The organism is Aeromonas bivalvium, assembly GCF_000819765.1.
Taxonomy (GTDB): Bacteria; Pseudomonadota; Gammaproteobacteria; order Enterobacterales; family Aeromonadaceae; genus Aeromonas; species Aeromonas bivalvium.
On sequence record NZ_CDBT01000055.1, the window covers coordinates 55,792 to 113,462 of the forward strand.

The 57,671-nt window shown below is 62.5% G+C and carries 48 protein-coding genes and 2 pseudogenes (2 of these 50 only partly in view); 27 read left to right on the forward strand and 23 right to left on the reverse strand.

Going from position 1 to position 57,671, the window contains the following annotated elements; genetic code table 11:
- A protein-coding gene (locus BN1119_RS16025) for a VolA/Pla-1 family phospholipase (RefSeq protein WP_042000273.1) crosses the window boundary here: on the reverse strand, nucleotides 1–322 show its start. 2,111 nt of this gene lie to the left of the window's left edge; only the first 322 of its 2,433 coding nucleotides appear in the window; the start codon lies at nucleotides 320–322; its stop codon lies off the left edge, out of view.
- 297 nt (nucleotides 323–619) lie between these two features.
- Here BN1119_RS16025 and ubiK point away from each other — a divergent pair, with 297 nt between their 5' ends.
- Entirely contained in the window at nucleotides 620–877 is a 258-nt protein-coding gene (gene ubiK / locus BN1119_RS16030) for a ubiquinone biosynthesis accessory factor UbiK (RefSeq protein WP_042000276.1), read from the forward strand.
- A gap of 96 nt (nucleotides 878–973) precedes the next feature.
- Here ubiK and fre read toward each other — a convergent pair whose 3' ends face one another.
- The 5 genes from fre to trxA all read right to left on the reverse strand — a co-directional run bounded on the left by fre (nucleotide 974) and on the right by trxA (nucleotide 6,274).
- On the reverse strand, nucleotides 974–1,672 hold the full coding sequence (gene fre / locus BN1119_RS16035) for an NAD(P)H-flavin reductase (protein WP_042000279.1): 699 nt from the start codon (nucleotides 1,670–1,672) through the stop codon (nucleotides 974–976).
- A gap of 44 nt (nucleotides 1,673–1,716) precedes the next feature.
- The gene (gene ubiD, locus BN1119_RS16040) at nucleotides 1,717–3,210 is read right to left on the reverse strand and encodes a 4-hydroxy-3-polyprenylbenzoate decarboxylase (RefSeq protein WP_042000467.1); all 1,494 of its coding nucleotides are present in this window, start codon (nucleotides 3,208–3,210) and stop codon (nucleotides 1,717–1,719) included.
- A 32-nt stretch (nucleotides 3,211–3,242) separates the two neighbouring features.
- Nucleotides 3,243–4,259 (reverse strand): hypothetical protein, encoded by a 1,017-nt coding sequence (locus BN1119_RS16045; RefSeq protein WP_042000281.1) that lies wholly within the window; start codon nucleotides 4,257–4,259, stop codon nucleotides 3,243–3,245.
- 212 nt (nucleotides 4,260–4,471) lie between these two features.
- Nucleotides 4,472–5,737 (reverse strand): transcription termination factor Rho, encoded by a 1,266-nt coding sequence (gene rho / locus BN1119_RS16050; protein WP_042000284.1) that lies wholly within the window; start codon nucleotides 5,735–5,737, stop codon nucleotides 4,472–4,474.
- A gap of 210 nt (nucleotides 5,738–5,947) precedes the next feature.
- A complete protein-coding gene (gene trxA / locus BN1119_RS16055) occupies nucleotides 5,948–6,274 on the reverse strand; it encodes a thioredoxin TrxA (RefSeq protein WP_042000287.1) in 327 nt (108 codons plus the stop codon).
- Between the two features lie 114 nt (nucleotides 6,275–6,388).
- Between trxA and rhlB the strand changes: the two genes are divergently transcribed.
- The 3 genes from rhlB to BN1119_RS16070 are packed head-to-tail and all read left to right on the forward strand — an operon-like array spanning nucleotide 6,389 to nucleotide 9,450.
- Nucleotides 6,389–7,678 carry an ATP-dependent RNA helicase RhlB gene (rhlB, locus tag BN1119_RS16060; protein WP_042000290.1) on the forward strand — a complete coding sequence of 430 codons (1,290 nt, stop codon included), beginning with the start codon at nucleotides 6,389–6,391 and terminating at the stop codon, nucleotides 7,676–7,678.
- Nucleotides 7,679–9,169, forward strand: a complete 1,491-nt coding sequence (gene gppA / locus BN1119_RS16065) for a guanosine-5'-triphosphate,3'-diphosphate diphosphatase (protein WP_042000293.1) — start codon at nucleotides 7,679–7,681, stop codon at nucleotides 9,167–9,169.
- Nucleotides 9,170–9,195: 26 nt separating this feature from the next.
- A complete protein-coding gene (locus BN1119_RS16070) occupies nucleotides 9,196–9,450 on the forward strand; it encodes a Rho-binding antiterminator (RefSeq protein ID WP_042000294.1) in 255 nt (84 codons plus the stop codon).
- 70 nt (nucleotides 9,451–9,520) lie between these two features.
- On the opposite strand, the gene BN1119_RS16075 is transcribed toward BN1119_RS16070, so the two are convergent.
- From BN1119_RS16075 to prlC, 3 genes are all read right to left on the reverse strand, one after another.
- Nucleotides 9,521–10,282: a class I SAM-dependent methyltransferase gene (locus BN1119_RS16075; RefSeq protein WP_392443759.1), complete on the reverse strand. Its 762-nt coding sequence runs from the start codon at nucleotides 10,280–10,282 to the stop codon at nucleotides 9,521–9,523.
- 51 nt (nucleotides 10,283–10,333) lie between these two features.
- Nucleotides 10,334–12,880, reverse strand: a complete 2,547-nt coding sequence (locus BN1119_RS16080) for an EAL domain-containing protein (RefSeq protein WP_042000473.1) — start codon at nucleotides 12,878–12,880, stop codon at nucleotides 10,334–10,336.
- A 203-nt stretch (nucleotides 12,881–13,083) separates the two neighbouring features.
- A complete protein-coding gene (gene prlC / locus BN1119_RS16085; RefSeq protein WP_042000297.1) occupies nucleotides 13,084–15,126 on the reverse strand; it encodes an oligopeptidase A in 2,043 nt (680 codons plus the stop codon).
- Nucleotides 15,127–15,330: 204 nt separating this feature from the next.
- Here prlC and BN1119_RS16090 point away from each other — a divergent pair, with 204 nt between their 5' ends.
- From BN1119_RS16090 to BN1119_RS16120, 7 genes and pseudogenes are all read left to right on the forward strand, one after another.
- Entirely contained in the window at nucleotides 15,331–17,298 is a 1,968-nt protein-coding gene (locus tag BN1119_RS16090; RefSeq protein WP_042000300.1) for an ATP-binding protein, read from the forward strand.
- Nucleotides 17,299–17,424: 126 nt separating this feature from the next.
- Complete coding sequence (gene gorA, locus BN1119_RS16095) at nucleotides 17,425–18,774, forward strand: glutathione-disulfide reductase (protein WP_042000303.1); 1,350 nt, start codon at nucleotides 17,425–17,427, stop codon at nucleotides 18,772–18,774.
- Between the two features lie 619 nt (nucleotides 18,775–19,393).
- A complete protein-coding gene (gene kdpA, locus BN1119_RS16100; protein ID WP_042000306.1) occupies nucleotides 19,394–21,076 on the forward strand; it encodes a potassium-transporting ATPase subunit KdpA in 1,683 nt (560 codons plus the stop codon).
- Nucleotides 21,077–21,140: 64 nt separating this feature from the next.
- A complete protein-coding gene (gene kdpB / locus BN1119_RS16105) occupies nucleotides 21,141–23,198 on the forward strand; it encodes a potassium-transporting ATPase subunit KdpB (RefSeq protein ID WP_052448079.1) in 2,058 nt (685 codons plus the stop codon).
- Nucleotides 23,199–23,287: 89 nt separating this feature from the next.
- Nucleotides 23,288–23,812, forward strand: a complete 525-nt coding sequence (locus BN1119_RS16110) for a potassium-transporting ATPase subunit C (RefSeq protein WP_042000309.1) — start codon at nucleotides 23,288–23,290, stop codon at nucleotides 23,810–23,812.
- Nucleotides 23,805–26,384, forward strand: a pseudogene (locus tag BN1119_RS16115) (DUF4118 domain-containing protein); the annotation flags it as partial. The gene BN1119_RS16110 and the pseudogene BN1119_RS16115, both read left to right, overlap by 8 nt.
- A 55-nt stretch (nucleotides 26,385–26,439) precedes the next feature.
- On the forward strand, nucleotides 26,440–27,123 hold the full coding sequence (locus tag BN1119_RS16120; RefSeq protein ID WP_042000316.1) for a response regulator: 684 nt from the start codon (nucleotides 26,440–26,442) through the stop codon (nucleotides 27,121–27,123).
- A gap of 4 nt (nucleotides 27,124–27,127) precedes the next feature.
- On the opposite strand, the gene BN1119_RS16125 is transcribed toward BN1119_RS16120, so the two are convergent.
- Complete coding sequence (locus BN1119_RS16125; protein WP_042000319.1) at nucleotides 27,128–28,255, reverse strand: multidrug effflux MFS transporter; 1,128 nt, start codon at nucleotides 28,253–28,255, stop codon at nucleotides 27,128–27,130.
- Nucleotides 28,256–28,347: 92 nt separating this feature from the next.
- On the opposite strand from BN1119_RS16125, the gene BN1119_RS16130 reads away from it, so the two are divergent.
- Nucleotides 28,348–29,172, forward strand: a complete 825-nt coding sequence (locus tag BN1119_RS16130; RefSeq protein ID WP_042000322.1) for an AraC family transcriptional regulator — start codon at nucleotides 28,348–28,350, stop codon at nucleotides 29,170–29,172.
- On the opposite strand, the gene BN1119_RS16135 is transcribed toward BN1119_RS16130, so the two are convergent.
- Nucleotides 29,102–29,335: a hypothetical protein gene (locus tag BN1119_RS16135; protein WP_042000323.1), complete on the reverse strand. Its 234-nt coding sequence runs from the start codon at nucleotides 29,333–29,335 to the stop codon at nucleotides 29,102–29,104. The two genes, BN1119_RS16130 and BN1119_RS16135, sit on opposite strands and share 71 nt — an antisense overlap.
- A 282-nt stretch (nucleotides 29,336–29,617) precedes the next feature.
- Here BN1119_RS16135 and BN1119_RS16140 point away from each other — a divergent pair, with 282 nt between their 5' ends.
- A complete protein-coding gene (locus BN1119_RS16140) occupies nucleotides 29,618–30,868 on the forward strand; it encodes a valine--pyruvate transaminase (RefSeq protein ID WP_042000325.1) in 1,251 nt (416 codons plus the stop codon).
- Nucleotides 30,869–30,953: 85 nt separating this feature from the next.
- Here the strand turns inward: BN1119_RS16140 and BN1119_RS16145 are convergent, their stop codons facing one another.
- A complete protein-coding gene (locus BN1119_RS16145) occupies nucleotides 30,954–31,394 on the reverse strand; it encodes an Hsp20 family protein (RefSeq protein WP_042000329.1) in 441 nt (146 codons plus the stop codon).
- A 92-nt stretch (nucleotides 31,395–31,486) separates the two neighbouring features.
- Nucleotides 31,487–31,900 (reverse strand): Hsp20 family protein, encoded by a 414-nt coding sequence (locus tag BN1119_RS16150; RefSeq protein ID WP_042000332.1) that lies wholly within the window; start codon nucleotides 31,898–31,900, stop codon nucleotides 31,487–31,489.
- Nucleotides 31,901–32,165: 265 nt separating this feature from the next.
- Here BN1119_RS16150 and BN1119_RS16155 point away from each other — a divergent pair, with 265 nt between their 5' ends.
- The 4 genes and pseudogenes from BN1119_RS16155 to BN1119_RS16170 all read left to right on the forward strand — a co-directional run bounded on the left by BN1119_RS16155 (nucleotide 32,166) and on the right by BN1119_RS16170 (nucleotide 35,206).
- A complete protein-coding gene (locus tag BN1119_RS16155) occupies nucleotides 32,166–32,936 on the forward strand; it encodes an MBL fold metallo-hydrolase (RefSeq protein WP_042000335.1) in 771 nt (256 codons plus the stop codon).
- Nucleotides 32,937–33,023: 87 nt separating this feature from the next.
- A complete protein-coding gene (locus BN1119_RS16160) occupies nucleotides 33,024–33,989 on the forward strand; it encodes a GlxA family transcriptional regulator (protein ID WP_042000338.1) in 966 nt (321 codons plus the stop codon).
- Nucleotides 33,990–34,054: 65 nt separating this feature from the next.
- Nucleotides 34,055–34,759 (forward strand): annotated as a pseudogene (locus BN1119_RS16165) (helix-turn-helix transcriptional regulator).
- Nucleotides 34,760–34,828: 69 nt separating this feature from the next.
- Complete coding sequence (locus BN1119_RS16170; RefSeq protein WP_084205522.1) at nucleotides 34,829–35,206, forward strand: VOC family protein; 378 nt, start codon at nucleotides 34,829–34,831, stop codon at nucleotides 35,204–35,206.
- A gap of 118 nt (nucleotides 35,207–35,324) precedes the next feature.
- On the opposite strand, the gene gyrB is transcribed toward BN1119_RS16170, so the two are convergent.
- The 4 genes from gyrB to dnaA form a co-directional block, all read right to left on the reverse strand.
- A complete protein-coding gene (gene gyrB, locus BN1119_RS16175; RefSeq protein ID WP_042000344.1) occupies nucleotides 35,325–37,739 on the reverse strand; it encodes a DNA topoisomerase (ATP-hydrolyzing) subunit B in 2,415 nt (804 codons plus the stop codon).
- On the reverse strand, nucleotides 37,736–38,839 hold the full coding sequence (recF, locus tag BN1119_RS16180; RefSeq protein ID WP_042000347.1) for a DNA replication/repair protein RecF: 1,104 nt from the start codon (nucleotides 38,837–38,839) through the stop codon (nucleotides 37,736–37,738). Before recF ends, gyrB begins: the two co-directional genes overlap by 4 nt.
- 2 nt (nucleotides 38,840–38,841) lie before the next feature.
- Nucleotides 38,842–39,945, reverse strand: coding sequence for a DNA polymerase III subunit beta (gene dnaN, locus BN1119_RS16185; RefSeq protein ID WP_042000350.1), 1,104 nt, complete (start codon nucleotides 39,943–39,945; stop codon nucleotides 38,842–38,844).
- Nucleotides 39,946–40,017: 72 nt separating this feature from the next.
- Nucleotides 40,018–41,388, reverse strand: a complete 1,371-nt coding sequence (dnaA, locus tag BN1119_RS16190; RefSeq protein WP_042000353.1) for a chromosomal replication initiator protein DnaA — start codon at nucleotides 41,386–41,388, stop codon at nucleotides 40,018–40,020.
- A gap of 299 nt (nucleotides 41,389–41,687) precedes the next feature.
- Here dnaA and BN1119_RS16195 point away from each other — a divergent pair, with 299 nt between their 5' ends.
- The 8 genes from BN1119_RS16195 to mnmE all read left to right on the forward strand — a co-directional run bounded on the left by BN1119_RS16195 (nucleotide 41,688) and on the right by mnmE (nucleotide 47,934).
- A complete protein-coding gene (locus BN1119_RS16195; protein ID WP_042000357.1) occupies nucleotides 41,688–42,446 on the forward strand; it encodes an amino acid ABC transporter substrate-binding protein in 759 nt (252 codons plus the stop codon).
- Nucleotides 42,447–43,115, forward strand: coding sequence for an amino acid ABC transporter permease (locus BN1119_RS16200; RefSeq protein ID WP_084205516.1), 669 nt, complete (start codon nucleotides 42,447–42,449; stop codon nucleotides 43,113–43,115).
- Between the two features lie 10 nt (nucleotides 43,116–43,125).
- Nucleotides 43,126–43,863: an amino acid ABC transporter ATP-binding protein gene (locus BN1119_RS16205; RefSeq protein ID WP_042000360.1), complete on the forward strand. Its 738-nt coding sequence runs from the start codon at nucleotides 43,126–43,128 to the stop codon at nucleotides 43,861–43,863.
- 264 nt (nucleotides 43,864–44,127) lie between these two features.
- On the forward strand, nucleotides 44,128–44,262 hold the full coding sequence (gene rpmH, locus BN1119_RS20230) for a 50S ribosomal protein L34 (protein WP_005307156.1): 135 nt from the start codon (nucleotides 44,128–44,130) through the stop codon (nucleotides 44,260–44,262).
- On the forward strand, nucleotides 44,262–44,621 hold the full coding sequence (rnpA, locus tag BN1119_RS20235) for a ribonuclease P protein component (protein ID WP_011707927.1): 360 nt from the start codon (nucleotides 44,262–44,264) through the stop codon (nucleotides 44,619–44,621). The genes rpmH and rnpA overlap by 1 nt, the downstream gene beginning before the upstream one ends.
- Nucleotides 44,588–44,836, forward strand: a complete 249-nt coding sequence (gene yidD, locus BN1119_RS20240; RefSeq protein ID WP_010672280.1) for a membrane protein insertion efficiency factor YidD — start codon at nucleotides 44,588–44,590, stop codon at nucleotides 44,834–44,836. Before rnpA ends, yidD begins: the two co-directional genes overlap by 34 nt.
- A gap of 5 nt (nucleotides 44,837–44,841) precedes the next feature.
- A complete protein-coding gene (yidC, locus tag BN1119_RS16215) occupies nucleotides 44,842–46,485 on the forward strand; it encodes a membrane protein insertase YidC (protein WP_042000366.1) in 1,644 nt (547 codons plus the stop codon).
- 87 nt (nucleotides 46,486–46,572) lie between these two features.
- Entirely contained in the window at nucleotides 46,573–47,934 is a 1,362-nt protein-coding gene (gene mnmE, locus BN1119_RS16220) for a tRNA uridine-5-carboxymethylaminomethyl(34) synthesis GTPase MnmE (RefSeq protein WP_042000368.1), read from the forward strand.
- 69 nt (nucleotides 47,935–48,003) lie between these two features.
- On the opposite strand, the gene fhuB is transcribed toward mnmE, so the two are convergent.
- The 6 genes from fhuB to BN1119_RS16245 form a co-directional block, all read right to left on the reverse strand.
- Complete coding sequence (gene fhuB, locus BN1119_RS16225) at nucleotides 48,004–49,986, reverse strand: Fe(3+)-hydroxamate ABC transporter permease FhuB (RefSeq protein WP_042000371.1); 1,983 nt, start codon at nucleotides 49,984–49,986, stop codon at nucleotides 48,004–48,006.
- Complete coding sequence (locus BN1119_RS16230; RefSeq protein ID WP_042000482.1) at nucleotides 49,983–50,882, reverse strand: ABC transporter substrate-binding protein; 900 nt, start codon at nucleotides 50,880–50,882, stop codon at nucleotides 49,983–49,985. The genes fhuB and BN1119_RS16230 overlap by 4 nt, the downstream gene beginning before the upstream one ends.
- Before the next feature lie 162 nt (nucleotides 50,883–51,044).
- Nucleotides 51,045–51,176 carry a hypothetical protein gene (locus tag BN1119_RS21075; protein WP_280136498.1) on the reverse strand — a complete coding sequence of 44 codons (132 nt, stop codon included), beginning with the start codon at nucleotides 51,174–51,176 and terminating at the stop codon, nucleotides 51,045–51,047.
- A gap of 18 nt (nucleotides 51,177–51,194) precedes the next feature.
- Nucleotides 51,195–51,959 carry an ATP-binding cassette domain-containing protein gene (locus tag BN1119_RS16235; protein ID WP_042000374.1) on the reverse strand — a complete coding sequence of 255 codons (765 nt, stop codon included), beginning with the start codon at nucleotides 51,957–51,959 and terminating at the stop codon, nucleotides 51,195–51,197.
- A gap of 154 nt (nucleotides 51,960–52,113) precedes the next feature.
- Nucleotides 52,114–53,760 carry a multidrug ABC transporter permease/ATP-binding protein gene (locus BN1119_RS16240; RefSeq protein ID WP_042000377.1) on the reverse strand — a complete coding sequence of 549 codons (1,647 nt, stop codon included), beginning with the start codon at nucleotides 53,758–53,760 and terminating at the stop codon, nucleotides 52,114–52,116.
- Between the two features lie 61 nt (nucleotides 53,761–53,821).
- Entirely contained in the window at nucleotides 53,822–55,921 is a 2,100-nt protein-coding gene (locus BN1119_RS16245; RefSeq protein WP_042000379.1) for a TonB-dependent siderophore receptor, read from the reverse strand.
- Nucleotides 55,922–56,302: 381 nt separating this feature from the next.
- Between BN1119_RS16245 and mioC the strand changes: the two genes are divergently transcribed.
- Nucleotides 56,303–56,752 (forward strand): FMN-binding protein MioC, encoded by a 450-nt coding sequence (gene mioC, locus BN1119_RS16250; RefSeq protein ID WP_042000382.1) that lies wholly within the window; start codon nucleotides 56,303–56,305, stop codon nucleotides 56,750–56,752.
- Between the two features lie 518 nt (nucleotides 56,753–57,270).
- Nucleotides 57,271–57,671, forward strand: partial view of a tRNA uridine-5-carboxymethylaminomethyl(34) synthesis enzyme MnmG gene (gene mnmG / locus BN1119_RS16255; RefSeq protein WP_042000385.1) — the 5' portion only. 1,489 nt of this gene lie beyond the right edge of the window; the window shows 401 of its 1,890 coding nt (coding positions 1–401); the start codon lies at nucleotides 57,271–57,273; its stop codon lies beyond the right edge, outside the window.

Sequence of the window (57,671 nt, forward strand, 5' to 3'; positions counted from 1 at the left end):
CGGAGGCACCGAACTCGGCGGCGGCGGGAGCCGGAACCTGGGTGCCCGAGCCGGTGACCGGCACTATCTGGATGGCCTGGGTGGTGGACCAGCCATCCAGGGTGGACAGGGCGGAGACGGGGTTGGAGAGATCGCTGGTCTCGGTGGAGAACTTGAGGGTGCCATCGCTGGCCCGCGCCGCCAGGGCACTGGGACGAACGGCATTGGAACCCGAGATCAGATAGTCCAGATAGCTGGAGGTGTCGTCATCCTTGCTGTCACTGCCACCGCAACCCGACAGCAGAGCGCTGAGCACGGCTGCGTAAACTAGCTTCTTTTTCATATCCATGTCTCTTTATTAGTTGTTATCCATATGAGTCGACGCTTCATCGTCGCCACCAGCATATTAACAGGCAGGCAACAATTATCACTCATCTGGTCGGTCATCTGATCTGCTTTTTTTGTGTACAAGGTCAAGGAATTGCATTCTGGTAAGACTCGATAGATTACCATTTGCCGGCGGTGAACCAGACCCGACCAGACCTCAGCCACGGGAGAGGTCGCAAAAATCGCCCCCCGGCATCGGCAACGAGGGCAAATAGTCGGTAGAATGGCGGCCATCAGATGAGGAGAAGCCGTGATGATCGACCCGAAGAAACTGGAAGATATTGCCAAACAGGTGCACAACGCCCTGCCCCCCGGCATTCGCACCATGGGTGAAGAGGTGGAGAAGAAGATCCGCCAGGTGCTGCAGGCCCAGCTCGGCAAGCTGGATCTGGTCAGTCGCGAGGAGTTCGACGTGCAGACCAAGGTGCTGCTGCGCACCCGGGAGAAGCTGACCGCACTGGAAGCCAAGCTGGAGCAACTCGAGCAGCAGCTCGGCCCCAAGGGGGAGTAAATCCGGGACAGCGCCCAGCGCTGCAGATGACAAACCCCAGCCAGGCTGGGGTTTGTCGTTTCTGCGACCTAGGGGAGGGCTGATGCCCCCGGGCGATCAGATGAACTCGTAGGCGTCGCCGAAGATGCGCTCGGGCTCGGCGCCCAGCAGCTTGAACTCTTCCCGCGCCGCCCCCGCCATCTCGAAGCGGCCCGCCACATAGATGTCGTAGTCATGCAGGCTGACGAAGTCGTCCATGATGGCCTTGTGCACCAGCCCCGTCTTTCCGGTCCAGTCCGCTTCCGGCTCCTGCACCACGGGAATGAAGGTGAGCGGCTCATAACTGGCGGCCCAGCGCTCCATCTCGGCCTGCTCGTAGAGCCAGTGCGCCTGACGCACCCCCCAATAGAGGAAGACGGGACGCTTGCTGCCGGTCGCCACCAGATATTCCAGGATGGAGCGGGCATAGGAAAAACCTGTGCCACCCGCCATCAGGATCAGGGGCCGGGGGGAGCTGTCACGCAGGAAGGCCTTGCCCGCCGCCAGCTCCACCTCGATTTCGCCCTGCTCGCGCATCCGCGCCAGCACCTGGCCGGCGTAGGCATTCTCCGGCGTGGCGCCGATCTGCAGCTCCAGTACCCCGGATCGGGTCGGTGAGTTGGCGATGGAGAAGGGTCGCTTGTCCGAATCGCTCATCACCACCAGCAGATACTGGCCTGGCTTGAAATTCACCTCTTGCAGCGGCGTCAGGGCCACGTGCCAGATGGTATCGACATATTCACGCAGTTCCTCTACGCGGCACTTGATACGTTGCATTCTTGTCCTTGCGACGGGCCAACCGGCCCGCTCCGTTCAGTGATTCAGACCCGGGACCCTGGGGTCGCGGCGTCGAGAATATTCAATTCAGCCCAGATGGCGTCAATCTTCTGCTTGACCGCCTCGTCCTGGACTATGGGTTGGCCCCACTCACGGTTGCTCTCCCCCGGCCACTTGTTGGTGGCATCCATCCCCATCTTGGAGCCCAGCCCCGACACAGGCGAGGCGAAGTCGAGATAGTCGATGGGGGTGTGTTCGATCAGGGTGGTATCCCGCGCGGGATCCATGCGGGTGGTGATGGCCCAGATCACATCCTGCCAGTTACGGGCATCGATGTCATCGTCGCAGACGATCACGAACTTGGTGTACATGAACTGGCGCAGGAAGGACCAGACCCCCAGCATCACCCGCTTGGCGTGCCCAGGATAGCGCTTCTTGATGGTCACCACCGCCATCCGGTAGGAGCAACCCTCCGGCGGCAGATAGAAGTCCACTATCTCCGGGAACTGCTTTTGCAGTATGGGGACGAATACCTCGTTGAGCGCCACGCCCAGCACGGCCGGCTCATCGGGCGGACGGCCCGTGTAGGTGCTGTGGTAGATGGCATCGCGACGCATGCTGATATGGGTAATGGTGAACACCGGGAACTCGTCCACCTCGTTGTAGTAGCCGGTGTGGTCGCCATAGGGCCCTTCCGGCGCCATCTCACCCGGCTCAAGGTACCCTTCCAGCACGATCTCGGCGCTGGCGGGCACCTCGAGATCGCAGCTCAGGGCCTTGGCTACTTCGGTGCGGCTGCCCCGCAGCAGGCCGGCGAAGGCATACTCGGAGAGCGAGTCAGGCACCGGGGTCACGGCGCCGAGTATGGTCGCCGGATCAGCGCCGAGCGCCACCACCACGGGGAAACGCTCACCCGGGTGGGCCTCCTGCCACTCGCGAAAATCGATGGCCCCACCCCTGTGATCCAGCCAGCGCATGATCAGCTTGTTCCTGCCGATCTTCTGCTGGCGGTAGATACCGAGGTTCTGGCGCTTCTTGTAGGGACCTCGGGTGATGGTCAGACCCCAGGTAACCAGGGGGGCCACGTCGCCGGGCCAGCAGTGCTGGATCGGCAGCTGGTCGAGATCCACCTCCTCCCCGCTCATCACCACCTGCTGGCAAGGGGGCGACGAGACCCGCTTGGTCGGCATGTTGAGCACCTGTTTGAAGATGGGCAGCTTCTCCATCAGCTCCTTGAGGCCCCGAGGGGGCTCGGGCTCCTTGAGGTAGGAGAGCCAGGTGCCGACCTGGCGCAGGGCGCCTACATCCTGCTGACCCATGCCCATGGCGACCCGATCCGGGGTGCCGAACAGGTTGGTCAGCACGGGCATGGCGTAACCCTTGGGATTCTCGAACAGCAGAGCCGGACCACCGGCACGCAGGGTGCGATCGCTGATCTCCGTCATCTCCAGATAGGGGTCTATCTCCTGGCTGATGCGCTTGAGTTGTCCTTGCCGTTCGAGCTGCGCGATAAAATCACGCAAGTCCTTGTATTTCATGCGGGTACCGACTGTGTTCAGGAGGTGGGGCATTATAACCCCGGTACGGCACCGGTTGTACCCGAATCGGGTGCCAGCAACAGGGAGATGTTAGGTCGCCGCTCCATCCGCGTCATCTCGTCGGCCAGACGCACCAGCAGCCTGGGCTCATCCACCTCGAGCAGCAGGCTGGCGACCAAGCTGCCGTACTGGCTGTTGCCCAGCTCGGCCAGCAGGAAGTCCTGGGCCTTGACGGGCAGGGGAGAGAGCTGGCTCAAGGCCTTGAGGGCCGGCCGTTTCAGCTTGGGGTTCTTGGTCGCACCGATAAGCAGGTCGCTTGCCGCCTCCCCCTTCAGCAGGGAAGGCAGCGCCTTGAGCGCCCTCAGGCTGTCATCGTCCACCGGTTGACGCCACAGCATGCGATACAGCGCCGGCTCCCCGGTGCGCAGCAGCAGCTGGGTCAGCAGGCGGTTGTCCGGCAGGAAGATGTTCAGCTGGCCCAGCACTCGCGCCTGCTGGTGCAGCAGGCTGGTGGGCAGCTGGGTCAATGCCTGCAGCAAGGCCTGCTGCTGCTGGGGCAAGTCCGGGTTGCGACTGTTATAGACCTGCTTCCAGTCGAAATGGCCCTGGCTCAGCTCCCGGCGATACTGGGCCTGCCAGTTCTGCTGTTGCCAGTGGGTCAGCAGCATTCGCGCCTCGGCCGGAAAGTCATAGGCGGGCAGCTGCATCAGGAAGCCATCCACCTCCCCTTCGACCAGCCACTGGGGTGCCTTGCCGGACTGGGCCTGCACCCAGGATTGCAGTGCCGCCGTGGCCGGAATGTGGCGCAGATCCCCCATCAGCTGATAGATCAGATACTCCCGCTGCCCCACGCTCAGGGAAGCGAGCAGGGTATCCACGGCATCGAACCGACCCGCCTTGAGCTGCTCGAGCAGATAATGCCTGCTCTCCCCCACCCCCTCGTCGGCCACCAGGGCGCTCTTGATGGGCGGCGCCTTGGCAGGGGGAACGGCCAGGGCGGCCTCCCCTGCCAGCAGGCCGGCCAGCAGTAACCACATCACTCCTCTCATGACGTCTCCATCCATGTGACATCGAAGCCTCATACTAAGGCAAATTCTCAAGCAAAAACCGCGATCCCGTACAGATTGCGGCATCTTCTGGCCAAGATCGCCACCAGGCAGGCCAGTCGGCGGACATGTCCGGCTCCCATTCTGGGCACAGTGGCGCCGATAAACAAAAACCGCGACCAGGGGCCGCGGTTTATACATGACTCGAACAGCGCTTATTTCTGCTGACGACGCATGGAGTCGAAGAACTCGTCGTTGGTCTTGGTGGCTGCCAGCTTGTCGATGAGGAACTCGATGCTGTCGATCTCGCCCATGGGGTGAATGATCTTGCGCAGGATCCACATCTTCTGCAGCTCGTCCGGTGCGGTCAGCAGCTCTTCCTTGCGGGTGCCGGAGCGGGTGATGTCGATGGCCGGATAGACGCGTTTCTCGGCAATCTTGCGCGAGAGGTGCAGTTCCATGTTGCCGGTACCCTTGAACTCTTCGTAGATGACTTCATCCATCTTGGAGCCGGTGTCAACCAGCGCGGTCGCAATGATGGTCAGGCTGCCGCCTTCCTCGACGTTACGGGCCGCGCCGAAGAAGCGCTTGGGCCTGTGCAGGGCGTTGGCATCCACACCACCGGTCAGCACCTTGCCGGATGAGGGGATGACGGTGTTGTAGGCGCGCGCCAGACGGGTGATGGAGTCCAGCAGGATCACCACGTCCTTCTTGTGCTCGACCAGGCGCTTGGCCTTCTCGATCACCATCTCGGCGACCTGGACGTGACGGGAGGCGGGCTCGTCGAAGGTGGAGGCGATCACCTCTCCCCTCACCATGCGCTGCATCTCGGTCACTTCTTCCGGGCGCTCGTCGATCAGCAGGACGATCAGTTCACAATCCGGATGGTTGTAGGCGATGCTCTGGGCGATGTTCTGCAGCAGCATGGTCTTACCGGCCTTGGGCGGCGCCACGATCAGGCCACGCTGACCCTTGCCGATGGGGGACGCCAGATCCAGCACACGTGCCGTGATGTCTTCGGTCGAACCGTTGCCACGCTCCATGCGCAGACGCTCGTTGGCGTGCAGAGGGGTCAGGTTTTCGAACAGGATCTTGTTGCGGGAGTTTTCCGGACGGTCGTAGTTGACGTCGTTGACCTTGAGCAGGGCAAAGTAGCGCTCGCCCTCTTTCGGCGGCCGGATCTTGCCGGAGATGGTATCGCCGGTACGCAGGTTGAAACGGCGGATCTGGCTGGGGGAGACATAGATGTCATCCGGGCCGGCCAGGTAGGAACCGTCTGCACTGCGCAGGAAGCCGAAGCCATCGGTCAGGATTTCCAGCACACCGTCGCCAAAGATATCCTCGCCACCCTTGGCGTGCGCCTTGAGGATCGCGAAAATAATGTCTTTCTTGTGGGCCCGAGCCAGATTTTCCAACCCCATGGTTTCGCCGAGCTTGACCAGCTCAGACACAGGAGTGTTCTTTAATTCAGTCAGATTCATAGTGGTGAAAGTCTGTAAGCAAGGATTGAATGGGGACGAGACAGTCTGCTGGATTGATGCCGAGTAGGATTGAATTTGCCAGGCTGTTGTGAAGCAAGGAGTCAGGCAAAAAGGTTAGCAAACGAGCGATAAACTAGCACCAATCGGGATGAGCGTCTAGGTGATAAAACACAAGGAGCGCATTATTGCAATGCGCTCCTTACTTGATAATTACAGGTTGCCGTCCAGAAACTCTTTGAGCTGAGTCTTGGACAGGGCGCCGACCTTGGTGGCTGCCACTTCGCCGTTCTTGAACAGCAGCAGGGTCGGAATACCACGGATGCCGTACTTGGGGGCGGTCTCGGCATTGTGGTCGATGTTCAGTTTGGCCACGGTTACGCGACCTTCATATTCTTGAGAGATTTCATCCAGGATCGGGGCAATCATCTTGCAGGGACCGCACCATTCTGCCCAAAAATCGACCAGAACGGGGCCACTTGCTTTAATCACATCGGTCTCGAAGCTGACATCGCTCAGCTGAACAATCTTGTCACTCATATCCAACTCCAGTCAGTCAATAAGCCCTTAATTGAGACGTCAACAAAGGCAATAGTTGCCCTATTTGAAATGATCCTGTTTATTATTGCAAGCCTAACCTGATAACCTACCGCCATGAGCAAAACACACTTAACGACCGATAAATTCGCCCAAATGGGCCTCGAACCCGAAGTTCTGGCTGGTCTGGAAGCAAAGGGATTTCACTATTGCACGCCCATCCAGGCACTGTCTCTGCCCCTGCTGGTTGAAGGTCACGACCTCGCCGGACAGGCCCAGACGGGTACCGGCAAGACCATTGCCTTTCTGGCCGCGACATTCAACTATCTGCTGACCCACCCCCTGACCAAGCCGCGCCTGGTCAACCAGCCCCGCGCCATCATAATGGCACCGACCCGGGAGCTGGCGGTCCAGATCTACAACGACGCCGACACCATGTCAGCCTCCACCGGGCTCAAGCTCGGCCTCGCCTATGGTGGCGAAGGGTATGACAAGCAGCTGGCCGTGCTGGAACAGGGTGTCGACATCCTGATCGGCACCACGGGCCGCATCATCGATTATTTCAAGTCCAACGTCATCGATCTGGGCAACATCCAGGTAGTGGTGCTGGACGAAGCGGATCGCATGTTCGATCTCGGCTTCATCAAGGACATACGTTTCCTGTTCCGCCGCATGCCGGAAGCCACCGAGCGGCTGAACATGCTGTTCTCCGCCACCCTCTCCCTGCGGGTGCAGGAGCTGGCCTACGAGCACATGAACCACCCGGAACACGTACAGGTGGAGCCGGAGCAGATGACGGGCGTGCGCATCAAGGAGGAGCTGTTCTATCCCTCCAACGAAGACAAGATGCTGCTGCTGCTCTCCCTGATGGAAGAGGAGTGGCCGGAGAAAGCCATCGTCTTCGCCAACACCAAGCATGTGTGCGAAGACGTGCAGGCCTGGCTGGAAAATGACGGCCACCGCGCCGGTCTGCTGACCGGTGACGTGCCCCAGAAGAAGCGGATGAAGATCTTGGACGACTTCACCAAGGGCAAGCTAGACATCCTGGTCGCCACCGACGTGGCCGCCCGTGGTCTGCATATCCCGGACGTGACCCACGTCTTCAACTATGACCTGCCCGACGATGCCGAAGACTATGTGCACCGCATCGGTCGTACCGGCCGCGCCGGCAAGAGCGGTCACTCCATCAGCCTGGCCTGTGAAGACTACGCCTTCAACCTGCCGGCCATCGAGGAGTACATCCACCACGCCATCCCGGTCAGCAAGTATGACAGAGATGCCCTGCTCGATGACGTGACGGCGCCCAAGCGCATCCATCGCAACCGTCAGCCGGTGAACCGCAACATGCGGGATCGCCAGGGTGGTGGCAACAGCAACAGCCGTCGTCGTCCGCCCCGCAAGAACTAAATGCACAACTCGCCGCTCTACGCCGCCATCGACCTCGGCTCCAACAGCTTTCACATGCTGGTGGTGCGCGAGGTCGCCGGTGCTCTGCGTACCGTCACCAAGGTCAAGCGCAAGGTCCGCCTCGCCGCCGGTCTGGATCCGGAATTTCGCCTGAGCCAGACCGCCATGGCCCGGGGCTGGGACTGCCTGCGGCTGTTCGCCGAACAGTTGCAGGACATCCCCGCCGACAATATCCGGGTGGTGGGCACCGCCACCCTGCGTCTGGCCACCAACGTCGACGAATTCATCAGCGAAGCGGAACGGGTGCTCAATCACAGCATCGAGATCATCTCGGGCGAGGAAGAGGCCAAGACCATCTACGAGGGGGTCTCCTGGACCTCGGCCGGGGAAGGCAACCGGCTGGTGATCGACATCGGCGGCGCCAGCACCGAGCTGGTGATAGGCGAGCACAGCGAAGCGAAACTGCTCAACAGCCTGCACATGGGCTGCGTCACCTGGCTCAACAACCACTTCGGTGACGGCGAGCTCTCCGAGACCCGTTTCCAGCAGGCCATTGCCGCCGCCAAGGCGGTGCTGGAGAAGGTGGCGGAGGATTATCGCGCCCTCGGCTGGCGTACCTGTGTCGGCGCCTCCGGCACAGTCCAGGCGCTGCAGGAGATCATGCTGGCGCAAGGGAAGAGCGAGCGGGTCACCCTGCCAAAATTGCAGGAGCTGATGGGTCAGGCCATCGCCTGCGGCAGGCTGGATCGACTGCAACTGGAGGGACTGGCGGCCGAGCGGCTCACCGTGTTCCCCTCCGGCCTCGCCATCCTGATCGCCATCTTCGAGACCCTGGGGGTCGAGAGCATGACCCTGGCGGGTGGCGCCCTGCGGGAAGGGCTGATCTACGGCCTGCTCGGCAACAATCACGACTGCGATGCCCGGGACAGAACCGCCGACAGCCTGATCAACCGCTACCAGCTGGATAAAGAGCATGCCGAGCGGGTGCGCGACACCGCCATCCAGGCCTTCAACCAGCTGCAACCGGCCTGGCGTCTCTCCAAGCGCTACGGTCGCCCCATACTGCGCTATGCGGCCCTGCTGCACGAGATAGGGCTGTGCATCGAGTACAAGAAGGCGCCGCAACACGCCGCCTACATCATCGACAACATCGACATGCCGGGTTTCACCCCGGCGCAGAAGAAGCTGTTGTCCGCCCTGCTGTTCAACCAGCGGGATGAATTCAAGCTGGAGCCGCTGGAGCGACAAGGCGCCGTCACCGGTCGCCAGGCGATCCGGCTGGCCCGCATCCTGCGCATCTCCCTGATCCTCTGCATGCGCCGCACCCAGGGCACTGTGCCCGGCTTCACCCTGCAGGCGGACGAGGATGCCCTCACCCTCACCCTGCCCAGGGGGTGGATGGAAGAACACTACCTGCGGGCCAGCGAGCTGCGCCTCGAGGTGGAGCGCCAGCAGAAGATGGGCTGGCCCACCCGGCTGCTGGAAGCCTGAACCCGACTCCCTCGAGCAAGCAGACCATGACGGATTACCAACCCATCAACTGTGACCTCTACGACTGGCTCGAGATCGCCGCCCGCTGGCAGCTGGCGGTCACCCTCACCAACCGGGATGGGCGGGCGTGGGCGGACAGGATCCGCACCATAGAGGCCAGAGACGGTGTCGAGTATCTGCTGCTGGAGAGCGGCGAGCGCCTCAGCCTCGCCGATCTGGCGACCCTGGATCTCGTCTGGCAGGGGGAAGCGAGGCAGATACGCTTCCCCGCCGTCCCCTGACCCCCACGAATAAGGAGGGCCAACATGATGTTGGCCCTCCTTTTTTGCATGCCGTCGGTATCCGCCGTGCTCAGCTCCCCGCCAGGGCCGCCATCACATAGACGTCGAAGCGGTTGTTCTTGGTCTCGATGGCCATGCTGGGTTTGTGCTCGTTGAGCCAGCCCGCGTAGGCAGGCCGCTTCACCACCACCCGCCGTTGCGCCATCTCGAGCGCCGCAGGCAACAGGGTATCCGCGTCGAGATCCGGCCCCACCAGGGACTGGAACACCCGCATCTCTTTTTTCACCAGCGCCGACTTCTGCTTGTGGGGGAACATGGGATCCAGGTACACCACCTCGGGCCGCTCGGCCAGGGCCAGCAGCTGCTCGGTGGCTGGCCCCTGGATCAGCTGCATCCGCTCCCTCACCCAGGGACCTATGTCGGGATCCTGGGCCGCGCGCGCCAGGCCATCCGCCAGCAGGGCCGCCACCACGGGGCTGCGCTCGATCAGGGTCACCTTGCAGCCCAGCGACGCCAGCACGAAGGCGTCTCGCCCCAGCCCGGCGGTGGCATCCACCACGGTCGGATTGGCCCCGGCCTTGAGGCCGACCGCCTTGGCGATGGATTGGCCACGACCGCCACCGAACTTGCGTCTGTGGGCCACGGCTCCTTCCACGAAATCGACATAGACGGCCCCCAGCTTGGCCTCATCCAGCTTGCGCAGCTCCAGCCGCGACTCGGTCAGCACCAGGGCAAAGGGGGCGGGAAACGCCACGTCGGCGAGGCGCTGGCGCAGGGCATCGAGCTCGCCATCGCGGGCGGGGGCTTCACAGGACACCTGAATAGGAAACATGGATGGACTCACGGCAACGAACAGGGCGGCCATGATAACAGAAGCCGGAGATCAGCTCACGATGGGCAGGCTCATGCCTGCCCGGTTGACCTCCAGATAGGCCACCAGATCCTCGAAGGCCAGCGGCCGGCTGAGCAGGTAACCCTGGGTGAAGGCGCACCCCTTCTGGCAGAGGAAGCTGAGCTGCTCCCGGGTCTCCACCCCCTCGATCACCACCTGCATGCCGAGGTTGTGCACTATGTTGATGATGCCGTCCAGCAGCAGCCTGTCCTGCTCGTTGAAGGGGATATGGCGCACGAAGCTGCGATCTATCTTCACCAGATCCACCGGGAAGGTGCGCAGGTAGGTGAGCGCCGAATAGCCGGTGCCGAAGTCGTCGATGGCCAGCTTGCAGCCCGCCTGACGCAGGGATTCGATACGGATCCTGTGCTGGTCGCTGCTCTCCATCAGCAGGGATTCGGTGATCTCTATGATGATGTCGCTCGGCTCCAGACCGAAGTGCTCTATCACCCTCAACCACTCCGAGGCCTGGGGATCTATGGTCTGGAACTCCAGGGTGGAGCGGTTGATGGACATCTGCAGCTCGGGGAAGCCGTTTTGTTGCAAGCGGGCGAGATCCCGGCACGACTGCCACAGCACCAGGGCCCCCAGGCTCTGGATCAGGCCCGCCTCCTCCGCCAGGGGAATGAAATCGGCCGGGGAGACCTGACCCCAGTGGGGGTGATACCAGCGCACCAGGGCCTCCAGCTTGGCGACCCGGCCGCTGCGGTTGTCCCAGATGGGCTGATAGGCCATGGTCAGCTGCTCCTGCTTGATCGCCTCCGCCAGATCCTGCTGCATCTGATGGCGCTGGCGCACTTCTTCGCGCATGGAGGCGCAGTAGCTCTCGAGGGGACGGCCGAGCCGCTTGGCGGCAAACAGCGCCTGCTCGGCATTGCGCAGCAGTTCATCGCTCTCGCTGCCATCGGCGGGACAGAGGGTGACGCCGACCGTGGCCGTGATGTAGAGCTGCTGATTGGCCAGCATGAAGGGACGGGCGAAGCTGCCCTGCACCTGCTTGGCAAATACCTCCGCCTGACGACGGCTGACGATGCCGGGCACCAGGAAGGCGAATTCGTCGCCGCCGATGCGGGCCACCAGATCCTCGGTACGCACCCGGCTCACCAATCGATCCGACACCTCCCGCAGCAGGGCATCGCCGACATGGTGATCCATGCTGTTGTTGACCGCCTTGAAGTTGTTGAGGTCGAGCACCATGAGGGCGAAACGCTCGCCCCGCTCGCAGAAGCGGGTCAGGCTGCGGCCAAACAGCCAGCGGTTCGGCAGGCCGGTGAGGTTGTCATAGTTCGCCTGGGTCGCAATCTTCTGCTCGGCGAGCTTGGTCTGGGAGATATCGCTGGAGATGGCGATGTACTGGGTGATTTTTCCCCCTTCGCGCAGGGCGCTGATCATCAGCTGCTGGGGGTAGAGCTTGCCGTTCTTGCGCTTGTTCCACACCTCGCCACGCCAGATGCCGACCCGGGAGAGGGTATGGTACATGTCGGCATAGAAGGCCTTGTCGTGCAGACCGGACTTGAGGATGCTGGGGGTCAGGCCGCACGCCTCCTCGCTGCTGTAGCCGGTGATGCGCTCGAAGGCCGGGTTGACCGAGATGATGCGGCTGTCGGCGTCGCACACCAGGATGGCTTCGGACAGGTTGTCATAGACCCGGTGGGAGAGCTTGAGCTGCTCGGCGTGGCGCCGGGCATCGTCTATGTTCTCCAGCAGCAGCATCAGGTGATCGGGCTCGTGACGTTCGTTGCGCACCAGGGTCACCGTCACCCTGCCCCACAACTCATGGCCCAGCTTGTGGCGATAGCGCTTCTCCAGGGTCACCACGCTGCGTTCGCCGCGTACCAGCTCGCCATAGCAGGCCAGGCTGCGCAGCCAGTCCTTGGGATGGTGCAACTCGGCGGCCGTCCGGTGCAGCAGCTCCTCCTCGCGGTAGCCCAGCATCTTCTCGATGGCCGGGTTGGCCCACAGCAGGCGCCCCTGCAGATCCAGCTTGCCGATGCCCACCGGGGCGTGGGCCAGCATGCTGTCCATGGCAGGCAGAGGCAGCTTGGCAGGAACGTCTGTCCGGCTCAGGCTCAGCGCCAGCTCGCGGCCCGCCAGCGGCGCCAGCAGGCGCAGCACGCTCATCACCCTGTCCATGCTGTCCATCCCCTGGCGAAACCAGAGGCTGCAGATGCCGATGGTCTGCCCCTGGGCATCCCGCAGGGCAATGCCGGCATAGCCACGGACCCGATGGGCAATGAACAGGGGTGCCTGGGGGAACAGCTGGGGCAGGCGATCGCAGAACCAGGCCTCTCCCTGCTGCAGCACTATCTCCCCCGGGGTGGCGGCGATGGGCACTCGCGAGCCCTGGATGCCCAGGGTCGCCGGGAAGGCGGAATGCAGCTCGAACGAGGCAGTGACCGGATCCCGCCCTGCCACCAGCACCACATCGGCATCAACCGCCGCCGCGAGCTCTGTGACGAAGCTGTCAAAGTACCCCAGCCCACTGGCGTGGGACAGGTTTGACATGATCCGATAGACAGACGTGAGTGCTCGCCTCATGGCAAGATGCATTCTCTCCTGTGGGTATGGACTGCGACTCTACTCAAGCACGCAGATCAGTGCAAATGGGCGCGAGGCAAGGCCTTCAAATTACGTGAAAAAAGGGACCAATGGTCCCTTTTTCTCGCAAAAATCAGGCAGAGATCCCGCTATGGCACCAAAGTGTACCTGCTTGACACTCCCGAGCCCGAAGGGCGGCCGCATCAGGCCGCGATCCCGCTGTGGCGCAACAGGGCGTCCACCTTGGGTTCCCGGCCCCGGAAGGCGCGAAACAGCTCCATGGGTTCTTTCGAGCCCCCCTTCTCCAGAATGTGCTTCAGGAAGGATTGGCCTGTGGCCTGGTTGAAGATCCCCTCCTCTTCGAAGCGGGAGAAGGCATCGGCGGAGAGCACCTCGGCCCACTTGTAGCTGTAGTAGCCCGCCCCGTAGCCGCCGGCGAAGATGTGGGTGAAGCTGTGCTGGAAGCGGTTGAACGCAGGTGGGCTCAACACCGCCACCTGGCTGCGCACCTCATCCAGCAGTGCCGGGATCTGTCCGGGGTTGGCCGGATCGAACTCCTGGTGCAGGCGGAAGTCGAACAGGGCGAACTCCAGCTGACGCAGCATCTGCATCGCCGCCTGGAAGTTGCGGGCGGTCAGCATCTTCTCCAGCAGATCCGCAGGCAGCGGCTCTCCCGTCTCATGGTGGCTGGAGATGAAGGCCAGCGCCTCGGACTCCCAGCACCAGTTTTCCAGGAACTGGCTCGGCAGCTCCACCGCATCCCAGGCCACACCGTTGATGCCCGCCACGCCGGCCACATCGATCTGGGTCAGCATGTGATGAATGCCATGGCCGAACTCGTGGAACAGGGTCACCACCTCGTTGTGGGTGAACAGGGCGGGCTTGCCATCCACAGGGCCGTTGAAGTTGCAGGTGAGATAGGCCACCGGGTTTTGCAGGGAGCCATCCTGGCGGTAGCGACGACCGAGGCAGACATCCATCCAGGCCCCGCCCTGCTTGTGCTCGCGGGCATAGAGGTCGAGATAGAAGCTGCCGCGCAGCTCGTCTTCACCATCGAAGATATCGAAGAAACGCACGTCCGGGTGCCAGGTCTCGATGCCGTAGCGCTCGCGCACCTTCATGCCGAACACCCGGCGCACCACCTCGAACAGGCCGTTGACCACCTTGCCCGCCGGGAAGTAGGGACGCAGCTGCTCGTCGGAGATGGAGAACTTGTGCTGCTTGAGCTTCTCGGCGTAGTAAGGGAGATCCCAGGCGGCCAGCTCGCTCTGGCCATATTGCTCGGCGGCGAAGGCACGGATCTCCGCCAGCTCGGCCTTGCCCTGGGGCAGGGAGCGCTCGGCCAGGTCGGTGAGAAAGCCCACCACCTGCTGCGGTTTCTCAGCCATCTTGGTGGCCAGCGACAACTCGGCGTAGTTGGCGAAGCCCAGCAGTTGGGCCAGCTCCCGGCGCAGGGTGAGCAGCTCGGTCATGATGGCGGAGTTGTCCCACTTGCCGGCGTTCGGGCCCTGATCCGAGGCGCGGGTGCAGTAGGCGCCGTAAAGCTCCTCGCGCAGCGCCCGGTTGTCGGCATACATCATCACCGGCAGGTAGGAGGGGATGTCCAGGGTGAACAGCCACCCCTCCTTGCCCTTCTGCTCGGCCATCTGGCGGGCGGCCGCCTGGGCGCTCGCGGGCAGACCGGCCAGCTCGGCCTCGTCGGTCACCAGCTTGCTCCAGCCCATGGTCGCATCCAGCACATTGTTGCTGAAGCGGGACGCCAGCTCGGAGAGACGAGCCTGGATCTCGCCATAACGCTGCTTCAGCTCCGCCGCCAGGCCTATGCCGGACAGGCGGAAATCCCGCAAGGTGTTTTCTATCTCCTTGCGCTGAGCGGCGCCGAGACGAGGGAAGTCATCGCTCTGGGCCAACTCGCAATAGGCTTCATACAAGCCCTCATGCTGGCCGACATAAGTCTGGAATTCCGACAGCAGCGGCAGGCAGGCATCATGGGCGGCGCGCAGCGCCTCGCTGTTCTGCACGGCGTTGAGATGGCTGACCGGTGACCAGATGCGGGCCAGCCTGTCATTGGCCTCTTCCAGCGGGGCGATCAGGCTGTCCCAGGTATGGGGACCGCTCTGGGCCAGCACATCCTGGATCTTCTGCTTGCTGTCGGCGATTGCCTGCGCCACGGCAGGCTGGACATGTTCAGGCTGAATGCGGCTGAAAAGCGGCAAGGAGTCCATTGTCAGCAAAGGGTTATTCATCCTGTCGTACCTCATTTCTCAGCCCCTGCTGTCCAGAAGCCTTATCATTTTGCTTGGACCACCTAAGATGTAGGCTCCGGGCGCATTAATCAAGCCTTTGCCTGCAACACTCTCGACTCAGCCACAGCTTGCGGCAAACCCCCACGACAGCGGTGAGTGAAGCGGTTAAACTGATGCCCTTCCCATCCAGACCGCAAGGACGCCATGTCAGGACTCTTCATCAGGACCGCAAAGGCCACAGGCTTCAACGGCCTCTCCTATCGTCTGCTCTCCTACATTCTCATCTGCAGCACGGCCCTGGCCCTCATCATCACGGCGCTGCAACTGGTCTGGGACTACCGCAAGGATGTGGCCCTCATCGAGGGCAGCATCGGCCAGATCGAAGCCTCCTTCCTGCAACCCATCTCCGCCAGCCTGTGGAACCTGGACGAGGAGCAGGTCAAGGTGCAGATAGAGGGCATCATGAACCTGCCCAACATGCAGTTCGTCATGGTCAAGGAGCTGCTGGGCAGTGCCGAGGTGCCCCTGCTGACCCAGGGGGTGGAGCGGGACAGGTACGACATCTCCCGCGAGTTCAAGCTGAGCTATCAGGGGGAGATGGTCGGCAAGCTGTTCGTGGCCGCGTCGCTGGAGCAGGTGTATCAACGCCTGATAGAGAAGTCCGTCCTCATCCTGATCAGCCAGACCATCAAGACCCTGGTGGTCTCCTTCTGCATACTGACCATCATCTACTATCTGGTGGTGCGCCACCTGCACCGCATCGCCCACTACGCCCAGCACTTCAACCTGGAGCGGCTGGACGTACCCCTCACCCTGGAGGGGCGCACGCTGCCCCGCAAGAGACCCGATGAACTGGATGCCCTGGTCGCCACCCTCAACGAGATGCGCAGCCGGCTGCAGGACGAGTTCATGGCCCGCCATCGTTCCGCCGAGCAGCTGCAACAGGAGCGCGACTTCTCCGCCACCCTGATCAACTCGGCCAACATGATCATCTGCTGCCTGGAGCCTGACCTCACCATCGCCAGCGTCAACCCGGCCGCCGTCCTGCTCACCGGCTATCACCAGCAGGAGATCCAGGGGCGCAACTGGCTGTCTCTGTTCGTGGAGGAGGCGCAGCGCGACCCCATTCAGGCCAGGATCGCGCGCCAGGAGAAGATAGAGGATGAAGAGCTGACCATGTTCGATCAGGACGGCGGCGAGCTCACCCTGCAGTGGACCTTCGCCCCCTTCTACGAGGGGGAGAACCTCAAGTATCTGATTGGCTTTGGCTATGACATCACCCGCCTCAAGCGGATAGAGCGGGAGATCACCGAATTCAGCGAACAGCTCGAAGGCAAGGTGCAGGAGCGCACCCGCAGCCTGAGCGAGGCCAACGATCAGCTGGGCAAGGCCTATCACGACCTGAAGCAGGCCCAGCAGACCCTGGTGGAGTCGGAGAAGATGGCGTCGCTGGGTTCCCTGGTCGCCGGGGTCGCCCACGAGATCAACACCCCCATCGGCATCAGCGTCACCGCCTCTTCCTATCTGCAAGAGCAGGTCGCCGACTTCAAGCAACACCTGGAGGCCAAGCAGCTCTCCCGCTCCTATCTCAATGAATTCACGGTCAATCTCGACGAATCCATGCAGCTGCTGCAGGGCAATCTGCGCCGCGCATCCGAGCTCATCGCCAGCTTCAAGCAGGTGGCGGTCGATCAATCCTCCGAGGCCCGCTACAGCTTCAACGTCGCCGAGAACCTGCATCAGGTGGTGGTCTCCCTCGGTCACAAGCTCAAGAAGGCCCAGTGCGAACTGGATATCCAGTGCGATCCCAAGCTCAGCCTCTTCTCCTTCCCGGGCAGCTTCACCCAGATCTATTCCAACCTGATCCTCAACTCCATCCATCACGGCTTCGACGAGTGGGACAGACCCAAGAAGATCAGCATCCGGGTCGAGCGCCAGGGGGAGGATCTGGTCATCGACTATGCCGACAATGGCCGGGGCATCCCTCCCCACATACTGCCGCGCATCTTCGATCCCTTCGTCACCTCCAAGCGAGGCCACGGAGGCAGCGGGCTCGGCACCCACATCATCTACAACCTGGTGGTGCAGCTGCTGCGCGGCCGCATCCATTGCAGCAGCGAACCCGGCCATGGCGCCCAGTTCCACATTCGCGTGCCCATGCAGGAGGGGTGAATCGGCCCCTCCCGGCACGGTTCAGGGCGCGCCCATGACCCCGCTGCCGGACACTGGCGCTTGTGAGCCGACCCTTTTGTCCCCATCATCGGGTATTGCACCCTCAACCAGTGGAGAGCCAACCCAATGGCACAGCATTTCGACTATATCGCCATCGGCGGCGGCAGTGGCGGCATCGCCTCCGCCAATCGCGCCGCCATGCACGGCAAAAAAGTTGCCCTGATTGAAGCCAAAGATCTGGGGGGAACCTGCGTCAACGTCGGCTGTGTCCCCAAGAAGGCCATGTGGTATGCCGGCCAGATCGCCGATGCCCTCAGATACGGACCCGACTACGGCTTCGACACCACCCTCAACCACTTCAGCTGGGCCAGGCTGGTGGAGTCCCGTCAGGCCTATATAGGTCGCATCCACCAGTCCTACGAAAATGTGCTGGGCAAGAACGGCATCACTGTCATCCGGGGCTTCGCCCGCTTTGTCGACAGCCACACCGTCGAGGTGAATGGCGAGCAATACAGTGCCGATCACATACTGATCGCCACCGGCGGCCGCCCCGAGGTACCTGCCATCCCGGGGGCCGAATACGGCATCGACTCCGACGGCTTCTTCGCCCTGGAGAGCCAGCCCAAACGGGTCGCCGTGGTCGGCGCCGGCTATATCGCGGTCGAGATCGCCGGGGTGATGCAGGCCCTCGGTTCGGAAACCCACCTGGTGGTGCGCAAGCAGGGCCCCCTGCGCAGCTTCGACCCCATGATCCAGGAGACACTGGTGGAGATCATGGCCGCCGAAGGGCCCAGGCTGCACAACCACGCCATCCCCAAGGCCGTGGTCAAGAACGCCGACGACAGCCTGACCCTGCAACTGGAAGATGGCCGCCACCTCACGGTGGACTGCCTGATCTGGGCCATTGGCCGCGCCCCCGCCACCGACGGCCTCAACCTGGCCGCCACCGGCATCACCCTGGACGAGAAGGGCTATATTCCGACCGACAAGTTCCAGAACACCGCCGTCGCCAACCTCTATGCGGTGGGTGACAACACCGGCCGCATCCAGCTCACTCCTGTGGCCGTCGCGGCAGGCCGTCGCCTCTCGGAGCGGCTGTTCAACAACAAACCCAGCGAGCACCTCAACTACGATCTGGTGCCGACCGTGGTGTTCAGCCATCCCCCCATCGGCACCATAGGCCTGACCGAACCGGAAGCCATCGCCGAATATGGCGAGGCGCAGGTGAAGGTCTATCGCAGCCAGTTCACCGCCATGTACTCGGCCCTGACCCAGCATCGCCAGCCCACCCGGATGAAACTGGTCTGCGTCGGCCCCGAGGAGAAGGTGGTCGGCCTGCACGGCATCGGCTTCGCCATGGACGAAATCCTGCAAGGCTTTGGCGTCGCCATGAAGATGGGCGCTACCAAGGCTGATTTTGACAACTGCGTGGCCATCCACCCGACCAGCGCGGAAGAGTTTGTCACCATGCGTTGAGGCTGGGGAACAGGGAGACAGAGGTCAAACCGACAACTGCGTTCCCCTTCCCACCCCACCAGCGCGGAAGAGTTTGTCACCATGCGCTGAGGCTGGGGAACAGGGAGACAGAGGTCAAACCGACAACTGCGTTCCCCTTCCCATCCCACCAGCGCGGAAGAGTTTGTCACCATGCGTTGAGAACCGCAGGCTTCGGCAACAGCATAACCCTTGCTCTCCAAACCCGGCCCAGGCCGGGTTTTTTGATATTCCCTCCCCCCAGGTCCTCGCAAAACCGGCGTTTTTTACGCCGATTTTACGCCTGTCCCCGGGCGCTTTATGGCGCCTTTACGCCGGTTTTACATACCCTTTTCAGCGTCAATGACACCTTCGGGATCGACACGGATTTGCATCGATCCCCGACGCTAACTACCTCAACGGAGTCGTTATGAATTGGCTATATCTGCTGCTGGTCCTCGCCCTGATGGGCTATCTGCTGCGCGCACTCACGCGCACCCATGAGTGAGGGACCTGAAAATGCAGCAAGTAATTATCCATCCGGTGGCCAGTGAGCAGCCGGGCCTCGCGGGCTATCCAATGCGTGCACTGATGCACTGCGACCACGAGCGAGGGATCTGACATGTGGCAAGAAATCCTCTATCCGGCAGCCTTCGTGTTGCTGGTGCTGCTGCCGGCGCCCCTGCTTGGCAACTACCTGTACCGGGTGTTTGAAGGGCAGACCCGCTGGCTGGCTCCCCTTGAGCGCGCCACCCTGGCCGGCTGCGGCACCGATGGTCGGGAGCAGGACTGGAAGTCCTACGCCCTCAGCCTGCTGGCCTTCAACGGCGCCGGCTTCGGCCTGCTGTTTCTGATCCTGATGGCTCAGGGCCTGCTGCCCCTCAACCCGCAGCAACTGCCCGGGCTGAACTGGCAACTGGCCCTCAACACCGCCGTCAGCTTCATGACCAACACCAACTGGCAGGCCTATTCCGGCGAGGCCAGCCTCTCCTATTTCAGCCAGATGGTGGGGCTCACCACCCAGAACTTCGTCTCCGCCGGGACGGGGGCGACCGTGGCCATCGCCCTGTTTCGCGGCCTATCCCGCCAGCAGACCCATCACATCGGCAACTTCTGGCGCGACCTGGTGCGATTCTGCCTCTATGTGCTGTTGCCCATGGCGCTGGTGATGGCTTTGCTGCTGGTATGGCAAGGGGTGCCCCAGAGCCTGTCTGCCTACCTGCCGTTCCAGGGCCTGGAAGGCCAGGCGCAGCTGCTGCCGCTGGGCCCTGCCGCGTCGCAGATCGCCATCAAACAGCTCGGCTCCAACGGCGGCGGCTTCTTCGGGGTCAACTCGGCCCATCCGTTCGAGAACCCGACCGCCTTCAGCAACTGGCTGGAGATGGTGGCCCTGCTGCTGCTGCCCGCCGCCCTGGTCTGCACCCTGGGTCGTTACGTCAAGGATGCGGGCCACGGCCGCGCCATCCTGGCGGCCATGACACTGCTGCTGGTGCTGGGGCTCGCCGTCTCCATCGGTCAGGAACTGAAGGCAGACCCGAACCTGGCCCAGCTCAGCGACCAGGCTGGCAACTGGGAGGGCAAGGAGAGCCGCTTCGGCCCCGTGCTGTCCGGCATCTGGGCGGTGGCGACCACGGCCGCCTCCAACGGCTCGGTCAACGCCATGCACGACAGCTTCACCCCGCTGGGAGGCATGGTGGCCATGGTCAACATGCTGCTGGGCGAGGTGGTGTTCGGCGGCGTCGGCGCCGGCATCTACGGCATGATGCTGTTCGTGCTGCTGACCGTGTTCCTGTGCGGCCTGATGGTGGGGCGCACCCCGACTTATCTCGGCAAGCGGCTCGGCATCACGGAGATGAAGTGGGTGGTCGCCAGCATGCTGGTCATGCCGGTCGGGGTATTGGTGATCGGTGGTCTCACCCTGCTGCTGCCCGGCTCGCACGCCGTGATCGGCCACGAGGGGCCCCACGGCCTGTCCCGGCTGATCTACGCCTATGCCTCGGCGGCGGGCAACAACGGTTCCGCCTTCGCCGGCTTCGGCGCCGGTGACAACTGGCAATGCATCGCCATCGCCCTGGCCATGCTGCTGGGCCGCTTCGGCTACATCATCCCCGTGCTCGCCATCGCCGGCCAGCTCGCCCGCGCGCCTCGACTGGACGCAGGAGAGAGCGCGTTTCCGATCCGCGGCCCGCTCTTCATCACCCTGCTGATCATCACAGTCCTGCTGATAGGGGGCCTCTCCTTCCTGCCTGCGCTGGCACTGGGTCCCATCGCCGAGCAGCTGAGCCTGACTCAGGGGGGCTTCTGATGATCGCCCTCTCGATCACCTTGCAGATGCCCATGGCCAACCTTTTGATACCGGGAGCTTTTCAATGAGCAAGTCCATCTCGATGACCACCCACACCGACAAGGTGAAGGGTAAGAAACCGGCCTCGCAGACAGTGCAGGCCATGGTGGAAGCCCTCTACCGCTTCAATCCCAGGGCACTGATCGGCAGCCCCATCCTGTTTACCCTCTGGCTGGCGGCCGTGATGGCCACCATCGAGTCCCTGCTGGGTCAACCCCTGTCCGGGGTCGCCCCTTCGCTGGCCTGGCAGCTGACCGCCTGGCTCTGGCTGACCCTCTGGTTTGCCAACTTCGCCGAGACCCTGGCCGAAGGCCGTGGCAAGGCACGAGCCGACAGCCTGAAGGCGGGCATGAGCCAGCTCAAGGCGCGTCGGGTTGCCGACAGCAGAGACGATCAGGGGGAATGGGTGCCAGCCACCCTTCTGCGCAAGGGGGATCTGGTGCTGGTACGCAGCGGCGAGATGATCCCCGCCGACGGCGAGGTGATCGCCGGCATCGCCTCGGTCAACGAGGCCGCCATCACGGGGGAATCCGCCCCCGTCATCCGCGAGTCCGGCACCGACCGCAGCGGCGTGACCGGCAATACCACTGTGGTCTCCGACGAGATCTGGGTGCGGGTGACCAGCAATCCCGGGGAGAGCACCCTCGACAGAATGATCGCGCTGGTGGAAGGGGCCAAGCGTCAGAAGACCCCCAACGAGATGGCGCTGGACGCCCTGCTGGTGGGACTGACCCTGATCTTCCTGCTGGTGGTGGCCACCCTGCCCTGGTTTCTCACCTACAACGGCAGCCAGGTACCCAGGCTCTATCTGATTGCGCTGTTCATCACCCTGATCCCGACCACCATAGGCGGCCTGCTCTCCGCCATCGGCATCGCCGGCATGGACCGGCTGGTCAAGCTCAACGTGATCGCCAAGTCGGGCCGTGCGGTGGAGGCCGCCGGCGACGTGCGCACCCTGCTGCTGGACAAGACAGGCACCATCACCTTCGGCAACCGCATGGCGGACGAGCTGATCCCGGCCCCCGGGGTCGATCCGACCATACTGGCCCAGGCCGCCATGCTGGCCTCGCTGGGCGACAACACCCCAGAGGGCAAGTCCATCCTGACCCTGGCCGGCAAGAGCCTGATCCAGCCGAGCCAGCTGGAGAGCGATGAGCTGATCCCCTTCAGCGCCGAGACCCGGCTGAGCGGCCTGAACCGCAACGGTCATCAATACCGCAAGGGGGCGGTGGATGCGGTGCTCGCCTATCTCGCCCTCGACGGCAAGGGGCTGCCCGAACCCATTCGCCAGGCGGTGGACAGGATAGCCCGCCAGGGCGGCACCCCGCTGCTGGTCTGTACCCAGGATCGGCTGCTGGGGGCCGTCTACCTCAAGGACATCATCAAGCCCGGTATCAAGGCCCGTTTCCAGGTGCTGCGCCACATGGGGATCCGCACCGTGATGATCACCGGGGACAACCCGCTGACCGCCGCCGCCATCGCCGCCGAGGCCGGGGTGGATGACTTCATCGCCGAGGCGACCCCGGAGAAGAAGCTGGCCTACATCCGCCAGGAGCAGGCGGACGGTCGCCTGGTCGCCATGTGCGGTGACGGCGCCAACGACGCCCCGGCCCTGGCCCAGGCGGACGTGGGCCTGGCCATGAACGAAGGCACCCAGGCCGCCAAGGAGGCGGGCAACCTGGTGGATCTGGACTCCAACCCCACCAAGCTGCTGGACGTGGTGCTGGTGGGCAAGCAGTTGCTGGTGACCCGGGGAGCCCTGACCACCTTCTCCATCGCCAACGATCTGGCCAAGTATTTCGCCATACTGCCGGCCCTGTTCGTCGCGGCCTATCCCCAGCTCGATGCCCTCAACCTGATGGACCTCGCCAGCCCACAGAGCGCCATACTGTCGGCCATCATCTTCAACGCCCTCATCATAGTGGCCCTGGTACCCCTGGCCCTGCGCGGGGTGGATGTGAAGGGCACGGCCGCCAGCCTGCTGCGCCGCAACCTGCTGGTCTACGGGGTCGGTGGCCTGCTGGTGCCCTTTGTCGGCATCAAGCTCATCGACCTCGCCATCACCGGCTTCGGCCTGGTGTGACGCCATGGCGTCGATGCAGGGGCGGGCTCGGCGCCAAAAAGAGCCGATCCCCCCTTGCATCCCTTCCCCTTCAACCGTAAGGAAATACCATGATTGCGATTAGAACCCTGCTGACCCTGACCCTGCTGCTCGGCGTCGGCTACCCCCTGGCGGTGACCGGGCTGGCCCAGCTGATCTTCCCCTGGCAGGCCAACGGCAGCCAGCTCGTCGACAAGGACAACCGGCCCATGGGCAGCGCCCTGCTGGCCCAGCAGTTCGAGCGGACGGACTACTTCCACTCCCGCCCCTCCGCCAGCGACTTCACCACGGTCGGCGGTGGCGGCAGCAACCTGGGGGTGAGTGCGCCCCAGCGTCACGACTTTGCCGGGCAGCAGGCCGGGACGGCCAGGGCGCTCTCCCCCAGCCTGCTGACCCGCTCCGGCTCCGGGCTGGATCCCCACTTGCCGCTGGATGCGGTGCTGAGCCAGGTGAACCGGGTCGCCCAGGCCAGGGCGCTGGATCCCGCCCGATTGACGGCTCTGGTCAAGTCCCGGGTGGAAGCTGGTATCCTAGGGCCGCAGGTGATCAATATTCTCGAGCTGAACCTGGCACTCGATAAGGAAAAGGATGCGTGATGAGCAGCGGGCCGACGCCCTGTTGGCCAGCCTGGCAGAAGGCAGCAAGGGCAGGCTGAAGGTCTTCCTCGGCGCGGCCCCCGGCGTAGGCAAGACCTACGCCATGTTGCAGGCGGTGCGGGAGCAGGCCAGGGAAGGGACAGACATCCTGATCGGCGTGGTGGAGACCCATGGCCGCCAGGAGACCCTGGCCCTGCTCGACAAGCTGGCCATACTGCCGCGCAAGACCCACCTGCATCGCCAGCAGCGGCTCGACGAGATGGATCTGGATGGCCTGCTCGCCCGCAGACCCGCCATCGCCGTGGTGGACGAGCTGGCCCACAGCAATGCCCCCGGCAGCCGGCACGAGAAGCGCTGGCAGGATGTGCGGGAGCTGCTCGATGCCGGTATCGATGTCTACACCACCCTCAACGTGCAGCACCTGGAGAGCCTCAACGACCTGGTGTGGCAGCTGACCGGGGTCAGGGTCAGGGAGACCCTGCCCGATCGGGTACTGCTGGAGGCGGACAGCCTGGTGCTGATAGATCTGCCCCCCAAAGAGCTGCTCGATCGCCTGCGCGAGGGCAAGGTCTATGTGCCGCAGCAGGCCATGGCCGCCCTGCACTCCTTCTTCTCCCTCAACAATCTGACCGCTCTGCGCGAGCTGGCGATGCAGACCGCCGCCAGCCATGTGGAGGGGGATCTGCAACTGCAGTGGCAGGCGGCGGGCAAGAGCACCCAGCCCCTGCGGGGCAAGCTGATGGTCTGCCTCGGCGAGCAGCATGGTTCGGCCCTGGTGCGCCACGGCCACCGCCTCGCCCAGCGCCGCCAGCTGCCCTGGCTGGTGGTCCATGTGGACAGCCGTGGCCAGCGATCCGCCGAACTGGAACAGGCCCTGGCCCTGGCCGCCCAGCTGGGGGCCAAGGTGCTGACCCTCTCCAGCCCGGCGGTGGCCGATACCCTGCTGGAGACCGCCGCCCAGCAGCAAGCCTCGCAGCTGCTGCTGGGCAAGCCCCACAAGGCACCCTGGCGCCGCTCCCTGGTGCAGCACCTGATGTCGCGTGCCCGGGGGCTGGAGATAAGCCTGGTGGACACGGGCCCCCGGCAGCCTGGTCCCCTGCTGCGCCCATCGCCCCGGGGTCAGCTCAGCCAGAGCCTGCTGGCGGTCGCCATCATGGCGGTCACCTCCGCCATCGCCTGGGGGCTTTCCCACTGGCTGCCCGCCGCTTCCCTGCCGTTGCTGTTCGTGCTCGGGGTGCTGGCCACGGCCCTCACCACCAGCCAGCTGCCGGCGATCCTGGCCGCCATCCTGGGCTTTCTCGCCCACAATCTGCTGTTCACCGTGCCCTACTTCTCCCTGACGGTACACAGCCACAGCGATCTCTTGACCCTGCTGGTGCTGCTCATCGTCGGCATGGCCGCCGGACGACTCGCCTCCCGCCAGCGCCAGCAGCTGATTGGGCTGCGCGAGACCCAGCAGCTCGGCACGGCCCTGCTCTCCCTGAGCCAGGAGCTGGCCAGCGCCAACAGCCCGGAGGAGGTGCTAAGGCAGGGGGCCCAGGCCATCTCCCTGGCCCTGGCCCAACCCGCCTTCGCCATCGACAGTCTCTATCAGGGGCGCGCCGGCCCGGCCCCCTCCCCGCCGGGTCAGACCGACAAGGCGGCCATCGACTGGAGCCTCTCCCGCCAGCAGAGTGCCGGGGCCCATACCGCCACCCTCAATGCCGCCCTGGCCCAGTATCACCCCCTGACCGACGAGCTGGCCCTCGGCATCCTGCTGGCCCAGCCCCTCAGCGCCTCGGCCGAGCACCAGTTGCAGGCTCTCCTCACCGACATCCGCGCCGCCCTGGCCCGCATCGAGCTGAACGAGCGGCTGGCCCAGAGCCAGTGGCAGGCGGAGACGGACAGGATGCGGGCCGCCCTGCTCTCGTCTGTCTCCCATGATCTCAAGACACCGCTGGCCGCCATCATGGGCGCGGGCAGCACACTGCTCGAATACGGGGATCGAATTGGTCGGGAGGACAGGGACGAGCTGCTCCACTCGGTACAGGAGGAAGCCCAGCGCCTGCACAGCTATGTGCAGAACCTGCTGGACATGACCCGCATCGGCTCCCCCGACTTCCAGCTGAAGCGGGAGTGGGTGGATCTGACCGAGCTGGTGGAGAGCGCCCGCCGCCGGCTGGATGCCTCCTGGCGCCAGCACAGCCTGCTGATCCACCTGGATCAGGCCCCGCCCCGCCTCTATGTCCACGGCGCCCTGCTCGAACAGGTACTGGTCAACATACTCGACAACGCCTCCCGCTATTCGCCCGCGGGCACGCCCATCGAATTTCGCGTCATGCTGGCCGAGCCGGACCTCATCATGGATGTGATCGACATAGGGGTCGGCATCGCCGCCGCGGACAGGGACAAGATCTTCAACCTCTTCTATACCCAACCGGTCGGGGATAGCGGCAGCCGTGGCACCGGCCTTGGCCTCGCCATCTCCCGCGCCATGGTGGAGGCCCACGGTGGCCGCATCTGGGCCTTCGCCGGCCCCAATGGCAACGGCACCTGCATGCGTATCTCCCTGCCGCTGGCCCTCAATGCACCGGGCCCGGAAGAAGAGACAGAAACGAGCGGCTCGGACCCGAGCCCCAGGAGGCCAGATGGCTCATATATTGGTCATTGATGACGAGATCCCGATCCGACGCTTCCTGCGCATCAGCCTGGTGGCCGAGGGGCATCAGGTGAGCGAGGCGGCCAGCGTACAGGAGGGGCTCAGCCAGTATCGCCACCTCAATCCGGATCTGGTCATCCTCGACCTCGGCCTGCCCGACGGCGATGGTCTTGCCGTGTTGCAGGCCATACGGGCCCACCACCCCCACCCTGTACTGATCCTGTCGGCGCGGGATTCCGAACAGGAGAAGGTGCGCCTGCTGGACGCCGGGGCCAACGACTACATGAGCAAGCCGTTCGGCATTCAGGAAATGATGGCCCGCATCCGGGTGCTCTTGCGCCAGCGGGCCGGGGTCAGCAGCGGCGACCGCCGCCACTTCCCCCACTGCGGCCTGACCCTGGAGATTGGCAGCCACAGGGTGAGTCTGGCGGGAGAGGATATCTCCCTGTCCCGCAAGGAGTTCGCCCTGTTGCAGGCCCTGGTGTGTCACCCGGGCAAGCTGGTGCTGCAGACCCAGCTGCTCACCGAGATCTGGGGCCCCAGTCACAAGGAAGATACCCACTACCTGCGCATCGTCATCGCCAGTCTGCGCAAGAAACTGGGGGATAATCCCCAGCAGCCCTTGCTGATAGAGACGGAGCCCGGCATAGGTTATCGCTTTATCGGCAACTGATGTTTCACGTGGAACGGCGCCGACTGCACCAGAGTGCCAGCAGGCCGCAGCCCGTGATCAGCAGACCGAGATCCTGCAAGCCGGCCGCCACGCCCAGCCCCAGGCCGAGCAGCAGATAATAGGCCAGCCCGAACAGGGCACCTGCGCTGCCCGCCACCTCCAGATAGGCCAGCAGGGCCTGGCTCAGCACATTGGGAATGGCGATGCCAAACGCCACGACCACCCCCATCATGGGCAGCAGGAACCAGAGCAAATCCTGGCTCGCCCAGACCAGCAGCCCGGCAACCAGTGCCAGAGTGCAGGCCAGCCTGATCAGGGATGACGGCTGCCACCCTCTTCCCAGCAGATGCTTGTTGAACAGGCTGCCGAGCAGGGTCGCCAGCGCCAGCAAGACCCCCGAGTAACCAAACTCGCCGGTGCTCAATCCCAGTCCGGCAAACAGGAAGGGGGCCAGACTGTAGTAGCCAAACAGCATGGTGTTGAACAGGGCGACCAGCAGGGCACTGCGCCAGAGCCCGCCATCTTTCATCATCCGGCACGCCAGCGGCCAGAGCGCAACCCGCAAAGTCATGGCTGGACGGGTTTCCGGCAGCCACCGACCGGCCACCAGCAGCAATACTGCCGCCAGCACCAGCAGGCCGCTGAAGACCCCGAGATAGCCAAGCCGCTCAGCCAGCAGGCCGCCGCTCACCAACCCCAGCACGGGGCTGAGGGAGAGCGCGATCCCCATCACCGAGAAGACCCGCGCCAGCTCGCCGCCCTGATAGCTGTCGCGCAGCATGGTCTGGGTCACCACGGAACCCACGGCGGCGCCGAAGGCCGAGATGACCCTGGCCAGTAGCAACACCTCGAACTCATTGGCCAACAGCGCCAGCAGGGTGCCGACACCATAGGTGAGCAGACCTGCCAGCATGGCGGGACGCCGCCCGACGAGATCGCAGAGCCTGCCCCAGCAGACCACACCCACCGCAAACGCCAGGAAATAGACCGACAGGGTCTGGGATGCCTGCCCCTCGCTCACCCGAAACTGGCTGGCGATCTGGGTCAGCACCGGGCTGTAGATGGTCTCCACCAGCTGGGGAAACATCATCAATCCCACCATCAGCCAACGGGATGGCAACTTGTTGTTCATGACCAACCTCCTTCACAAGAGGTCGTCATTCTAGAGAGATGGGTACTGTCTGATTACAATATGCAGGACTATAAATATCAGAAATCGGACATATGGCCTTTATCCTTCCCGATCACCCTTTCGACCCTGACCAGCAGTCGGGTCCCGTGATCGGCATCGCCTCAGCCCTGGGCTGGCACGACTCCGGCCTGCACAGGCACCAGCGCCATCAACTGCTGTTCGCCCAGGCCGGCTGCATGACGATCGAACTGGGCAACCGGGTCTGCCTGTTGCCGCCCAGCCGGGCGGCCTGGCTGCCGGCGGGCACCCCTCACAGAGTCTTGATGCGCGGGGTGGTGGCCTACCGCTCCCTCTATTTCAGGCCAACCCCCACACAGCCGGAGGGAATGCAGGTGATCGCGGTCAATTCGCTGTTGCGGGAGATCATAGAGCGGATGGCGCTCTGGCCCTGGGACAAGCCACAAGCGGAGCAGCGCCGCATGCTGGCGCTGTTCGAGGAGGAGCTGGCGCAAGCGCCGCAGGAATCCTGGCAACTGCCGCTGCCGACGGACGCGCGCCTGGGGGTCTGGTTACAGGAGTTGAAACGGGGTGAGGCCCTGCCCGATCGGCTCAACCGGCTGGCCGAGCGGGTGGGTGCCAGTGACAAGACCATAGGCCGCATCTTCATGAAGGAGACCGGCATGGGCTATCAGGCCTGGCGCCAGCAGTGGCGCCTGCTACGGGCCATGGAGCTGCTGGCAGAAGGGGAACCCATCAGCCGGGTCGCTTCTGCCCTGACGTTCTCCAGCGACAGCGCCTTCATCGCCTTCTTCAAGCAGCATACGGGGCAGACGCCCCTGCGCCACCTCAACTCTCGGGGTGAGTGGCCACCGCGGGACTGGCCTCCACCACCAGGGTATCCAGGGCCAATGGTCTGAGGTTGCTGATGGCCTCGCGCACCAGATCCTGGGACGCTTGCAACTGCTGCTCCCGGATCTCCTGGTGCAGGCTGGCCAGATCCAGTTCGGGTCGGCTGGTCTCATCGGCCATGGCGGTCAGACTCAGGGTGCTCAATATCAGGGTGGCGATCAGGTGCTTCATCTTGCATTCTCCGGTGGTTATCCCTATGACTCCCTGACTATTCCAATAGTCATGCCAAAATCACAACACACTGATATAAAACACATTTATTTAAAACCATGATGAAAATAGCCAAGCGAGACTAATCATGGGTGCTGCTTTACACCAACAAATGGTGAATTTAGCCATGGCATCCATGGGATGTTCGTTCCACGTGGAACAAGGGATATTTTTCATCGACACCCGCTTTTGAACTGAGCTAAGGTGCTACATCCCCGTTACATACTCTGGATGCATTACCGAATGGAATTTTCCTTGTTCGGCGAGAAGTTCACTCGCCACGCCGGCATTACCCAACTCATGGATGACCTCAATCAGGGGCTGCTCAATCCGGACGCCATCATGCTGGGCGGCGGCAACCCGGCCCCCATTCCTGCCATGCTTGAGCGCTTTCAGAGCGAGGCCAGGCAACTGCTCGACAACGGGGAACTGATCAAGGCCATGGCCAACTACGATGGCCCCCAGGGCAAGGACAGGTTCACCAGGGCCCTGGCCGCCCTGCTCAGCAAGGAGCTGGGCTGGGATATCACGGCTCGCAACATAGCCCTGACCAACGGCAGCCAGAATGCCTTCTTCTATCTGTTCAACCTGCTGGCGGGCGAGTTCGCCGACGGCCGCAAGAAGAAGGTGCTCTTCCCCCTGGCTCCCGAATACATCGGCTATGCCGACTCGGCCCTCTCGGACGATCACTTCGTCGCCTACAAGCCCACCATAGAGAAGCTGGCCGACGGCCAGTTCAAATACCATGTGGATTTCGAGAGCCTGGAGGTGGGTGACGACATAGGGGTGATCTGCGTCTCCCGCCCCACCAATCCCACAGGCAACGTACTCACCGATGAAGAGATAGAGCATCTGGATCAGATCGCCCGCGACAAGGGGATACCGCTGCTCATCGACAACGCCTATGGCGTGCCCTTCCCCGGCATCATCTTCAGCGAAGCCAAGCCGTTCTGGAACGCCAACACCATCCTCTGCATGAGCCTCTCCAAACTGGGACTGCCGGGCACTCGCTGCGGCATCGTCATCGCCGACGAGAAGATAGTCCAGGCCATCACCAACCTGAGCGGCATCATCAACCTGGCGCCGGGCAGCCTGGGGCCGGCCATCACCATCCCCATGATAGAGAGCGGCGACATCATCGCCCTGAGCGAACAGGTGGTGAAACCCTTCTACCAGCAGAAGGCCAACTTCGCCGTACAGCTGCTGCGGGAAGCCATTCCCGACCCGCGCTTCCACATCCACAAGCCGGAGGGTGCCCTCTTCCTCTGGCTCTGGTTCGAAGGCCTGCCGATCCACTGTCAGGCGCTCTACGAGCGGTTGAAGGCGAAGAACCTGCTGATAGTGCCGGGTCACTACTTCTTCCCCGGCATCGACGACCCCGAGTGGCGCCACAGCCAGGAGTGCATCCGCCTCAACTACGCCCAGAGCGAAGATCTGGTGCGGCGCGGTGTGGCCATACTGGCGGACGAGATCAACGCCCTCTACGCTGGCTGACCCAATCCGGCGATGCAAAAACAGAGAGGCCTGCGATGCAGGCCTCTCTTCTCTCTATGGACTATGGGGCTGTCGGCCGTCTGGCTTAGCCGGGCAGCGCCAGCTGATCGGGCTTGCCGATGGGGATGGCGCGGGGCTTGAGCGCCTCCGGCAGTTCCCGGGCCAGCTCTATGGTCAGCAGACCGTGCTCCAGTCTGGCCCCCTGCACTTCCACGTGCTGGCTCAGCTTGAAGGCGAGCTCGAAGTCGCGCTCGGCGATCCCCTGATGGAGGAACTGACGCTCACCGGCCGCAGCGTCCTTGCGCCCCTTCACCTTGAGGGTGCCGTTCTCGGTCTCCAGCTCCAGCTCGTCGCGCTCGAAGCCAGCCACGGCGACCGTGATGCGATAGCCATCCTGATCGCGCTTTTCGATGTTGTACGGGGGGTAAGCTGTGGTCTTCTGATCGAACAGACCTTCCAGCTCGCGGGCCATCCGCTCGAAGCCGACGGCATTGGAAGAGAGGTGAGAAAAATCGAGGTTACGCATGATCCTATCCTTCTAACAAGCAACAGGTTTGACTCTCCACAGGCCCGTCATCGGCACCTGGGAAACTTGAAAATCGCTGTGAGTTCAGGCTGTCAGCCGTTGATCTCGATCTTGCGGGGCTTCATCGCCTCGGGCACTTCACGGGCCAGATCGATGTGCAGCAGACCATTCTTGAGATCGGCCCCCTTCACCCGCACATAATCGGCCAGCTGGAAGCGACGCTCGAAACCGCGCTCGGCTATGCCTTGATAGAGATAGTGGCGCTCGGAGTCGGCCTGCTTGTTGCCCTTCACCGTCAGCAGATTTTCCTGGAAGCTCAGCTCCAGCTCTTCCTGGGTAAAGCCCGCCACCGCCATACTGATGCGGTAGTCGTTGTCACCCAGCTGCTCGATGTTGTAGGGGGGATAACCGGCATTGCCATTGCTGGCCGCAGATTCGATGAGATTGGCCAGACGATCGAAACCAATGGCAGAACGATAGAGCGGAGAAAAGTCGATAGAACGCATAGTATTACCCTCTTGTGAGCGATAACGGATTGTTTGCCCTCCATATGGACGGGCGCCTGGTCGAAACCTCTGTCGAGCGTTCCGGCCTTGTTACCTATATAGGGGCTCACTTTTTCCTTTCAAGGGAAAAAATGAAAGAAATTTTTGGTCGCCCGTCAGCGTCGAAAATGGCTCGATTAGCATGATATTCGGCCCGAGGGCCACTCATTCCTCGATCCGCTGCGCGCCATACTGGTTGTCCCCCAACCAGAGACCGGAGCACACCATGCAAGTAACCCAGGTTCGCAATGCCACCCTGCTCATCCACTACGCCGGCACCCGCTTCCTGATCGATCCCATGTTGTCTGCCAAGGGCAGCCTCCCGGGGTTTGAGGGAACGGCCAACAGCCAGCTGCGCAATCCCCTGGTCGAACTGCCCCTGCCCATGGCGGAGATCCTCGATGTGGATGCTGTGATAGTGACCCATGATCACCTCGACCACTGGGACCCGGCCGCTCAGCAGCAGGTCCCCAAACACCTCCCGCTGTTTGTGCAGCATCAGAAGGATGCCGACACCATCAGCGCCAGCGGCTTCATGGATGTGCGCCTGCTCAGAGAGCAGGCCGAGTTTGCCGGGATCCGGTTGCAACAGACCGAGGGGCAACACGGCAACGATCAGGTCATGGCGGTGCTGGCCGAACGGCTGGGTGAGGTATCCGGCGTGGTCTTCTCCCATCCCGCAGAGAAGACCCTCTATCTGGCGGGTGACACCGTCTGGAACGCCCAGGTTGAGCAAGCGCTGCAACAGCACCAGCCCGAGGTCGTCATCCTCAACTGTGGCGATGCCCAGGTGCCGGGGCTGGGTTCCATCATCATGGGCAAGGAGGATGTCGCCGCCGTCTATCAAGCTGCGCCACAGGCCACCCTGATCGCCAGCCACATGGAGGCGGTCAATCATGCCCTGCTGACAAGGCGCGAGCTGCGCGACTACCTCGGCAGCCAGGGGATGGCAACGCGGGTACTGGTGCCCGAGGATGGTGAGTCCATCACCCTCTGATCGAGCGGGCCATGTGATCACATGGCCCTTCGGCTTTCTGTTGCCGCCCCTTATCATGGGGAGCCGAGTGCAAAGGAGTTTGCCACCATGCCCAATCCCATCGTCGTCGCCGTCATCACCTTCGATCACTTCAGCCCCTTTCACTGCGCCGTGCCCTGCCTCATCTTCGGCGACACCATGATGCCTGGCGCCTCCCTGTTCGAACTCAGGCTCTGCGCCGGCGACGCCACCCGCCAGCCCGGTTCAGCCCAGGGTTTTCGCATCGACGCCAGCCACGGGCTGGAGGGATTGATCGGGGCGGACATCGTCATCATCCCCTTCTGGCGCGATCCGGCCGAGCAACCGGCCCAGCCGCTGCTCGATGCCCTGGTTGCCGCCCGAAGCAGGGGCGCCCAGATAGTGGGGCTCTGTCTGGGCACCTATGTGCTGACCTATGCCGGTCTGCTGGAGGGACGCAGGGCCTCGACCCACTGGGAGTTCGAGCAGGACTTCATGGGCCGCTTTCCCGCCGTGCGGCTCGATACCAATGCCCTCTACGTGGACGATGAGGGCCTGATCACCTCGGCCGGCACCGCCGCCGGGCTGGACTGCTGCCTCTACCTGGTGCGCGAACACCATGGCAGCCGGATCGCCAACAAGCTGGCCAGGCGGCTGGTGGTGCCGCCCCATAGAAACGGGGGCCAGGCCCAGTTCATCGAGCAGCCGGTGCCCGCCTCCACTCGGGACGCCAGGATCAACCAGCTGTTCGATCACCTGCGCATGCACCTGGCCGAGCCTCACAACCTGGACACACTGGCAGAGCACTGCCTGATGAGCCGGCGCACCTTCACCCGTCGCTTCCAGCAGGCGACCGGCCTCTCCGTCGGGGAGTGGCTGCTGGCCGAGCGCCTCAGGCGCAGCCAGGAGTTGCTGGAGACGAGCGGCCACTCCATGGATCGCATCGCCGAGCTGGTGGGGCTGAAGACGGCCGCCATACTGCGCCAGCATTTTCGCGCCCGTTTCGGGGTATCCCCGAGTGAATGGCGCCACTCTTTTCGTGGCCACAACGTCTGATGACGCCCCCTGTACCGGTTCAACCCGCTATGGCAGGCTAACCAGAAATACTCAGGAGTCATATCATGTCCCGTTCCGAACGCCTGCTGGCCCTGCTCCAGCTGCTGCGCGGCCACCGCTACGCCATCACGGGCTCTGAACTGGCCAGCCAGCTTGGCATCAGCCTGCGCACCCTCTATCGAGATATCGCCACCCTGCAAGGGTAAGGTGCCCATATCGAGGGAGAACCGGGTATCGGTTATGTGCTTCGCCCCGGCTTCACGTTGCCGCCACTGATGTTCAGCGAGGAGGAGCTGGATGCGCTGGTGCTGGGGTCCCGCTGGGTCGTCGCGCACGGTGACGGCGCCTTGAGTGCATCGGCCAGCAGCGCGCTGGCCAAGATAGAAGCCGTGCTGCCCGCCGACTATCGCCAGCAGCTCCAGAGCAATGCCCTGCTGATCGGCACCTCCCGCAGCGACAACCTCACCGATGAAGCGCCGCTGCGCAGCGCCATCCGCCGGCAGCGCAAGGTGACCCTCAGCTATCGGGATCTCAAGGAAGAGACGTCTGAGCGCACCGTCTGGCCCTTCGCTCTTGGCTACTTCGAGCAGGTACGAGTCCTGGTCACCTGGTGCGAGCTGCGTCAGGGTTTTCGCCACTTTCGGGTCGATCGCATCACCCGGATGCAGCCAGAGGAGAGCCGCTATCCCAAAAGCAGGGAGAGCCTGCTGAAAGCGTGGCGCACCACCCAGCAGATCCCGCAACCCAGATTCATTGCTGACAGAAACTGACAGCAGGTAGCGCCATGCTGACGGGGTCGGCGCCGATGCGCCCTCCCCAAATCAAGGAGCATCACCATGTTGTCAGTCCCACCGTTCACCATCCTCTATGTCACCGACCCGGCCAGCAGCGTCCACTTCTACCGCGAGCTGTTCGGTCGCCCGCCGGTGGAGGAGTCCCCTGCCTTCGCCATGTTCGTGTTCGAGTCGGGAGCAAAGCTGGCGATCTGGTCCAGTGCCACCGTCGAGCCCGCCGTGACCCAGGGTGCCGGCGCCATGGAGCTGGCCTTCCCCCTGCCCGACGAGGCCAGCGTCGATACGGGTCTGGCGAAGTGGCAGGCTCGCGGCCTGACCATAGTGCAGCAGCCGACCCGGATGGCGTTTGGCTACACCGCCATGGCGCTGGATCCCGATGGCCATCGCCTGCGTATCTACTGCCTGGCACCGGAACTGGGCTGAGTCGCTACCAGCAACATCAAGGCGGTTTCATGTTTCACGTGGAACATGCCATCTCCCCGCCCCTGACAATAAAAAAGCCGCTCACAAGGAGCGGCTTTCTGCTGTCTGACTGCGTCGATTAGACGTCGAGGTTGGCGACCCGCAGGGCGTTGGTCTCGATAAAGTCGCGACGTGGTTCTACGGCATCCCCCATCAGGGTGGAGAAGAGCTGGTCGGCACCGACGGCGTCTTCGATGGTGACCCGCAGCATGCGGCGGGCTTCCGGATCCATGGTGGTTTCCCACAGCTGATCCGGGTTCATCTCCCCCAGCCCTTTATAACGCTGGATGTAGATGCCGCGCTTGCCTTCGCCCATCAGCCAGTCGACCGCCTCGACGAAGCTGGCCACCGGCTTCACCTTCTCGCCACGCTTGATGTAGCCGCCTTCCTCGATCAGGTTGGCGATCTCCTTGCCCAGGGAGACCAGCTGGCGGTACTCGTTGGACTGCAGGAAGTCGTAGCTGATCGGATACTCGCGATCGACACCGTGCTGACGCACCACGGCGTGGGGCACAAACAGGCTGCGCTCCTCGTCGCGACGGATCTGGATCTGGTACTGGATGCCGTGATTGCTCTCGTTGAGCACGGCCTCCATGCCCTGGCACCAGGCCTGCAGTTCACTCTCGCTGGCCAGCAGGGTTTCGTTCAACTCGGGCTGATAGATCAGCTGGGTCAAGACGGCATCCGGGGCACGGCGAGACATGCGGGTGATCAGGTGAGACACGGCACGGTGCTGGTTGACCAGACGCTCCAGCGCCTCGCCACCGATGGCAGGAGCCGACTCGTTGACGTGCAGGGTGGCACCGTCCAGCGCCATGGCGGTCTGGTATTGCAGCAGCGCATCTTCGTCTTTCAGATACTGCTCCTGCTTGCCTTTCTTGACCTTGTAGAGCGGCGGCTGGGCGATGAAGACATAGCCACGCTCGATGATCTCGGGCATCTGACGGTAGAAGAAGGTCAGCAGCAGGGTACGGATGTGCGCACCATCCACGTCCGCATCCGTCATGATGATGATGTTGTGATAACGCAGCTTGTCCGGGTTGTACTCGTCACGACCGATGCCGCAACCCAGTGCCGTGATCAGGGTGCCCACCTCCTGGGAGGAGATCATCTTGTCGAAACGGGCCTTCTCCACGTTCAGGATCTTGCCCTTGAGCGGCAGTATGGCCTGGTTCTTGCGGTTGCGACCCTGCTTGGCGGAACCGCCAGCAGAGTCCCCTTCCACTATGTAGAGTTCGGACAGCGCCGGGTCTTTCTCCTGACAGTCCGCCAGCTTGCCGGGCAGACCGGCGATATCCAGCGCCCCCTTGCGACGGGTCAGTTCGCGCGCCTTGCGGGCTGCTTCGCGGGCACGGGCCGCATCGATGATCTTGTTGACCACTATCTTGGCGTCGCCCGGGTTCTCCAGCAGGAAATCCGCCAGCTTCTCGCCCATCGCCTGTTCCACGGCCGTCTTCACTTCGGAAGAGACCAGCTTGTCCTTGGTCTGGGAGGAGAACTTGGGGTCAGGGACCTTGACCGAGATAACGGCAATCAGACCTTCACGGACATCATCACCACTGGCGGCGGACTTGGCCTTCTTGCTGTAGTCCTCCTTGTCCATGTAGGTGTTGAGGGTGCGGGTCAGCGCGGTACGGAAGCCCACCAGGTGGGTGCCGCCATCCCGCTGGGGGATGTTGTTGGTGAAGCAGTAGACCCCTTCCTGGTAGGCGTCGTTCCACTGCATGGCGACTTCGACACCGATGCCGTCCTGCTCGGTGGTGAAGTGGAACACCTTGGGATGGATCGGCGTCTTGTTCTGGTTCAGGTATTCGACGAATGCCTTGATGCCGCCCTCGTAGCAGAAATGCACCTCGCGGCCATCCCGCTCGTCTTCGAGACGAATGGAGACGCCGGAGTTGAGGAAGGAGAGCTCGCGCAGGCGCTTGGCCAGGATATCGTAGTGAAACAGGGTGTCGCTGAAGATGGTCGAGCTCGGCCAGAAGCGCACTTCGGTACCCGTGCCGCTGCTGCTGTCGCCAATCTGCTTGAGGGGAGCCTGGGGTTCGCCCAGGTGATAGGTCTGCTCGTAGACATGGCCATTGCGACGAATGGTCAGCAGCAGCTTGTCGGACAGGGCGTTCACCACCGAGACGCCCACACCGTGCAGGCCGCCGGACACCTTGTAGGAGTTGTCGTCGAACTTGCCGCCGGCGTGCAGCACCGTCATGATGACTTCGGCGGCGGAACGGCCCTCTTCCGGGTGGATGTCGACCGGGATGCCCCGGCCGTTGTCACGTACCGAGACGGAGCCATCGGAATGGATCTTGACCTGGATATCGGAACAGTAGCCAGCCAGAGCCTCGTCAATGGAGTTATCGACGACCTCGAACACCATGTGGTGCAGACCCGAGCCATCATCCGTATCGCCGATATACATCCCCGGGCGCTTGCGGACCGCATCCAGCCCCTTCAGCACCTTGATATTCGAGGAGTCGTAACTATTTTCACTCATAGCTTACTCTCTGCCTTCTCTAGCGTTTCGGAGATCTTGCCTTGTTCCACGTGGAACAACTTGCAGTCATTCGCATCCATCATGTCTGCGAGCTGACCGGTATCGATGGCGGTGATAAACACCTGGGTCGCACATTGCTTCAGGCGGTTGGCCAACAGGCGACGCTTGTCGATATCCAGTTCAGAGGCAAAATCGTCAATTAAAAAAATACAGCCACGGCTGCTCTGTTGATTCAAATAGAGCCCTTGGGCCAGTCGCATGGCACAGACCAGCAACTTCAACTGACCCCGGGACAGAATATCCTGTGCCGGCACACCGTTCGCCTTGAGGCGCACATCGGCCTTCTGGGGGCCGACACCGGTATAACCCAGGTTCTGATCCCGTTCGAACCCCGCCTCCAGCAAATCGCCGAGAGGGGTGTCCTTCTCCCAGCCCCGATAGAAACCGAGACTGATGTCGAATTCCGGTAGAAAATCCGCCGTCATCTCCTGGATGAGTGGCGTAATGGCCTGACAATACTTGGCGCGAAAGTCTGCCAATTCACCACCCAGCCTTGCCAGCTCCTGATCCCAGAACGCCAGCTGACGATACTGGGTCGCCGTGCGTAGCAAGGCATTGCGCTGTTTCAGCAGCCGCCGCACCCGCCCCCACAGGGAGAAGAAGGTCGGCTCCTGATGAAACACGCCCCAGTCGAGCCAGGCGCGACGCGGTTGGGGACCACCGGTCAGCAGGTCGAAGCCATCGGGATGGATCAACTGCACCGGCAGCAGCTCGGCGAGATCCGCCAGACGCTGGGCCTGGGTCCCGGCAATCTTGAGCTGGGTGTCGCCATTCTTCTCCTTGGCGAGGCCGATGGGAACCGTACGCCCCTCGAGCTCGCACTGGGCGAACAGGACAAATCCCTTCTCGCCCTGGCGAACGACTCTCCCGGTAAGATGAGTGCGAAAGGAGCGGCCCAGGCCAAGGTAGTGAATGGCTTCCAGCACGCTGGTCTTGCCGCTGCCATTGCTGCCCACCAGGATGTTGAGGCCGGGCGACAGCTGCAGGCTGGCGTGCTGGATGTTGCGAAAGTCGTTGAGCTGGAGTTTGACCAGGGACACGACTAGATCCGCATCGGCATGACCACGTATTGAGCGTCCTGACTGTCAAAATCCTCAATAATGGCACTGCTGATGGAATCGCTCAGGCTGACCCGGATCTGGTCACATTTTAACGTATTCAGCACGTCGAGCACATACGAGACGTTGAACCCTATCTCCAGCTCGCTGGCGTCATATTGTACGTCAAGCAGCTCCTCGGCTTCTTCCTGTTCCGGGTTGTTGGCGGTGATCCGCAGTAAATTTTGCTGCAGATTGAGACGCACCCCACGGAATTTCTCGTTGGAGAGAATGGCGGCACGGGAGAACGCCTGACGCATGTCTTCCCGCCCGGCGATCAGGGCCTTGTCGCTACCACGGGGGATGACCCGGCGCCAATCGGGGAAGCGACCATCCACCAGCTTGGAGGTGAAGATGAAGCCATCGAGGGCGGCGCGCAGGTTGCTGCGGCCTACTTGCAGCCGTACCGGCTTGTCCTCCGCCTCCAGCAGGCGCACCAATTCCAGCACCCCTTTACGGGGCAGTATGACCTGATGATCGGGCAGCGATTCCTGCACCACCTCCCGGCGGCAGGTGGCCAGCCGGTGACCGTCGGTCGCCACGGTACGCAGGCCGTGACCTTCGCTCTCGAACAGCATGCCGTTCAGGTAATAACGCACATCCTGGCTCGCCATGGAGAACTGGGTCGCCTCGATGAGTTTTTTAAGCTCCAGCTGGCTGATGTCGAACTCGAGCACGGACTCCCAGTCTTCGATGTTCGGGTATTCGGTCGCCGGCAGGGTCGACAGGTTGAAGCGGGAGCGGCCGGAGCGAATGATCAGCCGCTCGCCTTCGGTGTTGAGACGGATGTCGGCCCCTTCCGGCAGACCACGGCAGATATCCAGCAGCTTGCGCGCCGGTACCGTGGTGCGTCCATCCTGGCTGGCGCCCTCGAGATGGACCTGGCCTATCATCTCCACTTCGAGATCGGTCCCGGTCAGCGACAGCAGACCATGGCTCACATCAAGCAGGACGTTGCCGAGGATGGGCAGTGTCGGTCGGCCACCCAGGGCGCCCGACACCAGTTGCAGGGGACGTAACAGGGCCTCGCGGCTAATTTCGAGCTGCATCTGTGCTCTCCGTTGCTAGTAGGAGGAAAGGGTTGGCATATTCGAGCTGCATCTGTGCACTCCGTTCCGTTATCAGGACGAAAGGGTACGGATCAGGTTGGAATAGTCTTCCTTGATGTCGTGACTCTCCTCCTTCAGCTGCTCTATCTTGCGGCAGGCATGAAGAACGGTCGTGTGGTCACGGCCACCGAAGGCATCCCCTATTTCCGGCAAACTGTGGTTGGTCAGCTCCTTGGCCAGGGCCATGGCGAGCTGACGCGGGCGGGCAACGGAACGTGAGCGCCGTTTGGACAGCAGATCCGCCAACTTGATCTTGTAGTACTCCGCCACCGTCTTCTGGATGTTGTCGATGGTGACCAGCTTCTCCTGCAAGGCCAGCAGATCTCGCAACGCCTCGCGCACGAAGTCGATGTTGATGGCACGGCCGGTGAAATTGGCGTTGGCGATGACCCGGTTGAGGGCGCCTTCCAGCTCACGGACGTTGGATCGCAGCCGCTTGGCGATGAAGAAGGCCACCTCGTCCGGCAGGTGGATCTGGTTCTCGTCCGCCTTGCGCATCAGGATCGCGACCCGGGTTTCCAGCTCCGGCGGCTCGATCGCCACCGTCAGGCCCCAGCCGAAGCGGGACTTGAGGCGATCCTCGACACCGTTGATCTCCTTCGGGTAACGGTCCGAGGTCAGGATGATCTGCTGGTTGCCTTCAAGCAGGGCGTTGAAGGTGTGGAAGAACTCCTCCTGGGAGCGCTCCTTGTTGGCGAAGAACTGGATGTCATCGATGAGCAGGGCATCGACGCTACGGTAATAACGCTTGAACTCTTCAATGGCGTTATTCTGCAGCGCCTTCACCATGTCTTGCACGAACCGCTCCGAGTGCATGTAGATGACCTTGGCGTCCTTCTTGCGATCCTTGATGGCATTGCCGACCGCATGGAGCAGGTGGGTCTTGCCCAGACCGGTACCACCATAGAGGAACAGGGGGTTGTAGGCACCACCCGGATTGTCGGCTACCTGACGGGCCGCCGCACGAGCCAACTGGTTGGACTTGCCCTCGACGAAATTCTCGAAGGTATAGTTCACGTTGGTGTTGCTCTTGTGGTTCGGCTCCGGCTTGGCTTCGTCCTTGCTTTCCCAGCTCTTCTGCAAGTTATTCACAGGCGCGGCGCCGCGCACCGGTGCTCTGGCAACGGCGACGGGGTGGGGACGATTTCCTATATCAAAACGCAAGGCGGGGCCATCAACGCCACAGATCTCGTTGATGATGCCATTGACCCTGAGCAGGTACTTGTCACGTACCCAGTCCAGGACGAAGCGATTCGGTGCATACAGGGTCAGAGTATTGTCACTCAACTCCGCTTGAAGCGGCCGGATCCACATGCTGAATTCTGCCGAGGGCAATTCATCTTGCAGCCGGTTAAGGCACTGCTGCCATAGCGAAGCAGTCACTCTAGACTCCCGTTTATTGATTAGCTAAAGACCGGCTATTCTACGTTTTTAACCGCTGGATCTCTAGCCGCCAGCTCGTGGATCCAGCAAATAAGATCCTTGACTTTCAAGGATCCAACGGCTCAGGATCCCATTTCATCCCCAAACTTACCCACAGCATGAACCAGGCTGGATCCGGGGTGATTCAGGGTTATTTGATATAACTAAATAAGATTTATTTTTCAGAGTTTATTCCAATAAAATTCACTCAACATCAGTCATTAAAACTAAAAGCACAGAACAACAGAGAGAGGTAACCCATGTATTCATCCATCAAGCTGGTGTCCGGCGCCGCCATACTGCTGGCCATGCTCAGTGGCCAGGCCGTCGCCCAGGAGACCATCAAGGTCGGTATGTCTGGCAAATATTTCCCGTTCACCTTCGTCAAGCAGGACAAGCTGCAGGGCTTTGAGGTGGACATGTGGAACCAGATTGGCGAGCGCACCGGTTACAAGGTCGAGTTCGTCACCGCCAGCTTCTCCGGCCTGTTCGGCATGCTGGAAACGGGCCGGGTCGATACCATCTCCAACCAGATCACCATCACAGACGAGCGCAAGGCCAAGTACGACTTCTCTCAGCCCTACGTCTATGACGGTGCCCAGATAGTGGTGCGCAAAGGCAACAGCACCATCCATGGCATCAAGGACCTGGAAGGCAAGAAGGTCGCGGTGAACCTGGGCTCCAACTTCGAGGAGCTGCTGCGCAAGAACGATCCGGACAACAAGATGGACATCCGCACCTATGACTCCGCCTTCGAGCAGGATGTCGCCCTGGGTCGCATCGATGCCTTCGTGATGGACCGCGTCTCCACCGCCCAGCTGATCAAGGAATCCAAGCTGCCGCTGCAACAGGCAGGCAAGCCGTTCGAGACCATAGAGAACGCCCTGCCCTTCCTGAAGACCCCCAAGCAGCAGGCGCTGCTGGCCAAGGTTGACGAGGCGCTGACCGCCATGCGCAAAGACGGCTCGCTCAAGCAGATCTCCGAGAAGTGGTTCGCGGCGGACATCACCAGCAAATAAATGATGGAATTCGATCTCGCGTACACGCTGGGGCTGTTTCCGATCCTGCTCAAATACCTGGGCACGACCATGGAAATGGCCCTGTGGGGTTTCGTACTGGCACTCGTGCTGTCGCTGATGTTGGCGATAGTGCGGGTGTTCCGCGTTCCCGTCATTCACTGGCTGGCGATCCTCTATATCTCGTTCTTTCGAGGTACTCCGCTGCTCGTCCAGCTGTTCCTGCTCTACTACGGCCTGCCGCAACTCTTCCCCATCTTCGTGGGAATGGATGCCTTTACCGCCGCCATCGTCGGTCTGACCCTGCACTTCGCCGCCTACATGGCGGAATCCATCCGCGCCGCCATCCTGGGCATCCACAAGAGCCAGATGGAAGCGGCCCTCAGCATCGGCATGACCAAGCTGCAGGCCATGCAGCGCATCATACTGCCCCAGGCAGCCCGCATCGCGACGCCGTCCCTGATGAACTACTTCATCGACATGATCAAGAGCACCTCCCTGGCATTTACCCTGGGGGTGGCCGAGATCATGGGCAAGGCGCAGATGGAGGCCTCCTCCTCCTTCAAGTTCTTCGAGAGCTTCATGGCGGTGGCCCTGGTCTACTGGGTGGTGGTCATCTTCTTCACCCGCTTGCAGCACCTGCTGGAAGTCCGTCTCAATCGTGCCTACTGAGGGACAACTCATGATCAAACTGAGCGGCCTCACCAAGGCATTCGATGACAATGTTGTGCTCAACAACATAGATCTGGAGATAAAGAAGGGGGAGATAGTCGTCATCATAGGGCCGTCCGGTACCGGAAAATCGACCCTGTTGCGCTGTCTCAACCTGCTGGAAACCCCGGATGCGGGTCGGCTGGCCATCGATGATATCCAGCTCGATCTGGCCAATGCCAGCGAACGGGAAGCCATAGAGCTGCGCAAGCGGGCCTCCTTCGTGTTCCAGAACTATGCCCTGTTCGCCAACAAGACGGCGCTGGACAACATAGCCGAGGGGCTGATCACCGTCTGGAAGCAACCCAAGGCGGAGGCCCGTGCCACGGCGCTCGGCATCCTCAAGGACATAGGTCTCGCCGAGAAGCAGGATGCCTACCCGGCCTCCCTGTCCGGCGGTCAGCAGCAGCGGGTCGGCATAGGCCGCGCCATGGCGGCCCACTCCAAGGTGATCCTGTTCGACGAGCCCACCTCGGCCCTCGACCCAGAGTGGGTGGACGAGGTGCTGGGGCTGATGAAACAACTCGCCCGCCAGCACCAGACCATGGTGGTGGTCACCCATGAGATCGAGTTCGCCCGCGACGTCGCGGATCGGGTGATCTTCATGGAGGGAGGCAGGATCGTGGAGCAGGGCCCGCCGGATCAGATACTGGTCAATCCGGTGGATCCTCGCACCCGGGAGTTCCTGCGCAAGGTGCTGAAATCCTGAGTTCTGGGCGGCCTGGCCGCCTTTTTTCATGGAGGATCCTTGTTAAACCCGGGCGGGCCAGTATAATCCGGAGCCCGCGATCCTCTGGATCCTGTGCCGGCCTTCGACTTATTTCACGGTCGATGACCGATACCGGCTTCGGCGGATTGACTAAAAGCCGAACTCTGTTTAGAATTCGGCCTCTTTTGCTAGTCGTCACACGCTATAGCTGGCGCGTCGGCTAAGTGTGACAATCAAAACTGTACAGTTATACGGAATCGAATCATGAAACGTACTTTTCAACCGTCCAACCTGAAGCGCAAGCGCTCTCACGGTTTCCGCGCCCGCATGGCTACCGCCAACGGTCGCAAAGTTCTGGCCGCTCGTCGTGCCAAGGGTCGTGCCCGCCTGGTAGTCTAATGCCTACCCAGCACACCTTCTCTCGGGAGTTACGTCTGTTAACTCCCGAACACTTCAAACGCGTTTTCGCCGAGCCTGTCCGGGCCGCTTCCCCGCAAATAACGCTTCTCGCCTGTCCCAATACTCTCGAACATCCCCGTCTTGGTCTCGCCGTGCCCAAAAAAGCACTCAAGCGTGCCGTCTGGCGTAATCGTGTCAAACGAGTGGTCCGGGAAAGTTTCCGCCTCAATCAAGCCAACCTGCCCGCTATCGACATCGTCGTGATCGCCAAGGCCGGCGTGAAGGAGATGGATAACGAGGAACTGTTCAAGTTACTGGAAAAGCTATGGCGCACTCTGTCACGCCGTTGCAATGGGTAGCTATCAAACTGATACGCCTGTATCAGCTAATCATTAGTCCCCTGCTCGGGCCGCGCTGCCGTTTCACCCCGACTTGTTCCCAATTTGCGATAGAAGCAATCCGACTTCACGGTTTCATAAAAGGCGTTTGGTTAGCCAGCAAACGTCTATTAAAATGCCATCCCTTATCCGAGGGTGGTTATGACCCGGTTCCGCAACCAAAGCGAAGAAACTGAAGACTATGCAATCACAACGCAATCTACTCCTGATCGGTTTGCTGTTCGTGAGCTTCCTGCTCTGGCAACAGTGGGAGTCCGACAAGGCTCCGAAGCCGGCCCCTGTGGCCCAAACCGAACATTTCGTGCCTGAAGCCGGTCAGACCGGTGATATTCCTCAGGTTTCCGAGCAAGCAACCACTGCCAATGCCGCCCGCAAGCTGGTCACTGTCTCCTCCGACGTGCTCAAGCTGACCCTGGACACCCAGGGTGGTGACATCGTCTCTGCCGAACTGCTGTCTCACAAGCTGGTAGAAGGCAAGGAGCAGCCGTTCGTACTGCTGACCAGCCAGCCCCAGCATATCTATGTCGCCCAGAGCGGTCTGGTGGGTCGTGATGGCCCGGACAGCCGTACCGAAGGCCGTCCCACCTATGAAGCCGCCCAGACCAGCTACCAGCTGGCCGACGGTCAGGATCAGATCGTGGTTCCCATGACCTGGACCGACAGCAAGGGCGTGGTCTTCACCAAGGAGTTCGTGCTCAAGCGCGGTGATTACGCCGTGGGCGTCGATTACAAGATCGACAACAAGTCTGCCGATCCGGTCCAGGTACAGTTCTACGGTCAGCTCAAGCAGACCATGACCACGCCCAAGGATCAGGAAGGTCATGCCATGGTGGCCAGTGCCTACCGCGGTGGCGCCTTCTCCAGCGAAGATACCCGCTACAAGAAGTACACCTTCGACGAGATGAAGGATGCCGACCTGAACAAGACCACCCAGGGTGGTTGGGTCGCCATGCTGCAACACTACTTCGTCTCCGCCTGGACCCCCAACGCCAACGAGGCCAACAGCTTCTACAGCCGCGTGATCCCGGGCAAGGACCAGGCCATCATCGGCTACAAGGCCCCCATGGTTGACGTGGCGGCCGGCCAGCAGGCCGAAGTGACCAGCAAGCTGTGGGTCGGTCCCAAGCTGCAGGATCAGATGGCCAAGGTGGCAAACCACCTGGATCTGACCGTCGACTACGGCTGGCTCTGGTTCATCGCCCAGCCCCTGCACTGGCTGCTGACCGTGTTCCACGGCTTCGTCGGCAACTGGGGTGTGGCCATCATCATGCTGACCCTGCTGGTACGCGGCATCATGTTCCCGCTGACCAAGGCCCAGTACACCTCCATGGCCAAGATGCGCATGCTCCAGCCCAAGCTGGCGGCGCTCAAGGAACGCTTCGGCGACGATCGCCAGAAGATGTCCCAGGGCATGATGGAGCTGTACAAGAAGGAGAAGGTCAACCCGCTCGGTGGCTGCCTGCCGATCCTGGTGCAGATGCCCATCTTCATCGCCCTGTACTGGGCACTGATGGAGTCCGTCGAGCTGCGTCACGCGCCGTTCGCCCTGTGGATCACCGACCTGTCGGTGAAGGACCCCTTCTTCGTGCTGCCGATCCTCATGGGTGCCTCCATGTGGTATCTGCAGAAGATGAGCCCGACCACCATCACGGACCCCATGCAGCAGAAGGTGATGCAGTTCATGCCGATCATCTTCACCTTCATGTTCCTCTGGTTCCCGGCAGGCCTGACCCTGTACTGGCTGGTGAGCAACGTCATCTCCATTACCCAGCAGACCATCATCTATCGTCAGCTGGAGAAGAAAGGGCTGCACACTCGCACCTGATCTTCCCCCTGATGACAAAAGAGGCGGCCTTCGGGCCGCCTTTTTTATTACAATGTCCGCAATTACCGAACAGACGAGTCAAGCAAGATGACAACAGAGACCATAGTGGCCCAGGCCACCGCCCCCGGCCGTGGCGGCGTCGGCATAGTCCGCGTCTCAGGCCCCGCCGCCGAGCGGGTCGCCGAGACCGTGCTCGGCAAGCTTCCCCGAGTACGCTATGCCGAATATCTGCCGTTCAAGGACGAGCAGGGCCAGCCGCTGGATCAGGGCATAGCCCTGCTGTTCAAGGCCCCCAACAGCTTCACCGGCGAGGATGTACTGGAGCTGCAGGGCCACGGCGGTCCCGTCATCCTGGACATGCTGATCCGCCGTATCCTCCAGATCGAGGGCATCCGCCCCGCCCGCCCCGGCGAGTTCAGCGAGCGCGCCTTCCTCAACGACAAGCTGGATCTGGCCCAGGCCGAGGCCATCGCCGATCTGATCGAAGCCTCCAGCGAGCAGGCCGCCCGCAGCGCCATGCACTCCCTGCAGGGCCAGTTCTCCGGCAAGATCCAGCAGCTGGTGGAGAGTCTCACCCGGCTGCGCATCTATGTGGAAGCCGCCATCGACTTCCCGGACGAGGAGATCGACTTCCTCTCAGACGGCAAGGTGGCAGGGGATCTCTACGCCATCATGGACGAGCTGGATGCGGTGCGCGGCGAGGCCAAGCAGGGCGCCCTGCTGCGGGAAGGGATGAAGGTGGTGATCGCCGGTCGTCCCAACGCCGGCAAGTCCAGCCTGCTCAACGCCCTGGCGGGCCGCGAATCAGCCATCGTCACCGAAATCGCCGGCACCACCCGCGACGTGCTGCGCGAGCACATCCACCTGGACGGCATGCCGCTGCACATCATAGACACCGCGGGCCTGCGCGATACCCAGGACAAGGTGGAGCAGATCGGCATCGAGCGCGCCTGGGCCGAAATAGAGCAGGCCGATCGGGTGCTCTTCATGGTGGATGGCACCACCACGGATGCGGTCGACCCGCGGGAGATCTGGCCGGAATTCGTCGATCGGTTGCCAAAAAACATCGGCCTCACCGTGGTGCGCAACAAGGCCGACCTGACCGGCGAAGATCTGGCGCCGAGCGAAGAGCTGGGCCACGCCGTCTACCGCATCTCCGCCAAGACGGAGCTGGGGCTGCCCGCCCTGCGCGAGCACCTGAAAGCCTGCATGGGCTTTCAGGGCAACACAGAGGGGGGCTTCATGGCTCGCCGCCGCCACCTGGACGCCCTGGAGCGCGCCGCCGAGCGCCTGCTGGTAGCCAGGGAGCAGCTCGAGGTCTATGTGGCCGGCGAGCTGGTGGCCGAGGAACTGCGTCTGGCGCAGGAGTCCCTCTCCGAGATCACCGGCGAGTTCAGCTCTGACGATCTGCTGGGGCGCATCTTCTCCAGCTTCTGCATCGGCAAGTAAACCTGCACGGCAGGCAATGAAAAGCCCGGGATGATCCCGGGCTTTTTTGTGCATTTTTTATCCACAAACCTAGAGGCGGCGCAAGCACCACATGAAGTAAGCGCCCCCTAACAGGGTGGAGACCAGCCCGACCGGCACCTCCTGCGGGAACAGGATCTGCTGGCCGACCCAGTCCGCCAACACCATCAGCAGGGCCCCGCATCCCGCCGCACCGAGCAGGTGCCAGCGGGCCCGCACCAACCCCATCAGCTTGGCCATGTGGGGGGCCAGCAAGCCGGCGAAGGAGAGCGGGCCTATGACCATGGTCGCACTGGCGGTGAGCACGGCCACCAGCAGCAGTATGATGAGCTGGGCGCGGTTGAGACGAATGCCGAGCGCCGTCGCCACCGCCGGCCCCATGGGCATCAGATCGAGCCAGCGGCTCACCAGCAGGCAGGCCGCCAGCATCAGCAGCGCCAACCCGGTCAGGCCATAGGCCACCGGCAGGGTGACGTAATAGGTGGAGCCGGACATCCAGGAGAGCAGCTGCTGCACCCGCAGATCGCCGTTGGCCAGGGCGATGGCCTGCAGCGGCTCGAACAGTGCCGTGATGGCGATGCCGGAGAGCAGGATCCGCTCAGGCTGGAAACCGTGCTTGCGGTTGACCAGCACCAGCAGCAGCAGGCAGCCGAAGGCACCGAGCAGGCCCCCCAGCAGCATCATGGGCAGCGGCAAAGCGGGCAGCAGCAAGGCCGTCGCTATCACTCCCATAAAGGTGCCGCCGCTCACCCCCAGCAGCTCCGGGCTCGCCATGGGGTTGTTGCTGACCCGCTGCAACAGGGTGCCCGCCAGGGCCAGCAGCACACCGGCAGCACCGGCAGCCAGGGTACGCGGCAGGCGCCACTCCAGCTGGGCCTGCCACCTGAGCCAGCTCGGCCAGCTCCAGCCATGCATCCCCTGCCCGACCAGCAGGGACGCAACCACCGCCAATAGCAGCCCCATCAACAGCAGGCCGATAAGGCGAGCGGGCGCCCCATGGCGCGCCACCGTCAGGCCGCTGGCGGCCTTGGGAGCGCCTGACTTGAAGGCAAGCCGAGGGATCAGCCAGAGCAGCAGAGGGGCCCCCAGCAGCGCCGTCATGGCCCCGGTCGGGATCAGCACAGGCCAGAAGCGGCTCAGGGATTGCAGCAGCAGATCCGTGGCCGCCAGCAGCAAGGCACCCAGTATGGGGGCCCACAGCAGGCGCTGGCCGAGCGGCCTCACCCCCAGCAGTCGCACCATGGCTGGCGCCGCCAGCCCGATGAAACCGATGAGCCCCACCACGCTCACCACGCAGGCGGTGACGAAGACCGCGAGCCCGAGGCCGGCAAAGCGCAGCTGCTTGAGGGAGACCCCCAGGCTGCGGGCGCTGGCATCATCCAGCTCCAGCACACCCAGGGGGCGGACCAGCAGGACGGCCAGGACCCCGGCCACCAGCAGCCGTGGCAGCAGGTAGAGGACGCCGCTCCAGCTGTTCTGGGCCAGGGAGCCGCTGCCCCACACCAGCAGGCCCTTGAGCTCCTCCTGGAAGAAGAGCAGCAGCCCCATGCTGATGGCCGCCAGATAGAGGTTGATCACCAGGCCGGCAAAGACGATGACCACAGGGTTGAGCTGGCGACGCCAGGCCAGGGCAAACACCAGCCCCATGGCGAGGCTCCCCCCCGCCATGGCGATCCACTCGCGCCCGATCAGCAGCCAGGAGGGGGCGAACAGGGTCACCATCATCAACGCCAGCTGGGCGCCGGAAGCCACCCCCAGCGTGGTGGGGGACGCGAGGGGATTGCGCAGCACCTGCTGCATCAGGGTGCCGGCCAGCCCGAGGGCGGCACCGGCCAGCAGGCAGACCAGCAGCCGCGGCAGCCAGCTGAAGTGAATGACCGCCTGGCGGGCATCGTCCAGCTCGGGGGAGAAGAGCGCCTGCCACCAGAGTGCGCCCGGCAGCTGGCGCGCCAGCTCACCACAGGCCAGCACCAGGGTCAGCGCCAGCAGGCAGAGGCCCGGGCGCAGCAAGGGAGAGGAGACGAAACGATTCATCGGGCTTCTCCCTTGAGGACCACGCCGCCCTGAGGCTGCAGGGCCTCGCCGAGCAGGGTGGCGAAGCGACGGGCGGCCAGCATGCCGCCGAAACTCCAGGTCGCGGGCAGATGCAGCACGGGCGTGTTCTGTACCAGCGGCAGGTGCTGCCAGAGCCCGGGCTCCTGCAGTTTTTCACTCACCCCCACGGGAATGGGATCCACCACCACCAGCCTGGCCTCGGGAATGGCCAAGAACTGCTCGAGACTGGCCACCGAGAAGCCCCAGGCATTGGTCTCCCCCTGCCAGGCATTGCGCAGGCCGAGCCGCTCCATCACCGCCTCGAACAGGCTGTGGCGGCCAAACACCCGTACATGGCGCTCGTCGATGAACTGCACCACCAGCAAGGGGGGCAGATCGGCGGGCAGCGTCTCCTTCATCTGCGCCAGATCCCGCTCCAGCGCGGCGAGCTGGCGCTCGGCCTCGGCGGTTCTGTTCACCAGCGCGGCTATGGTCAGGGTCGCCTCGCACAACCGCGGCCACAGCTCGGCATCGGGTTCATAGAGGGCGATGGACTGCACCGGCGCGATGCGGGACAGGGTCGGCGCCAGGGGGGCTGCCAGCGGGGAGATGAGGATGAGATCGGGCTTGAGCTCAGCCAGCAGTTCCCGGTTGGGCTGGGCCCGCAGGCCGATGTCGATCACCCCGGCGGGGAGCCTGGGTTCGCCGACCCAGGCGCGATAGGCGTTCACATCCCCCATGGCCAGCGGGGTCACGCCGAGGGCCAGCAGGGTTTCGGCTATGGTCCAGTCCACGGTGGCGATGCGCGGAACCGTGCCGTCGGCAGCAGGGGCTGCGGGCTGCGTCTCGGCCTGCGTCGCCAGCGGCAGCAGCAGGCTGACGAGGCAGGGGGCCATCTTCAATAAAAGGTTCAAGAGCTCCCCCGGTCAGACGATGGCGTGGTCATGAGCCGGGTGGCGAATGACCTCCATGGGGATGCCATGGTGCATGGAGTGCAGGGTCTCGCCAGTCTGCAGTGATATGGGTACAAATAAACGCATCGGGATAACAAACCTTGTCTAGACGATGGCGATGGCGATGGCGATGGCATGGTCATGAGCCGGATGGCGAATGACTTCCATCGATATGCCATGGTGCATGGAGTGCAGGGTCTCGCCAGTCTGCAGTGATATGGGTACAAATAAACGCATCGGGATAACAAACCTTGTCTAGACGATGGCGATGGCATGGTCATCAGCCGGATGGCGAATGACTTCCATGGGGATGCCATAGATGGCATGCAGGGTCTCACCTGTCATGATCTGTTCAGGCTCACCATGGGTCAGCAGACGACCACCGTGCAGCGCCACCAGCCGATCGCAGAAACGGGACGCCATGTTGATGTCGTGAATGACGATGATGACCCCGAGGTTGAGCTGGCGACTCAACTGTTTGACGAGGGTGAGCACCTCCACCTGATGGGCCACGTCCAGGGCGGCCAGGGGCTCGTCCAGCAGGATGAAGCGGCTCTCCTGGGCCAGCAGCATGGCCAGCCAGACCCGGCCCCGCTCGCCGCCGGAGAGGGTATCCACCAGCCTGTCGGCAAACCCCTCGGTATGGGTCAGCGCTATGGCCTTGTCGACCTGGCGGTGATCTTCCGCCCCCATGCGGCCCAGCAGGCCGCGCCAGGGATAGCGCCCCATCTCCACCAGCTCCCGGCCGAGCAGGTTCTCGGCGCTCGGCAGATGCTGGGGCAGATAGGCCACCTGACGGGCGAAGTCCCGGTTGCCCCACTCCTGCAGCGGCTTGTCATCGAACAGTATCTCCCCATCGCTCAGGGGCTGCTGGCGTGCCAGCAGCTTGAGCAGGGTGGATTTGCCCGAGCCGTTGTGGCCGATGAGGCCGTAGACCTGACCCTGCTCGAAACGCAGGCTGGTGGGTTGCAGCAGGGTGCGGTCGTTGACCGCGAAGCTGGCTGCTTTCATCTCAAACATGATCTGCTCCCGTGCCGGCTCTGTGCTCGACGCTCGGGTCGGTGAGCGCCATGGCTCGGCGAGCGTTCACCATAAAACCGGCAGATTTCCTCTCAAACATGATTCATTCCTGTACTGAAAGGGGTTGGCGCTCGCCTCCCCCTTGCGGCCGGTATCAGACCGGCACCTCGCTATCGAGATGGGCGACCGCATCCCGGCTCACCTGCTCGCGCCGCTCGCCGGTCAGCTCGGTGAGCTGGCCCTGACGCATCTCCAGCAGGCGATCCGCCAGGGAGAAATAGAGATCGTCGTGGCTGATGGCGATCACCGTCTTGCCCATCTCCTTGAGGCGCGGCAACAGCACCTGATAGAAGATGCGGCGGAACTGGGGATCCTGATCCGCCGCCCACTCGTCAAACAGCATCACCTCGCGCTGCTCCGCCAGTGCCAGCAGCAGGGCAACCCGCTTGCGCTGCCCCTGGGATAGATCGATGTTGGCGATGAAGCCCTCCTCGATGGCAAGCTTGCTGCCCATCTGCAGCCGCTCCAGCCACTCGGCCACCAGGGCCTCTTTCGGCTCAGGCCCCAGCAGGTGCTGGAACAGGTGGTAGTCGGTGAAGATGGCGGAGAAGAGCGCCAGGTAGGCGTTGCGATCGGCAATGGGTTCACCATCCAGCAGGATCCGGCCAGAGACCGGCTGATAGAGCCCTGTCAGCAGCATGGCCAGGGTCGACTTGCCGGAGCCGTTGCCGCCAATGATGAAGATCTGCTCCCCCCGCTCAATGGTCAGATTGATGGGGCCCACGGCGAAGCCGCCCTCCCCCTGATAGTGAAAGCTCACCTGCTCCAGCTCGATCCGTTGCCAGGCACTGGGGGCTGGCGGCAGCGGGAACCTGGGCTCGGGCTCTGCCAGATTCAGGGTCGCTATCTTGTCGAACGCCACCTGGGCCGAGATCAGGGTCGGCAGGGCGCCTATCCCTTGCAACAAGGGGGTGCGCAGGAACAGCAGGGTCAGGGCGAAGGTGGCGGCCACATTGGTGTTGGCCCAGCCGAGGCCGTTGGCCAGGAAGAAGACCAGGCCTATGGCCCCCAGCATCATGATGTTCGACCAGTTCACCGCGCTCAGGTGATAGGTATCGGCGCGGATGATCTCCCGGCGGTAGTCCCGGGCGTTCTGCTCATAGAGCTGGTGGTAGACGAAGTGGGCCCGCTCGCGGTTGAGGGCCAGCTCCTTGCTGCCGGCGATGATGGACTGGTAGTTCTGGTAGAGCCTGTCTTCGGCCTGACGCATGTGGGAGAGATGGCAATAGACCCGGTTCACCAGCAGCCAGCCCACCACCATGGTCACTGTGACCCAGAGGGCGGTGACACCGAGCAGGGCGGGAGAGAGCCAGCCGAGGTAGATGACGGAGCCCAGGGTGAGCACCAGCCCCTGCACCAGCTCCGGCAGGCGCACGAAGGCGATGGTGATCTGGCCTATGTCGCTGGAGAGGGAGGCCAGCAGCGGCCCCTGCCCTATCTGGCGAATGCGGGCGACGTCGGTGTCCAGCAGTTGCTTGAGCAGGCGGCCGCGCAGGTGATAGACGAAATGGTGACCCAGGGTGGTCAATGCCAGCTGGGATCCCAGCGTGATCACCAGCAGCAGCAAGATAAGGCCGATCAGCTGGCCAAGCACGGATAATGGCTCACCAACTGATTCGATAAGGGATTGATTGATAAAGGCAATAACACCTATCCCGCTCACTGCGCTGAGCAGGCTGAGCAGGGTAATGGCGATGAAGGGCCAACGATATTGGCGGTAAACCAGTGACAAGAGTTCCATGACAGGCCTGTATACAAAAAGAAGGAGGGCGGGAGCTTGAGGCTCCCGCCCGGCCTGTATCTTACCAGCGGTAGTTGACGGAGCCGACTATGCTGCGCGGCTCGCCGTAGTAGCAGTAGTAGTCACAGCTCGCCACATAGGTGTCGTTCAGCAGGTTGTTGACGTTGATCTGGGCACGCCAGTTCTTGGCAAAATCATACCCGATCATCGCATCCCACACCATCTGGGCCGGCACCTGGGCCGAACCGTAGATGGGGCTGTAGTCCGCATTCACGGCACCTATGCCGACGCTGGAGCCGATGTAGCGCACCCCGGTGCCCAGTTCCAGCCCGGAGACCGGCCCCTGCAGCACCTGGTAGTTGCCCCAGAAGGAGGCCTGATGACGGGGGATCAGGCTGGCACGACGATCACCATCGCCGGTGTCGTTGGTCTTGGCATCGGTATAGGTGTAGGCCGCTGTCAGGCGCAGCGCCTCTGTGGCCTGCACGCTCCCTTCCAGTTCCACGCCCCGGGAGGTCACTTCACCGGCCTGGGTCTGCTGGCCGGAACCGGTAGAGACAAGCGAGTTGGTCTGTTCCAGATCGAACAGCGCCAGGTTGATGTAGCCATCGAGGAAGCTGGGGGCGTACTTGATGCCGGTCTCGTACAGTTTGCCTTCCAGCGGCTTGTAGGAGTTCTTGGTGTTCGGGTCTATGCCAGGCAGCACTTCGAACGACTCCGCATAGGCGAAGTAAGGGGAGAGGCCGTTGTCGGCCAGGTACATCAGGCTGCCGGAGAGCGAGAGGTTGTCGTCATACTGCTTCTCGTTCTTGCTGGTGGCTTCGCTGATGTTGTGGGTCTCCACATAGTCGAAGCGACCACCCGCGGTCAGCAGCCAGCGATCGTCCCAGCGGATCTGGTGCTGGGCATAGAAGCCGCTCTGGCCCTTGGTGCTCTTCTGATGGGTGGTGGTGGACTCGTCGAAGCCGGGGAAGCCGCCGTGATCCGGGTGCAGGGTATCGATGGATCCCATGCCGTAGTTGTCGGCTTCCTGGCCTTCGTTCACGTGACGCTGCAGATCGATCCCCAGCAACAGGGTCTGTTCGGTGCGATCCGTGTTCCAGTAGCCCACCAGCTGGTTGTCCATGGTGCCGCTCTTGGTGTCGCCATCCCGGTAGACCAGGCCCCGGTAGGCGGTGGTGCCTTCATAGGTCGGGAAGATATAGGTCTGACGCAGCAGCAGATCGTTGTAGTTGAAGCGGACGTTCTGCTTGAACTCCCAGGTCTCGTTGATCTGGTGAGCCAGCTCGTAACCGGCGGAGATCTGGGTGTTGCGGTTGCGATCGTAATCCGGCTGGCTCAGGTTGGTGGCGGGATCAATCTGGCCACCGGAGGTATTCAGGGTGCCGTAAACCGGGAAGAAACCGTTGGTCGGCACTCCTTCATCGTGCAGGAAGCTGGCCAGCAGGGTCAGGCTGGTGCGATCCGAAAGATCGAAGGTGACGCTCGGCGCCAGGTAGGCACGCTCGTTGTAGGTCCCATCCAGCACGCCATCCCGCTCTTTATAGAGGGCCACCATGCGGTAGCGGCTATCGTCGGTCAGGGCATCGGAAACATCCACCCCGATCTGGCGGTGATCCCGGCTGCCGAGTTGCAGATCCAGCAGACCCTGGGGGGTGGCGGTCGGCTTCTTGCTGATGGCGTTGATCACGCCGCCGGGAGGCGCCTCGCCGTAGAGGATGGAGGCCGGGCCCTTGAGCAGCTCCACGCTTTCCAGACCAAATGGCTCCGGTGTCCAGACATAGTAGCCGGTGCCGAACAGGCGGTTACCATCCAGGTAGGAAGCCGCATCGAAGCCGCGCACCTTGAACCAGTCGGTGTTGTTGTCGGAGCCATAGAGGCCGGTGAGCACGCCGGAGCGGTAGCGCACGGCTTCATCAAGCTGCTGCACGGCATGCTGATCCAGCTCCTCGCGGTTGACCACGGAGACGGCGCGCGGGGTCTCGGCCATGGGCACTTCCACCTTCATGGCGGTGCCGGTGACCACCATGGTTTCGCTGGCCTTGGGCAGGACATTCTCCTCGGCCAGGGCAGGCAAGGTACCCAGCAGGCACGCCAGAGGCACCAGACGCCCCAGCAGGGAGAGGGCCGGGGCGAATGAATCTTCAGTTTGAACTGTCATTTTTTAAGTCTCAATTCTTCAATGAGTTGGTTTCATGTTTTTATGAGACGGGCCAGGCCCGCCCCGCCGAACGATGCGGCGAATAAAGCAGCGTCATGCTACTACAGGAGGTAATCTCAATCGATTTAATAATTGCCAATCATTCGCATCCGTATTGATGAAGAGCAAGGAGATCCCACTCAGCCGGCACAAGTGGATACGAAAGAGTCTTTTTGTCGGAGTGCCATATATAAGGAAGAGCAGAAGAGAAAAAAGAGTGAGGATCCGCGGCGGGATCTCGGCCATAGCAAAGAGGCCGAATATCCCCAAGGCTTATCCATATTTATCCACATGCTTTGGCGGTAGAATCCGGATCCTCATCGCATCAGGAATCATATCGTCATGGCCAAATTCAACCTCATCGTTGGCTCCATGCTGGGCGCCGCCGAGTATGTCGCCGACCACCTTGCTCAGCAGATCGAACAGGAGGGCCACCAGACAGAGATCCATAACCCTGCCCGCCTGGCGACCATCATGGCCGAGCCTGACGCCATAATGCTGATCGTCACCTCGACCCATGGCGCCGGGGACGTGCCGGACAATCTCCAGCCCTTCGCAAAAGATCTTTCCGAGCAAAAACCGGATCTTGCCGCGTTTCGTTACGGGGTAGTCGCCCTGGGAGACAGCAGCTACGACACCTTCTGCGCCGGCGGCAAGACCCTGGATCGCCTGTTGCACGAGTGCGGAGCCAGCCGGATCGGCGAGCGGCTGGAGATAGATGTCACCCGCTACGAGATCCCGGAAGATGCCGCCCAGGCCTGGATCCACCCCTGGCTCGCCTCGATCCCCTGATCAAAGAGGGAGATCCCCGGCCAGGAGACGATCTCCCCTCCTCCCCCCGGATTGACTATCCACCAGGTTATTCACATTCCGATCCGGCAGACTTGTTCTACATGCTTACCCACAGCAATCGGGGTGGATGTGGATAAGTATGGCTCAAACCTCTGTAAAACCTATAGTTATCCTATGTGCTAGTTATCTACAGATCCGGTGCTGTGTATAAATACCCTGGTTGTCCCCCGGTTCCCCGGGCCAGGATCCAAGCTTTTCCACAGGCTGGGATCGTCTTTAAGATAATGATCTTTATGATCAAAAAGTGCTTATCAACAGAAACCCCGGATCCTAATAAAAGATCCAGTAAAAGATCGATCTAAAGATCCTTAAGATCTACTAACGGATCCTGATCCCCCAAAGGCGATCAACTAGACGTTTCACTGAGCACGTGAAACAGATAGAATGTTTGCCCCCTTGATACGGGGTTTTAGACGGCAAACAAAACGATCTCAGGCGTGCAGATCAAGGTGATCCCAATGCAATACCATGAACAATTTGATGTGATCGTCGTCGGTGGCGGTCATGCAGGAACCGAGGCGGCGGCGGCTTCTGCCCGCATGGGCATGAATACCCTGCTGCTGACTCACAACATCGATACCCTGGGCCACATGTCGTGCAACCCGGCGATCGGTGGGATCGGTAAGGGACACCTGGTCAAGGAAATCGACGCCCTCGGCGGGATCATGGCCCGTGCCATCGATCTTGGCGGGATCCAGTTTCGCACCCTCAACTCCTCCAAGGGCCCGGCAGTGCGTGCCACTCGTGCCCAGGCGGATCGTCTGCTCTACAAGGCGGCGGTACGGGAGATGCTGGAGAATCAGCCGAACCTGAAGATCTTCCAGCAGGCCTGTGACGATCTCATCATGGACGGAGATCG

Coding starts and splice junctions, on each gene's coding strand:
- gorA (WP_042000303.1), top strand. CDS start 17,425: ATGGCACAGCATTTCGACTATATCGCCATCGGCGGCGGCAGTGGCGGC.
- BN1119_RS16155 (WP_042000335.1), top strand. CDS start 32,166: ATGCAAGTAACCCAGGTTCGCAATGCCACCCTGCTCATCCACTACGCC.
- yidD (WP_010672280.1), top strand. CDS start 44,588: ATGGCGCACTCTGTCACGCCGTTGCAATGGGTAGCTATCAAACTGATA.
- rnpA (WP_011707927.1), top strand. CDS start 44,262: ATGCCTACCCAGCACACCTTCTCTCGGGAGTTACGTCTGTTAACTCCC.
- yidC (WP_042000366.1), top strand. CDS start 44,842: ATGCAATCACAACGCAATCTACTCCTGATCGGTTTGCTGTTCGTGAGC.
- BN1119_RS16110 (WP_042000309.1), top strand. CDS start 23,288: ATGATTGCGATTAGAACCCTGCTGACCCTGACCCTGCTGCTCGGCGTC.
- BN1119_RS16205 (WP_042000360.1), top strand. CDS start 43,126: ATGATCAAACTGAGCGGCCTCACCAAGGCATTCGATGACAATGTTGTG.
- fre (WP_042000279.1), bottom strand. CDS start 1,672: ATGCAACGTATCAAGTGCCGCGTAGAGGAACTGCGTGAATATGTCGAT.
- BN1119_RS16145 (WP_042000329.1), bottom strand. CDS start 31,394: ATGCGTAACCTCGATTTTTCTCACCTCTCTTCCAATGCCGTCGGCTTC.
- mioC (WP_042000382.1), top strand. CDS start 56,303: ATGGCCAAATTCAACCTCATCGTTGGCTCCATGCTGGGCGCCGCCGAG.
- kdpB (WP_052448079.1), top strand. CDS start 21,141: ATGAGCAAGTCCATCTCGATGACCACCCACACCGACAAGGTGAAGGGT.
- prlC (WP_042000297.1), bottom strand. CDS start 15,126: ATGAATAACCCTTTGCTGACAATGGACTCCTTGCCGCTTTTCAGCCGC.
- kdpA (WP_042000306.1), top strand. CDS start 19,394: ATGTGGCAAGAAATCCTCTATCCGGCAGCCTTCGTGTTGCTGGTGCTG.
- BN1119_RS16045 (WP_042000281.1), bottom strand. CDS start 4,259: ATGAGAGGAGTGATGTGGTTACTGCTGGCCGGCCTGCTGGCAGGGGAG.
- BN1119_RS16245 (WP_042000379.1), bottom strand. CDS start 55,921: ATGACAGTTCAAACTGAAGATTCATTCGCCCCGGCCCTCTCCCTGCTG.
- BN1119_RS16080 (WP_042000473.1), bottom strand. CDS start 12,880: ATGAGGCGAGCACTCACGTCTGTCTATCGGATCATGTCAAACCTGTCC.
- BN1119_RS16130 (WP_042000322.1), top strand. CDS start 28,348: ATGGCCTTTATCCTTCCCGATCACCCTTTCGACCCTGACCAGCAGTCG.
- BN1119_RS16200 (WP_084205516.1), top strand. CDS start 42,447: ATGATGGAATTCGATCTCGCGTACACGCTGGGGCTGTTTCCGATCCTG.
- mnmE (WP_042000368.1), top strand. CDS start 46,573: ATGACAACAGAGACCATAGTGGCCCAGGCCACCGCCCCCGGCCGTGGC.
- BN1119_RS16070 (WP_042000294.1), top strand. CDS start 9,196: ATGACGGATTACCAACCCATCAACTGTGACCTCTACGACTGGCTCGAG.
- BN1119_RS16125 (WP_042000319.1), bottom strand. CDS start 28,255: ATGAACAACAAGTTGCCATCCCGTTGGCTGATGGTGGGATTGATGATG.
- dnaN (WP_042000350.1), bottom strand. CDS start 39,945: ATGCAGCTCGAAATTAGCCGCGAGGCCCTGTTACGTCCCCTGCAACTG.
- gppA (WP_042000293.1), top strand. CDS start 7,679: ATGCACAACTCGCCGCTCTACGCCGCCATCGACCTCGGCTCCAACAGC.
- BN1119_RS16135 (WP_042000323.1), bottom strand. CDS start 29,335: ATGAAGCACCTGATCGCCACCCTGATATTGAGCACCCTGAGTCTGACC.
- BN1119_RS16075 (WP_392443759.1), bottom strand. CDS start 10,282: ATGTTTCCTATTCAGGTGTCCTGTGAAGCCCCCGCCCGCGATGGCGAG.
- gyrB (WP_042000344.1), bottom strand. CDS start 37,739: ATGAGTGAAAATAGTTACGACTCCTCGAATATCAAGGTGCTGAAGGGG.
- BN1119_RS16140 (WP_042000325.1), top strand. CDS start 29,618: ATGGAATTTTCCTTGTTCGGCGAGAAGTTCACTCGCCACGCCGGCATT.
- ubiK (WP_042000276.1), top strand. CDS start 620: ATGATCGACCCGAAGAAACTGGAAGATATTGCCAAACAGGTGCACAAC.
- BN1119_RS16195 (WP_042000357.1), top strand. CDS start 41,688: ATGTATTCATCCATCAAGCTGGTGTCCGGCGCCGCCATACTGCTGGCC.
- BN1119_RS16090 (WP_042000300.1), top strand. CDS start 15,331: ATGTCAGGACTCTTCATCAGGACCGCAAAGGCCACAGGCTTCAACGGC.
- BN1119_RS16240 (WP_042000377.1), bottom strand. CDS start 53,760: ATGGAACTCTTGTCACTGGTTTACCGCCAATATCGTTGGCCCTTCATC.
- rpmH (WP_005307156.1), top strand. CDS start 44,128: ATGAAACGTACTTTTCAACCGTCCAACCTGAAGCGCAAGCGCTCTCAC.
- BN1119_RS21075 (WP_280136498.1), bottom strand. CDS start 51,176: ATGCGTTTATTTGTACCCATATCACTGCAGACTGGCGAGACCCTGCAC.
- fhuB (WP_042000371.1), bottom strand. CDS start 49,986: ATGAATCGTTTCGTCTCCTCTCCCTTGCTGCGCCCGGGCCTCTGCCTG.
- ubiD (WP_042000467.1), bottom strand. CDS start 3,210: ATGAAATACAAGGACTTGCGTGATTTTATCGCGCAGCTCGAACGGCAA.
- rhlB (WP_042000290.1), top strand. CDS start 6,389: ATGAGCAAAACACACTTAACGACCGATAAATTCGCCCAAATGGGCCTC.
- BN1119_RS16120 (WP_042000316.1), top strand. CDS start 26,440: ATGGCTCATATATTGGTCATTGATGACGAGATCCCGATCCGACGCTTC.
- BN1119_RS16150 (WP_042000332.1), bottom strand. CDS start 31,900: ATGCGTTCTATCGACTTTTCTCCGCTCTATCGTTCTGCCATTGGTTTC.
- BN1119_RS16235 (WP_042000374.1), bottom strand. CDS start 51,959: ATGTTTGAGATGAAAGCAGCCAGCTTCGCGGTCAACGACCGCACCCTG.
- BN1119_RS16160 (WP_042000338.1), top strand. CDS start 33,024: ATGCCCAATCCCATCGTCGTCGCCGTCATCACCTTCGATCACTTCAGC.
- trxA (WP_042000287.1), bottom strand. CDS start 6,274: ATGAGTGACAAGATTGTTCAGCTGAGCGATGTCAGCTTCGAGACCGAT.
- rho (WP_042000284.1), bottom strand. CDS start 5,737: ATGAATCTGACTGAATTAAAGAACACTCCTGTGTCTGAGCTGGTCAAG.
- BN1119_RS16230 (WP_042000482.1), bottom strand. CDS start 50,882: ATGGCCCCCTGCCTCGTCAGCCTGCTGCTGCCGCTGGCGACGCAGGCC.